The sequence below is a fragment of the Paraliomyxa miuraensis genome, assembly GCF_026337845.1.
Taxonomy (GTDB): domain Bacteria; phylum Myxococcota_A; class Polyangia; order Nannocystales; family Nannocystaceae; genus Paraliomyxa; species Paraliomyxa miuraensis.
Genome location: NZ_JAOVZF010000148.1, coordinates 230496 through 272683 on the forward strand (window position 1 = coordinate 230496; position 42188 = coordinate 272683).

Sequence of the window (42188 nt, forward strand, 5' to 3'; positions counted from 1 at the left end):
CAGGACGTGTTGGTGGGTGTCACTCAGTTCTTTCGCGATCCCCACCAGTGGTCGTACCTCGAGCGCGAGATCGTTCCCCGGCTGATCGCGGAGCACAACGACCCCCACCGCCCGATCCGCGTGTGGACGGCCGGCTGCGCCACCGGCGAGGAGGCCTACAGCCTCGCCATGCTCCTGCTCGAGCGGCTCGACGACAGCGCGAGCATCCCCCGGGTCCAGGTGTTCGCGACCGACGTGAGCCACGAGGCGCTCGCGGTGGCCCGGCGCGGGACGTACCCGGCCAGCATCGTCGACGAGGTCTCGCCCGAGCGCCTGCAGCGGTTCTTCACCGAGCACGGTGAGAGCTATCAGATCACCCGCGAGCTCCGCGACACGGTCACGCTGGCACGGCACGATCTACTCACGGAGCCGCCGTTTTGTCGGCTCGACCTGGTGTGCTGCCGAAACCTCTTCATCTACCTCGAGCCCCATGCGCAGCAGGACTGCATCCAGCGCTTCCACTTCGCGCTCCAGCCCGGCGGCGTGCTGTGGCTGGGCAGCGCCGAGAGCATCAACGGGCAGACCGAGCTGTTCTCCACCCTCGCGCCCAAGTACCGCATGTATCGCCGCGTGGAGCTGCACCGGCGCGGGGCGGCCATGCCCTGGAACGTGCGGCCCTCCCTCTCGAGCAGTCTCTCGGGCCCGCTCATGGCTCGCCCGTCCGCCGGACTCGCGGCCCGCAACGCCACCCGGCTCACCCGCGCCATCGAGCGCTTCCTGCTCGACCGCTACGCCACCGCCTGCGTGGTGATCAACCAAATCGGCCACGTGCTGCACCTGTTCGGCCCGACCACCGACTACCTGTCCCAGCCCCGGGGGGAGGTCCGGCTCGACCTGCTCTCGTGGGTGCCGCCCAGCGTGTACGCCAAGCTCCGTCCCGCGCTCAAGGAGGCCCTCGAGCAGCGCAAGACGGTCATCGTCGGCGGGGCACAGGTCCAGCGAGGCACTCGCAACGTCCGCACCACCTGCACGATCGAGCCGATCTCGATGGTCGCCGAGGGCCTCTACCTGGTGACGTTCCAGGACGACGAGCCTCCGCCGAGCCCCGAGCGTCTCGCGCTGCACCCCGCCTCCGCCGACGTCGACGAGCCGCTGGTACGCCAGCTCACCCAGCAGCTCCAAGAAGCCCAGACCGAGCTACGCAGCGCGCTCGAGGATCTCGACAACGCCAACGAGGAGTACCGAGCCAGCTACGAGGAGCTCGTGTCGCTCAACGAGGAGCTGCAGTCCAGCAACGAGGAGCTCGAGACCACCAAGGAAGAGGCGCAGTCCATCAACGAGGAGCTGCTCACCCTGAACCGCGAGCTCGAGGAGCGCAACACCAGCCTGCACACCGTCAACGCCGACCTCGAGAACCTGCTCGAGGTCACCTCGATCCCCACGATCTTCCTCGATCGCCAGCTGTGCGTGCGTCGCTTCACCCCCGCGGTGCAGCGGGTGATGTGGCTGGTCGCCTCCGACGTGGGGCGCCCCCTCGAGCACATCACGCGGCGAGTCGACGACGAGACCCTGCTCGACGACGCGCTCGAGGTGCTCGAGCAGCTCCTGCCCATCGAGGCCGAGGTTCGCTCCGAGGACGGCCGCTGGTACCTGCGCCGGGTGGTGCCGTTCCGCTCCGGCGACCGCATCGACGGGGTGTGCATGACCTTCTACGACATCACGCCCCAGAAGCTGGCGGCCGAGAAGAGCGAAGAGGCTCGGTACGTGGCCGAGTCGATCGTACGCTCGTCGCGGCTCCCGTTCGTGGTGTTCGACCACGAGCTGACCGTGGTCACCGCCAACGACGTGTTCTGTGATGCGTTTGGGATCCCCAAGGACCAGGCCGAGGGGTGCACGCTCCAGCGGCTGGACGACGGCCGGTGGGACGTTCCTCCGCTGCGCGAGATGTTGCAGCGCCTGCTCCACATCAAGGCCGACGTGCAAGACTACGAGATCGTGCTGGAGCTCGAGCCCCTCGGGCTCCGCCACCTGCACCTCAACGCCAGCCTGATGGAGCGCCGGGGGAGGATGCCCCTGCTGCTGCTGTCGCTCGAGGACGTCACCCCCCTTCGCGAGGCGCAGATCATCGCCCAGCGGAGGGCCGAGGAGCTCGAGCAGGAGCACCGCCGCAAGGACGAGTTCCTCGCCATGCTGGGACACGAGCTGCGCAACCCCCTGGCCGCGCTCGCCAACGGCCTGGCCATCATCGAGCAAGATGGGCTCGATCCGCTGCGCCTGCGCGCCATCCACCCCATGCTGGTGCGGCAGACCACGCGCATGACCGCGATGCTCGACCAGCTCCTGGACATCTCGCGGGTGATCTCGGGCAAGATCGAGCTGCAGCTGGGTACCATCGATCTGGTCGACGTGGTCACCGCCGCGGTGGAAGCCATGCAGCCCATGGTCGACGGCGCCTGCCATCGCCTCGTGACCGACTTCCCGCCGCCCGCCTCCGTGCTGGCGCAGGGGGACATGGTGCGCCTCATCCAGGTGGTGGAGAACTTGCTGTCCAACGCCATCAAGTACACCGAGAACCGGGGCACCATCTGGCTGACGGTGGAGGCCAACGACGATGCCGCGCGCATCCGGGTCAAGGACACCGGCATCGGCATCGATGCCGAGCTGCTGCCGTACGTCTTCGACGTGTTCACCCAGGGCCCCCAGAACCTCGACCGCTCCAAGGGCGGCATGGGCCTGGGACTGCCGCTCGTACGCCTGCTGGTGAGCATGCACGGAGGACGAGTCGAAGCCTCGAGCGCGGGAGCCGGCCAGGGCAGCGAGCTGATCGTCACCCTTCCGCGGCTCGGCTCGGGAGTCCCCTCCCCTGCGTCGACGTCGACGCCATCGACCGGCATCGCGCCGAGACGGCGGGTGCTGGTGATCGACGACGAGAGGGACTCGGCCGACATGCTCGTGGAGCTGCTCCGGCTCCATGGCCACGAGGCGAAGGCGATCTACGACGGCCGAGTCGCCGCGGCCACGGTGGGCGAGTACCACCCCGACGTGGTGCTGCTCGACCTCGGCCTCCCCCACATCGACGGCTATCAGGTGGCCCGGGTGCTGCGGGCGCAGGAGTACGGCACCTCGCACCTGCGGATCGTCGCGCTGACCGGATATCAGCGCGAGCCCGAGCGTCTGCACGAGGCGGGCTTCGACGATCACCTCATCAAGCCGCTCGATCCGAAGAAGCTCGCGGTCATCCTCGATGGTCGCGGTCTGCTGTCGGTCGACCCGGCCGACCCGGCCTGAGCCGGATCACCGAGCGTCCGGGGGCAGTGACGAAGGCCTACCCCGGGCCGCGCGCGCGGCCGCGTGCCGTCCTCCGTTGCGCCCCGAGAAGATCCCGTCGGCCACCGAAAGACCGCTCACGTAGCCATTGGACGCCACCCCCACCGCGGTGCGTCCGGCTGCGTAGAGCCCGTCGATCGAGGCGCCGTCGCGGCCCAGCACCCGCGCCGTCATCACGTCGGTGCGCAGGCCCCCGAGCGAGAGGCACGGCGCGGGATACATCAGCGAGTCGCTGTCGATCGGGATCCCGTAGAACGGACCCTCCTCGATCGGGGCGAGGTACTCGGGCGCCTTGCCCAGCGGGTCGTGGCCGGCCCGCACGCCCTCGTTGTAGGCGCGCACGGTGGCCTCGAGCCCCTCGGGGTCGATCCCGAGCCGCTCCGCCAGCGCACGCAGGGTGGGGGCCGAGCGGCACGTGACCCAGCCGTTGATGATCCCGAACGCACGCTGGTAGAGCTGCAGCGGCTCGCGCTGCACCTGCGCTCGTCCCCGCGCCATGATCCTCGCATCGACGACCACGGTGCCGCGGCCACCGAAGCGCTCCACCAGGTGCTCGCCCACCTTGCCCCCGTAGAGGGTCTCGTTGCAGATGCGCTCCCCGCTGCGCCCCACCAGCACGCCGCTCCACCACGCCTTGGGCGGATCGATGAAGCGCGGCGCGCTGCAGCGGTCCATCTGTCCCAGCACGCCGCCCGCCGCCTGCCCCATGCGGATCCCGGTGCCATCGTCGCCCGCCGTACCCAGCCGCAGGCTGCAGCGCGCGTACCCTGGCGCGTTGGCCTTCATCAGCGTCGAGTCGAACACGTAGCCGCCCATCGCCAGCACCACTCCCCCTCGCGCATGCACGAAGCGGCGCCGCCCCGCGCGCTCGAGCGTCCGCAGCGAGCCCTGAGCCACTTCGCCGACCGCGTGGCTCATGCCGCCGCCGTACTGCACGAACCCCTGCATGGCATGACCCGCCCCCCACAGCCAGCGCGGCAGCTCGATCAGCACCAGCCCGATCACGGCTCCGCTTGCGTCCACCACCAGCCGCTCCGCGCGGGCGTAGGGCCGCAGCTCCACCCCCAGCTCGAGCGCCCGGCCGCGCAGGGCGGAGGTCACCAGGTGTCCCGTGAGCCCGCGGCCCAGCGGGCGATGCCCGCGAGGCGCCGGGGTGGCAGCGTCGCAGTAGGGCGGGCACAGCTCGTTGCCCGAGAAGTACAGCGTGCAGTCCTCGGGGGGCAGCGCGGTCTTGACCACCTTGCCGCTGCGTGGAAACGGGCAGCCCATCGCACGCAGCCACTCGAAGTTCTCCACGCTCGTCTCGCAGAACGCCCGCAGCACCTCGTCGCTCACCACCCCGTCGGCCTCGAGGCTCAGGTAGTCGAACATGTTCTGCGCAGAGTCCTCGTAACCGAAGCACCGCTGCAGATCGGTCCCCCCACCGAAGTACACCGCCCCCGCGCTCTTGCCCGTGGCTCCCCCGCCACCGAAGCGATCCGCCAGCAGCACCGCGGCCCCCTGGCTGCGGGCCTCGATGGCCGCACTGCCGCCCGCTCCTCCCAGGCCCACCACCACCACGTCGGTGTGCAGATCCCAGCCGCGGCGTCCTCCCGCGTCGATCACCCCCTGCTCGTCGCCCCGCAGCGGCTCGTGCTCGCTCGTGCTCGTCATCGTGTGGACAGCCTCTGTCGCCGGTCTACAACTTTCCGGCGGGGCGATGCACCATGCGGGGCAGTGAGCTTCGTCCACAGCGTCGTCACGGGGGCCACCGGCCAAGTGGGGCTCGAGCTGTGCCGAGGGCTGCGAGCCGCGGGCAAGTCGGTGCGAGCGGTCGTGCTGCCCGGCGATCCGGCCCTGGCTCGGCTGCGCGAGCTCGGGGTCGAGCCGTTCGAAGCCGACGTCCGCGACGCGCCCGCGCTGCGGCGTGCGCTGCAGGGTGCAACCCACCTCTATCACCTCGCGGCCATCGTCAGCACCACCGCGCGTCACGACCTGCGCATGTGGCAGGTCAACGTGGAAGGCGCCCGCAATGCCGCCCGCGCGGCGCGAGAGCTCGGCATCGGGCGCATGGTGTACTTCTCGTCGATCGTCGTGTTCGACCCCGAGCCGCTGCACGAGCCGCTTCACGAGGGGCGCCCGCGCATGGCCGTGGCCGCGGGCTCGCCCTACGTGCGCTCCAAGATCGCGGGCGAGGAGGTCGTGCGGGAGCAGGTCGAGCAGGGCCTCGATGCGGTCGTCGTGCACCCAACCGTCGTGATCGGCCCCAACGAGACCCATCACGTGGGCGTGGTCCAGACCCTCTTGTTCAACTACTTCGCAGGTCGACTGCCCGCCGTGTTCGCGGGGGGCTTCGACGCGGTCGCAGCAGGCGACGTGGTCGACGGAGCGATGGCCGCGGCCGAGCGCGGCCGCCCTGGCGAGAGCTACATCCTCGGCGGCGAGCAGCACACGATCCTGGGGCTGCTGCGCCGCGCGCAGGCGCTGTGTGGAGCCCGGGTCCCGCGGGTGGCGATCCCCCTGCCCCTGGCGCGGGCCGGACTGCCGCTGGTCGACGCTGTGGCCCGGATCACACGGATGCGTCCCGCCTTCACCCCCGAGGATCTCCGCCAGCTCGACGGCAATCCTCACATCGACACCTCCAAGGCCCGCCGGGAGCTCGGATACCGCCCCGACGGTCTCGATCGGGCGCTGGCCATGGTCCACGAGGAGTGGCTGCGCCGCGCCCGTTGTGGGTAGACACTCGGCCACAACGCTCATGGGCTACATCTTCGACGTCGACGTCCTCCACCGGACCGCCACCGATGCGCTGGGTCAGCCGATCGATCGCATGATCGAGCAGATCGCCGCGGACCTGCACGAGATCTACCCGGGTCACATCGACCGGAACCCACCCTGGGTGCTCAACAATGCGGGCGGGGCCATGGGGGCGTTCGCGCTGCTGCACGCCTCGATCACCGAGTACCTCATCGTGTTCGGCACCCCCATCGGCACCGAGGGGCACTCGGGGCGGCACCTCGCGACCGACTACTTCATCATCCTCGAGGGCGAGCAGTGGGCATTCACGCCGGGCAGCACCGCGCGCGAGGTCTACAAGCCCGGCGACATGCACGTGCTCCCGGCCGGCTCGGTGCAGGGCTACCGCATTCCCGAGAGCGGCTGGGCGCTCGAGTACGCGCGCGGGTTCATCCCCTCGATGATGCCGTTCGGCCTGGCCGACGTGCTCAGCAGCACGCTCGACTTCCCGAGCTTCGGCAAGACGCTGGGGATCTACACCAAGGCCGTGGTGGGCCAGCTGCTCAAGGGGAAGATCTGAGCGCGTCCTTCAGGTGGTGTCGGGCATCCACCGGCCGCACCAGCGCGTTGGCCACCAGCGCCACCACGAGCAGCCCCGCCATCACCAGCATCGTGCTGTTGTAGAGCGTCGCCGACGGGTCCACCGTGCCCTCGGGCATCAGCTCCATCAGCTTGGCGATGGTCACCGTCTTGGCCTCCACCAGCGCATCGAGGCGATCGAGCCCCGCCCCGAACTTGGCCTCGAACGCAGCCGGGTCCACCCTGGACGCCAGCTCGTCGAGCGCGTCGCGCAAGGCGCTGGCCCGCAGCGAGGTGATGAGCACCGGCCCCAGCACCCCGGCGATGCTCCATGCGGTCAGGATCCTCCCGTGGATCCCCCCCACGAACTTGGTCCCGAACACGTCGGCCAGGTAGGCGGGGATCGTGGCAAAGCCCCCGCCGTACATGGTGAAGATGATCATCGTGACCGCATAGAAGACCACCAGCCACACCACGGCCGGCGAGGCGCTGACCTGCTGCGCGGTGTAGGGGATCGACAGGTAGAGCGCGGTGCCAAGCACGAAGAACACGGTGTAGGTGGTCTTGCGACCGATCACGTCCGACAGGCTCGCCCAACAAAAGCGCCCCGCCATGTTGAACACGCTGATCATGAGCACGTAGGTGGCCGCGAAGCCGCCGTCGACCACATCGGGCAGGGTCGTCCCGAAGATCTCGGTCATCATGGTCTTGGCCACCCCCAGCACCCCGATGCCCGCCGTCACGTTGAAGCACAGCACCACCCACAGCAGATAGAACTGCGGGGTGGCCAGCGCGCGATCGATGTCGACGTGGTGCCGGGTGATCATCTTGCGCGAGGCCTGCCCCTCGGTCGGCGGAGTCCAGCCCGCCGGGGTCCAGCCCTCGGGCGGCACGCGATAGGAGAATGCGGCCGCGATCATCACCACGAAGTACACGACGCCCAGCGTCACGAAGGTGGCCGCCACTCCGGTACTGCCGGTGCCGACCACGTAGACCCCTTCGGGTCCGGGGTGCACCATCGAGGCGGCCTCGCTGCTCCCCACGATCACCACTTCGCGTAGCTGCCCCGCCACCTCGGCCAGGCGTCGACCGCCCTCGTTGCGCAGCACCACGTCGCTGGCTGCTCCGAGGTACTCCGGGGCGCGGTAGTAGAGCGACAGCAGCCATTCCTGGACCGGCGCTGCGATCATCGCCCCGCCGCCGAAGCCCATGATCGCCATGCCCGTGGCCATGCCACGCCGATCGGGGAACCAGCGGATGAGCGTGCTGACCGGCGAGACGTAGCCCAGGCCCAGCCCCGCCCCGCCGAGCACGCCGTAGCCGAGGTAGAGCAGCGGCAGCTGGTGCAGCGCGATCCCCAGCGCGCCCACGAAGAAGCCCCCGCCCCACAGACACGCCGCCGTCACCCCCACCATCCGCGGACCCACGCGCTCGAGCCAGCGCCCCGCCACCGCGGCCGACAAGCCCAGGAACACGATCGCCACCGAGAAGACCCACACCACCGACGACAGCTCCCAGTCGGAGGCGGCGCCCGCCACCACCCCACGCACCCGCGTCAGCGGGGTGTTGAAGATGCTCCACGCGTAGACCGAGCCGATGCACAGGTGGATCGAGATCGAGGCCGGCGGCACGCGCCAGCGGTTGTAGTCGGGGGGCGCGACGATGCGCTCCTTCTTCAAGGCGTCGAGCAAGCCGGCCATGGGTGGGCCATGATCCCCGACGCGGGCCCGGCTTGTCGAACACCGCCGATCCCGTCCCTCGCTTCCGGCCTCACGACCGGCCCCTCAGGAGCCCGTGGCGGCTGCCGTCTCGAGCGAGAAGATCGCCCCGCGAAGCTGGATGAGCCGGCGCAGCAGCGGATCATCGCCGCGCAGCAGGGCCGACACGGTGATCTGCGCCTCCTCGATCATCACCTGCACCACGCACGGGGGCAGGCCCAGGCGCGCCCCCAGGGTCTCGATGCGGGTCCGAGCGGTGCGACGCAGGCCCTCGAAGCTCGCGAGCATGGCGACCAGCCACAGCAGCCGTCGCGCCTCGAGGCTGGCCGGCGCGGTGAGCCGCGATCCGAGGTCCTCGAACCGCCAGTGCCCAACGTCCACGTCGAGCAGGTACTGCTGCACTGCCATCGGCATCGCGTGGCGCGTGAGCCACATTCGCAGCCCCTGCGCCTCGCCGCGCACGAAGTCGTCGCCCGCCGCAACCACCTTGGCGGCCACGAGCAGCTCGAGCAAGTCGCGGAGGCTCAGCTCGGCCCCCAGCGAGTGCCGCGAGTGCTCCTTGGCGCTGACCTCCGCCGCCCGCAGGGTGTCCAGGTCGAGGTCGGCCATGAACCTACGCGTGGACTCGATGATCGACATCGCCATCCCAAACCCCAGACCTCAGGATATCAGGGTCCGTCGACTACAGTGCAGGGTTCGTCATGACTTCGTATGATGGCGGGACCCGCGATGACCACATCCGACGAAGTGTCCCGCTCTGAAACACCTGGTGCCTTCGCGACCGCGGACCGACCGCGCTCGTTGCCCCTCGCGCAGCGGTCCGCAATGGTGGCGGGCATCCCCAAGACGGTACTCCACCTTCACATCGAGGGATCGCTCGAGCCCGAGCTGGCCTTCGTGCTGGCCGAGCGCAATTCCATGGCCCCCGGCTCTCAGGGCTTTCCTTACGAGTCACTGGATCAGCTCCGTGCGGCCTACCGCTTCGCCGATCTCGGTGCGTTCCTCGACGTGTACTACGCGGTGGCGGGCGTGCTGCGTACGGAGGACGACTTCCATGCGTTGGCCGAGGCCTATGGGCGGCGCTTGCAGGCCGAGGGCGTGCGCTGGGCCGAGGTGTTCTTCGACCCGCAGACCCACACCAGCCGAGGGATCCCGTTCGACACGGTGGTGCGCGGGTTGCAGCGCGGCTTCGCCTCGGCGCATGCCGCCGGGATCCACGTGGCGCTCGTGCTGTGCTTCTTGCGCGACGCTCCGGTTGGCGAGCCTGCCGAGCTCCAGGCGGCCTCGTCCGCCGACGGCTTCGCCTCGATGGACCAGGCCACCGCATGGGCGACTCTGGGACAGCTGCTCCAGCACCGTGCCACCGATGGAGCCAAGGTGCCGAACGTACCGATCATCGGGATCGGGCTCGACTCGTACGAGAAGCCGTATCCCCCCGAGCTGTTCACCGATGTGTTCGAGCACGCGCGAGCCCGAGGACTCGCGGCCACGGCCCACGCCGGCGAGGAAGGACCGCCGCAGTTCGTCTGGACCTCGATTCGAGAGCTGAAGGTCAGCCGCATCGATCACGGCGTGCGTAGCACCGAGGATCCCGAGCTCATGGCCTTCTTGGCCCAGGAGCACGACACCCCGGAGATCGTGGCCGCCTACGGTCGGCCGCACCGCATCCCGCTGACGGTATGCCCGCGGTCCAACTACATGCTCAAGGTGTTTCCCGATCCCACCCGATCGAACCTGCTCGAGCTGCTCGATGCCGGCGTGCTGGCCTGCATCCACTCCGACGATCCCGCCTACTTCGGCGGCTATGCGAGCGACAACTACCTCGCGGTGATCGACTGGCTCGATCCATCGTGGGCGCAGCTACGGCAGCTCGCGCGCAACGGCGTGCTCGCAGCGTGGGGAACCGACGCCGCCAAGCAGCCGTTGCTCGACGACGTCGACGCCTGGTTCTCGCGCTGGATGCCCTGACGAGCGACTCAGGGGCTGCTGCGGCGGTTCGAAGAGATCCCTGCGAGCGGGTCCTTGGTGTCGCTGTCGAAGACGAGCGCGGGCCGGGTACGCGTGGGCTTGGTGGTCGTGGTGTCGTCAGTGGGCTTGGGCTTGGGCTTGGAGCGCGAGCCGGGGCGCTGCTTGGGCTGCTTGCCGCGCGCCTTCTCGTTGGTGTCGAGCTTGGCCTGAACCGCCTCGAGCTGCTTCTCGAGCGCCTCCTCGGCGGTGGCATCGCCCTTGGCCGCGGCGAGCTGCGCCTCGAGTGCCTTGCGATCCGCCTCGAGCTCGGCCTGCTCCGCCTCGAGCGCCGTGAGCCGATCGGCCACCGCCTCGATGGCGCGCACCTGCTCGGCCGCAGCCTGCTGGCGCCACGTCTGCTCGCGATCCGCTCGCGCTTGGCCCTGCCAGATCATCGCGCCCGTACCGAGCAAACCCAGCAGCAGCGCGGGCACCACCGCCAGGGGCCAGCGCGGCCGCGCCTGGCGCTCGCTCATGCGCACCTGGTGCTGCAGCCACATCTGCTCTTGCTGCAAGCGGGCGTCGTGCTCGGCACGCGCACGCGCCTCGGCCTCCATGATCCGCAGGCGATCCTCGCGCTCGCGCTCGCGCCGAGCCTCGCGCTCGGCCTCGAGGCGCGCGGCTTGCTCGGCTGCGGCGTGCTCGGCCTGCTCGCGCAGCCGCTGCTCTTCGCGCTCACGGGCCACACGCTCGGCTTCGGCGGCCTGCAATCGCGCCTGCTCCTCGAGCCGAACTCGTTCGGCCTCGAGCTCGTGCAACTCGGACAACGCGATCAAACCGGAGCTATCGGACTTCCTCATGACGCCCCGTTTGCACGCACGGGATCGCGATCGGTTCCAGCCGGTGAGCAACTCCTTGCACGGTGATGCGATTGAAACGATCCCCTGTCCTCGTGCGTAGTGGGTCTTCTGGCCACGTCCGGGACCTCCCCACACGAGGCTCGTCGGACCACGGCAGCGGGCTGCTACGATGCGGCTCGCATGAAGATCTTGGTCACCGGAGGTGCAGGCTACATCGGCAGCGTGACCGTCGAGCAGCTCGTGACATCGGGCGCCGAGGTGGTGGTGCTCGATGATCTCTCGCTCGGTCATCGGGCAGCGGTGCATCCGTTGGCCCGGCTCGAGGTGGGTACGCTGGCCGATCGCTCGACGGTGGACGAGGTGCTCGCCCGGCATCGCCCCGATGCCGTGATGCACTTTGCCGCCCGCTCGCAGGTGGGAGAGTCGATGCGGGCGCCGTTTCGCTACGTGGGCGACAACGTCACGCAGGGACTCACCCTGATCGAGAGCATGGTCGAGCACGGGGTGATGCGCTTCATCCTGTCGTCGACGGCCGCGCTGTTCGGCGAGCCCACCAAGATCCCCATCGACGAGGACGAGCGCATCGTACCGGGGAGCCCCTACGGGGAATCCAAGCACATGCTCGAGCGCATCCTGGAGTGGACGTCACGGATCCATGGCATGCGCCATGCCACGCTGCGCTACTTCAATGCCGCGGGCGCCAGCGAGGAGCGCGGCGAGCACCACGATCCGGAGACGCACCTCATTCCCCTGGTGCTGCAGGTGGCGCTGGGCAAGCGCGAGGTGATCACCGTGTTCGGCGACGACTACCCCACGCGCGACGGGACCTGCATCCGCGACTACATCCACATCATCGACCTGGCCCAGGCCCACATCCTCGCGCTGCGAGCGCTCGACGAGGGCAACCGGATCTACAACCTCGGCAACGGGCAGGGGTTCTCGGTGATGGAGGTGATCGAGACGGCGCGGGCGGTGACCGGGCACGCGATTCCCCACGTGCTGGGAGCGCGCCGGCCGGGAGACCCGGCGGCGCTGACGGCCGACAGCCGCAAGATCAAGGCCGAGCTCGGGTGGGAGCCGCGGTTTCCCGAGCTGCGGGCGATCGTGGACAGCGCCTGGCGGTGGCACCAGAAGCACCCGCAGGGGTATGCGGAGTAGCGAGCCGCCCGAAGACCCCACGATGAAAACGAGGTGGTCTCTTCCGTCGTGACGCGGCATGGTAGCCACGCCCATGCAGCACGTCGTCACCCGCCCCACCCCGCCGTTCTCGTCCGCCGACGGGCGCCTGACCGTGCATCAGGTGCCCGCGTGGGTCGACAACCTGATCTGGTTGATCGTGTGCAACGAGACCGGGGAGACGGCCGTCGTCGACGGACCCGAGGCGGGCCCGGTGCTCGACTACTGTGCCGCCCACGGGCTGCGGCTGACGACGATCCTCAACACCCACACCCACGGCGACCACATCGGCATCAATCACGATCTGCAGCGGCGCGGCAAGCTCGAGGGGCTGGTGGTCGTGGGCCCGAGCCGGCGTGCCGCCGACGTGCCGGGCCTGACCCGCGGGGTCGACGACGGCGACACCGCTCGGGTCGGCGCGGTGGAGGGTCGCGTGATGCTCACCGAGGGCCACATCGACGGGCACGTGTCGTACGTGTTCGGCGACCTGCTGCTGTGCGGTGACACCCTGTTCGCGGGCGGATGTGGGCGGCTGTTCGACGGTCCCCCCGCCAAGATGCACGACAGTCTGCGGCGCCTGGCTGCGCTGCCCGAGCCCACCCGGGTGTGCTGCGCCCACGAGTACACACAGGACAACCTGCGCTTTGCGTGGTCGCTCGAGCCGGGCAACGAGGCGCTGGCCGAGCGGATCCGCGACGCATGGGCTCTGCGGGCCGAGGGTGGCTGCACCGTACCCTCGACGATCGGGCTCGAGCGCGCGACCAATCCGTTCCTGCGAGGGAATGCACCGGAGCTGCTCGCCTCGCTGCGAGCCGCCGTGCCCGGCGTCCCGCTCGACGAGCCAGTCGAGGTGTTCGCGGCCACGCGCCGGCTCAAGGACCTCGGCGACTACAAGCAGCGTGGCGACGAGGGCCTGCCGCTCTCGTGACCGCCTTCGCACTGGGGTGAGGAGCCACGGATTCTACGGAGCGTAGTCCTCGTCATCGTCGCCCATTGCAGGCGGAAAGCGGGCGCCGCCACCCGGTCCTACCGGGGGAGGCGCGAAGGCCGATCACGACGTACCCTTGGCGGCGACATGAGCAGCTCTGGGGCGTCCGCACGCCGACGTGGCATCACCATCGTGACCTTCGCCTACCTCTCCGCCGCGCTGGCGGCATGGGCCGTGGTGCAGCTGCTGCCCGCGAGCTGGCATCCGCTCACGGTGGTGGCCATCGCCGACGTGGTCGCGACCTTGGTGGTGTTCGGGTGGAGCGTCGCCCACGACAACAGCAGCATGTACGACCCCTACTGGAGCGTGGCCCCGCTGCTCATCGGTCCCTGGCTGGCCCTGCGCCCCGAGGCCGCCAGCGCGGTGGGCCTGCGCCAGCTCCTGGTGCTCGCGATCCTGTTCGCCTGGGGCCTGCGGCTGACCTTCAACTGGCTGCGAGGCTGGCAGGGCATGCGCCATGAGGACTGGCGCTATGCGGATCTGCGCAGGAGCACGGGGCGCCTCTACTGGCTGGTGAGCCTGCTCGGCCTGCACCTGATGCCCACCGCGATGGTGCTGGGCGGGTGCCTGTCCCTTTGGCCCGCGCTCGTGCTCGGCTCCGCGCCGCTCGGCTGGCTCGACGGCCTCGCGGTGCTGCTCGGCGTGGGCGCCGTGGCCTGTGAGACGGCCGCCGACCGGCAGCTGCACGAATTCCGCCGCCGCCGGCCTCCCCCGGGCACCATCCTCTCCGAGGGCCTTTGGGGCTGGTCGCGGCACCCCAACTACTTCGGCGAGATCATCCTTTGGTGGAGCATGTTCGCGTTTGGCCTCGCCGCGGCTCCCGGCACGTGGTGGCCGGTGACCGGGCCCGTGGCGATCACGCTGCTGTTCGTCTTCATCAGCATCCCGCTCATCGAGCGGCGCATGCGAGCCCGACGCTCGGGCTGGGACGCCCACTGCCGCCGCGTATCGGTGCTCGTGCCGTGGCCGCCGCGCGCGCGCCGTTGACACTGCGGCGCGGGCCCGGCTAGCGTGCTCGAGCGTGAGGACGAAGGGGCACCCGACCACCACGCGAGCCACCGTGGCGGCGATGTGGCTGATGCTCGGCTGTCGACCCACGGCGTCGACCGATCCCAGCGGTTCGTCCGAGGATCCGGAGCCCGCGACCACCGCGACCGCCCATGTGGGCAGCTCGTCCGCCTCGTCGTCGAGCGAGAGGCCCACCGAGCCCACCGAGGGTGCGCCCGACCGCGAGCCCGACTCGTTGCCCGACACCTGCACCATCGAGCTCGAGCTCGTCGAGCCCACCGGAGCGAGCGGCAAGGGCAAGTCCGACGTCAGCAACGCCGAGGCCAAGGACGACGCGTGGGCGCAGGCCTGCGCCGCCCTCCAGCACAGCCACGGGGTCGACTGCCACGATGCCGACCGCGTGGGCACGATCAAGGAGGCCTCGCAGAGCATCCAGGCCCGGCGTGGCGACGGCCGGCACCAGAACAGCTTCCGCTACGAGGTCGAGCTCGGGCTGCGTCGGCGAGCCAAGGGTTTTGGCGACGCGCCCGGTGATCGGCAGGAGGCCTGCCGCCGCGCCAAGGATCACGCGTGCCAGGAGCTGGTCGGGAGCCCTTGCCCCGCGACCGGCCTGCGGGTGCTCTCGGTCGATGGGCGCCCCCCGAGCGCGGCCGCCGTGGAGCCGCGGCCGACCACCGTGGCTCCTCGACCCACCATTTGAGCGGCCATCGACGTGGGGCCCATTGGCATGGAGCCCGGCTCTGCTATGGTCGCGCCGCCATGCGAATCGCCCCTGCGCTCGCCATCCTCGTCCTCGGCTGCTCGCTCGGCTGCACCGGCAAGCGGGCCCCTCAGGCCAACGACGGCAAGTCCGTCGCGCAGCCCGCCCAGCCCGCGGAGGGTCCTGCCACGCCCAGCCCTGCGCTGACCGATCCCTCGCTTGCCACCAAGCAAGCGCCCGAGGAGTACAAGGTCGCGCTCGAGACCAGCAAGGGCGACGTCATCATCGCGGTGCACCGCAGCTGGGCCCCGCAGGGCGCCGATCGCTTCTACAACCTGGTGGAGATCGGGTTCTTCGACGAGGTCAAGTTCTTCCGCGCCATCGACGGCTTCATGGTCCAGTTCGGCATGAACGGCGACCCGACCGTCACCCAGGCCTGGAACGCCTACCCGATCCAGGACGACCCCGTGAAGGAGTCGAACAAGCGCGGGTACGTGACGTTCGCCAAGAAGAACAACCCCAACTCGCGCACCACCCAGGTGTTCGTCAACTACAAGGACAACGCGATGCTCGACGGCATGGGCTTTGCGCCGTTCGGCGAGGTGGTGCAGGGCATGGAGGTCCTCGACGGTCTCTACAAGGACTACGGCGAGGGCCCTCCCAAGGGCACCGGCCCCAACCAGATGTTGATCGAGCGCGAGGGCAACACGTACCTCGAGCGCGAGTACCCCAAGCTCGATGGGGTGAAGAAGGCCACCATCGTCGAGGGGTAGCGTGAGGCTCGCTTCGCGGCTGCTCGTCCTCGGTGCGCTCGCGCCAGCGCTCGGCGGCTGTCCCCAGCCGTCCGCGCGACCCGATCGGCCCAGCGCGCAGGACGAGACGGAGATCCGCGCGGTGCTCGAGCGCCAGAAGGACGCGTGGAACCGCGGTGACATCCACGCGTTCATGGCCGGCTACCACCGCATGCCCGACATCGTGTTCACCTCGGGCGGCAACGTCCGGCGCGGATGGGACCAGACGCTCGCGGCCTACGAGAAGAAGTACGTGGCCGGCAACGCGATGGGGCACCTGGAATTCCGCGACGTGACGCTGCAGCCGGTGGGCGCCGACGGTGCAGTGGCGCTGGGAACCTGGGAGCTGACCGAGACTCCGCAAGCCGCCAAGGGCGTGTTCTCGCTGGTGTTCGCGCGGGTCGGGGGGCAGTGGGGGATCGTGCACGACCACAGCTCGGCGGCGGGGTCGTAGGGCTGGACCCTCCAGTTCCCGAACGAGCGCCATCGGTCGTGACTTCGGGGCACTCCCAGCCCAGCCTTGTCCACGGCCGCTCATCGCGCGACGATGGTGGCATGGTCTCATCCTTCTTTCGCTCGTCGTTCGCCCGTGCCCTTGCCCTGCTGCTTGCCCTCCCCCTCGCCTGTGGCGACGACGACGGAGAGGCCAGCGAGAACGAGTCCGTCGAGCACGACAACGGCTGGGCCACCCGGGGCATGAGCGACAGTGCCACCAGCACCTCCACCACCGAGACGAGCACGACCGCCTCGACCTCCGGCTCCGACTCCACCGCGGCCGCATCCTCCACCGCGGCCGAGGGCAGCACCGGCCCAGGCGAGCCGGTGCCATGCACCGAAGAGCTCACCTGCAACCCGGGAATGATCTGCGTGCTGCCCTGCTGCGGCGGGCCTGCCCCCGGCTGCTACTCGGTGGAAGCCGGGCGGACCTGCTTCCCCGGAGACACCCCCATCGAGGATGGCTCCTGCTGTCGCAACGATCCCGATCCGGCGGCCTGCATGATGATGCAGTGGTGCTTTCCTGGCCCGTGCACGGCAGATCCTCCGTTCTGCACGCCGAGGGACACGATCACCTGCAACGGCACGTCGTGCGATGCCCCCGATGGCTGCTACGGCCAGCTCACCAACGACCAGCTGCAGTGCAGCTGCAAGTAGGCCGCTTCGCGCGGCTACATGTCCACTTCGTGCACCCGAAACCCGGTCACGTCGTGCGCTCGATCGAGCGCGCCCTGCAAGAAGCCCTTGTCGCGCTGCGCGACGGCCACCAGGCGCACGTTGGGATCGTCGGGCACGCCCTCGAACCCCACCGCCCGCGCCTCGGCCGGCGTCATCACCTGCGCTCCGGTCTCCTCGAGGAGCTCCGCGCTGAGGAAGTCGTCGCCGCTGCGGGCGGCCGCGAGGTGGACCTCGAAGACGATGATCATCCGCCACAGCATCGCGCCCCCGGACCCCGACCACAAGCGGCCCCGTCCGCTCGAATTTGCTAGGCTGAGCGGCGATGCTGATCGCGTGTCCCGAGTGTGCACACGAGGTCTCCGACCGCGCGGCGGCCTGCCCCAAGTGCGGCTTCCCGATCGCCGAGCACGTGGCCGAGCAGCGGGCGAGCGAAGCGGCCGAGCACGAACGCACGACCCGCCGGCGCACCGACGCGCACACCGACTGCGCTCCCTGCCAGGGACGCGGCTTCGTGATGTTCGAGTGGACCGATGACGACGGCACCAGCAAGCAAGGCTTCGACTGGTGCGTGCGCTGCAAGGAGACCGGACGCCTGCCGGTGGTGCACAGCGCGGCCGGCTACTTCGCGGTGGCCATCGAACACGTCGAGGCCTTCATCGGCGGGGAGATCGGCTCGGACTCGCCCCATGTGACCTCGCTGGGTCCCGATGCCCCGCCGCCGCCGAGCTATCCCGCGGCTGGGCCCGCGGCTGGGCCCGCGGCTGGGCCCGCGGCTGGGCCCGCGGCTGGGCCCGCGGCCGGGCCTCCCGCTGAGCCTCCCGCGGGGCCATCCTCGGAACCACCCGCGGGCGGTGGCTCGAGCCAGTCGTAGCGCTCGACCACTCGCATCTGCCCCTCGGGGAAGTCCACCGTCTGCTCCCGCCGGATCGGCAGGCCCCCGGGATCAGTCCAGAGCGTCGCTCGCCCCGACGGCTGCCCGGACACGATCAACCCAAAGCCCAGACCCTCGCCGTCCACCCAAACATGGTCGACCGTCTGGACCCACTCGTCGACGCCACCCTCTGCATGATCGGGCCCCGCTCCCGCAACCAAGCGAGCCACGTTGTGCAACACGCCCATTCGGGTCCAGCCGATCACCAACGCCCCCTCGAGCTCGACCGGACGCGACAGGTGGAGGGCGGGCGCCTCCCGCGGGCCGGCGTGTAAGCGATCTCCTTCGGTCCACAGCCGAACGTCGTGTTCGACGTCACCGAAGCGACCCACGACGGAGAGCTCGACGTCTGCTCCGATCGAGACCTCGCCCGTCATGTCGGCCTCGAAGGCCCCCTCCGATGTCACATGGAAGCGAAGCCGCCACGGTGGACGAAGGAGCCGCTGCTCTAGCTCCAGGAACGCCGTTTCTGGAGCCTCGAGGGGCGCTTCGGGCGCGGCCGAGGCGGGTGGCGCCGAGATCGCCGTGGGTGGCTCGGGTGGGCGTGCGCACCCCCAAGCCAGAATCCACGCTGATCCGATCACGGCACCAGGAACGCTTGGTCTCGGCACGAGACCAGTCGTACCACGGACCACGAGGGACCAGAACGAAGGGCCATCGGGAGTCGCCCTCGGGATGATATCGTGTCATCCGACGCACGGGCCCGCGACGCTCCCTTCGGCAACTCGATCACCTAGACCCATCTCGCCCCCGAGCGCGTCCCTCCTTGCGCCTGCCAGCGCACGTGCTGTAACCACGAACGCCGAGCCCGTCTCGCGACCGCCTCCCGACCGTCGGCCCGCGCCATGAGTCAGACCAGCAAAGTCCTCCACCCACCCGCGGACCCCCTCATCGGCCACGCGTTGGGTGGCAAGTACGTCATCAAGCGCATGATCGGTCGTGGTGGCGTGGGGTTGGTCTACCTCGCCGATCAAAACGATCTCGATCGCGAGGTGGTCGTCAAGGTGCTCGCGCCCAACTGGGTGGACGACGACGAGGCCCTCGCCCGCTTCGAACGCGAGGCCCGGCGCCTCTCCGGACTCAAGCACCCCAACATCGTCACCATGCTCGACTTCGGCAAGGAAGGCCGCCGTGCCTACCTCGTCATGGAGTACCTGCAAGGCGAGGCGCTGTCGGACTACGTCGAGCAAAAGGGCCGGCTCACCCTCGAGGAGTTCGTGCCCATCGCGGCCCAGATCCTCAAGGGCATCGGCCACACCCACTCGCGCGAGATGATGGTGCGGGACATCAAGCCCGCCAACATCATGCTGTGCATCCGCAAGGGGCGCGCAAACTTCGTCAAGATCCTCGACTTCGGCCTGGCCAAGCTCACCAAGGGCGAGCAGGCGATCACCGAGGAGCACGTGATGGGCACGGTCGGCTACCTCTCGCCCGAGCAGATCCGGGGCGACGAGATCGACCTGCGCGTCGACGTCTACGCGCTCGGCGTGCTGTTCTACTACATGCTCAGCGGCCACCTGCCGTTCGAGGGCGACAACAACGCGACCGTCTTCTACAAGACGATCAACGAGCCACCACGCCGCCTGAGCGATCTGCTGCCCGAGGGACACGACATCCCCGAGGGGCTCATCGAGCTCGTGCACTCGTGCCTCGAGAAGGACCGCGAGGATCGTCCGGCCAACGCCGACGAGATCGTCGAGGGCCTCATCGACGTGGTCCCCGCCGCCATGTTCCGCCTGCCGCGGGCCGAGACGTCGCGGCACGGCATCCCCTCGGCCACGCCGCCCGGCCACGGCAACACCGGGATGATGGAGCTGCTCGGCACCGAGGTCAGCCCCAGCGCTCGCCACTCGGTCGACACCGGCGGCATCACTCTCAACGAGCCACGCGACCGCGACACCGGCACCGGTGGCTCCGGCCCCCTGCTCGGCGCGGGCCTGACGGGGCGCCCCGACACCGGCGAGGTCGGCACGATCCCGATGATGGCCGGCCAAACCGGGGCCCACACGGGTGCGCACGCCGGCATGCAGCCCGCGTCCACCGGCCGCACCGCGATGTTCATGCTGGCGGGTGCATTGCTCGCCGTGCTCGGCGGCGGCGTGGCGGTCTGGGCGATGATGGGCAAGGACGGCAGCTCGACGGCGCCTTCTACGGATGCAGGAGCGACCGCCCCGGCTGCGGCCGTGGGTACGCCAGCGGCCGAGGTCGACCCCAAGGTCGTCGAGGCTGCGCTGGCCAAGGCCGATCGCTTGATCGCCGAGAGCGAGTTCGACGAGGCCACCGCCACCCTCGATGGCGTTCGCGGCCTCACCCAGGCGCTGCCGACCCTCGCCGGCCGCATCGAGCGCGCCGACCAGAAGATCGCGATCGGCCGGCTGATGGCAGCGGGCAGCAAGTTCGAGGACGAGGGCAAGCGGGACGCCGCCACCGAGGCCTATCGCGACGCCCTGGAGCTCGACCCGTCGTACATGCCGGCACGCGAGGCGCTGGCGCGGCTCGGGCTCGACGCCGGCCCGGCTCCTGCCGGGAGCCCCGCCGAGAACCCCGCCGGGAGTCAGGACGAGTCCGCTGGCTCCAAGCCCTCGAGCGCCAAGAAGCCCAGTTCGGGCGGCAAGAGCAGCAAGGGCGGCAAGAGCAGCAAGGGCAGCAAGAGCGACGAGCCCAAGCCCGAGACCACGACCGACCCCGAGCCCAAGAGTCCGGCCAAGAGCAACCCCTTCCTGCCCACCAAGAAGGACGACAAGAAGTCCGGCCCCTTCCTCCCGACCAAGGATGGCTAGAGCGAGGGGCTCGGGCTCGTCGGATGGACATGGAGCGAGCAAGCGGTAGGGCCCCGGTGAGGAAATCTGGGCTGCTCGGGACGCGCCAAGCCTGATAGAATCCAGGGTTGGTCCATGTCGATTCGGAATTCCCGTCGCTCCCTCGTGCACTCCTGGCTCGTGTCGACCGTATCGGTTGGCCTCGCGTTCGGCATGGCGCTGGCCCCCAGCACCCCCGTGCTCGCGGCCGCCACCAGCGCGCACGCGATCGGTCCCGAGGGTGATCCCGAGGAGCTCTCGGCCCAGGCCGTCGAGCGCTTCCAGGCCAAGGACTACGACGGTGCCGTGTCGCTGTTCCAGCAGGCCTACGCCATCGATCCCCAGCCCAACTACCTGTTCAACATCGGACGCGTCTACGAGGAGAAGGGCGATCTCGAGAACGCGGTCGTCTACTACCAGAAGTTCGTGGGCCAGTCGGGCGTCGACCTCGAGTCGCGTCAAGCGGCCACCGAGCGCCTCAAGGTGCTGCGCGAGGCCCTTGCCCAGCTCGAGTCCAACAAGGAGCCCGAACCCAAGGACGTCGGGCCAGAGCAGCCCAAGGACGACACGGTCGAGCCGGTGCCGGACGAGCAGGACCAACCCCCGGTGGTGGACGAGGAGGCGCAGCAGGCGGCCAAGCGCAAGAAGACCCTGCGGATCACGGGCTATGCGCTGATGGGCGTGGGTGGAGCGGCGCTCGTCGTCGGCGGCGTGCTGGGAGGCCTGGCGTCGAGCAACGTCGCCGATGCCAACGCCGACGAGTTCGTCGATCGGACGCTCGCCTTTCGCGACAAGGCACGTCGTCAGGCGGCCGGAGCCGATGCGATGTTCATCACGGGCGGCGTGCTGGCGGTGACCGGCGTTGCGCTGGTGCTGGCCACCCTCGGAGGCAAGAAGTCCAAGAAGGCGGGAGGCGACGTGGCCCGCCGCACGGCGTGGTCGCCCGTGGTTGGCCCCGAGCGGGTCGGTGTGGGCCTCACGCATCGGTTCTAGCTGCGCCAACGCCTCTGGCACCGGCGCTTGGTTCGAACGCGATCCTCGAGCGGAGGACGAAGGAAGTCATGACCATGCAACATAACTCCCCGGTCACTGCCCGCATGGTGCGGCGAGCAGCCCTCGGCATCACCCTCGGGCTCCCGCTGGGCACGGCCTGCAGCCTCGTGCTCGATCTCGACGATGCGGTGTCGTGCACGAGCGACGACGAGTGTCGCTACACGACCGGGCAAGGAACCTGCGTGGACGGCTTTTGTCAGCCGGGCAACGCCGACGAGACCGGCGACCCCAGCACCGGGGTCGGCCCCACGACCGTGGCTCCGACCAGCACCGGTCCGGACGAGGAGACCACCAGCACCACCGGGATCGACACCGACACCGAGGGCTCCACCTCGACCGGTCCGGTGAGCTGTTCGCTCAACTCCGACTGTGGAGACACCGAGCGCTGCAGCGACGACGGGATCTGCGTGAGCCTGCTGTCGGCCCAGTGCGACACCGTGCAGTGGCCCGACGGCGAGCGCGACGACGTGGTGTTCCTGGGCTCGATCATGCCCACCGCGGGCATCTTCGCGGAGCTGGTGCAGCCGCTCGAGAACGCCACCCAGCTCGCCATCGAGGACTTCAACGACCACGCGAGCCTGCCGGGCGGGCGCAAGGTCGCCTGGGTGAGCTGTGACTCGAGCGCTGGCGCCAGTGCGGCCGAGATGGCCGCGGAGCACCTGCGCGACGTGGCAGGAGTCCCCGCCATCGTGGGCCCGGTGTTCTCCGAGGCGGTGCGTCAGGTCGCCGAGGAGGTCACGGTTCCCGCCGACATCTTCGTCATCAGCCCCACCGCCAGTGCACCCTCGCTGTCGAACTTCCAGGACGACAACCTGGTGTGGCGCGTGACGCCCAACGACGTGTACCAGGGCAACGCGATCATCGATCGCTTCGCGTTCGACCTGGGCATCGACCCCGTGGCCTCGCGCATCCTGGTGCTCAACAAGGACGACGCCTACGGCAACGAGCTGCGCGACCTCATCGGCTCGGACCTCAGCGCATTCTTCGACAACATCTACTTCGCCAGCTACCCGGGCCCGGAGACGTTTGCGTCGCAGGAAGATCTGCTCAACGCCTACGGCGAGGTGCTCGGCCTCGCGCTGGGGCAGCCGGGCATCGCCCAGAGCGCGGGCGCCCACGACAGCCCCGACGACCACTACACGCACGTCCTCATCATCGGCACCTCGGAGGCCGAGGCGTTCATCGTCAGCTACCTGGGGATCTGGGCCAGCAACTACATGTTCGCCCCGTTCCCGATCATCACCACCAGCCACGGCGCCGTGCCCACGCTCCCGGACATCGTGAGCAACATCGGGACGACCCCCCAGACCATGCCGCTGGTCCCACTCAAGCCGCTGTTGTTCTCGTCGCTGCGCGGGACCTCGCCCAACATCTTCGATCCCGCCAACTTCACCGCGTTCAACATTCGCTACAAGATCCGCTTCAACGACCAGGACGCGCTCACCAGCTCGTCGCTGGGCTACGACGCGGCCATGGCCACCATGTTCGCCATGGCCACCGTGCCCTCGGATCAGACGCTCACGGGCAGCGCAGTCGCAGCGGGCATGGCCAGTCTCAACGATGCCGCGGGTACGCCGATCTCGTTCGGCGCGCCGGTGGCGGTGTTCGTGCAGGATGCGGTCAACGAGCTGACCATGGGCAGCACGGTCGACCTGCAGGGCGTCAGCGGTGCGCTGGACTGGGACCCCGACAACGGCGAGATCCGAGCCGACGTGCTGGGCTGGCGCCTCGGTGGCTCGTCCGACATGCCGGCGCTCGACGCCTACTGCCTCTATTCGCTGTTTCCCGTCCCCATGACCAACGGGACGTGGGTCAGCATCGGCACCGGAATGCCACCCTGCGGCCTGTGAGGCATGCCCATGCACGATCCCACTCACGAGCGCTGGCACTGGATTGCCGGGGCCGCCCTGCTGTGGGTGCCCCTGATGAGCTGCAAGGGCACCGACGAGCCGAGCACCGACGGCGACGGATCGAGCAGCTCGGGCGCAGACACCACGGGCACCACCGTGGTCGCCGACGAGAGCTCCTCGAGCGGACCGGGAGCCACCGGCGGCCTCGACGAGAGCAGCTCTGGTGAGCCCCCGCCCCCCACCGAGGTACGGATCGGCGGAACCATCGAGGACTACTTTGCGATGGGCCCGATCGTCGGCGCGGAGATCTCGGTGCTGGGTCTACCGGAGCTGAGCACCGTGAGCGACGACGAGGGCCTCTGGGAGTTCCCCGACCTGCCCGTGCAGGCGTTCGACCGCTTCGTCGTGGCCGAGACCGACACCTACTGGGGCGCGGTGGTGCCGTTCCAGACCGAGCTGATGGACGTGGACGACTTCGAACTGTCGCAGGTCTCGCTCGACGTCATCGACATCCAGATCACCGCGCTGCAGCTCCAGGAGCCCACGGTGATGGTGGAGGACGACACGGCGGTGTTCCTGGTGGCGCTGAACAACAACCAGGCCACCGGGGCGGTGGTGGAGATCGATCCCCCACCGGCCCCCAATACCTTCTATGCACCCGATCCCACCGGCTCGCCGATCCTCAACGTCAACGAGATCCAGTGGATGATCTACCCGGTGGCGGTGTTCTTCAACCTGCCGCCCGGGCCCGAGGGCACCTACGAGATCACGGTCACCCACCCCGAGCGCGAGTGCACGGTGGACGACCCTCAGCCGCCGACCTTCGGGCGGCACATCAACCTGATCCGGGTCGACTGCCCGCCGCCCGCGTGAGGCGCCGAGGGCCTCGCAGGGCCTCTGGACGACGATCTGGGCCGAATTTCCGGCGGGCCGCCCGAGTTTGGCGGGAAACTTGCGTCGCAGCCCCGGGCAAGTCGACTATCGGGGCCCCGCGACCATGGATCGCCGCGACCACGACGAGGTAGGGGACGACGACGAGCACGAGCTCGATGCGTCCGACGACAGCGCCGCCGCTTCTGCGAGCTCCGATGACGAGGACGCGGAGGACGAGGACGAGGACGACGAGGACGACGACGCGGACGCGGACGACGACGACGCGGACGACACGCATCCTGGTCCATCCGAAGCTCCTCCGGCCAAGCGCCGCTCGCTGGGCCCCACCCTGCTCGTCCTGGGCGGAGGGGTGTGGGCCATCGCGATGGCCCTGCGCCTGGGCGCCCCCGAGCCGGGCCCGAGCCTGAGCGTATCGACCGAGCCAGCCCCGAGCGCCGAGCTCTCGGCCACCCCCGAGCCCGCGATCACCGATCGCGACCCGGAGCCGGGCACGGAAGACGACGACCTGGTGCTCGACCAAGAGCCCGACCCCGAGGCGGCCTCGGCCGATCGGCCCGTCGATGACTACGATCCCCCTCCCCCGCCGCCGCCCGAGGGCTGGGCCACCGATCTCGATCCGCCCAAGAAGGTGACCTACACCATTCGGCACGGCGGCTCGATCAAGAACGTCGCCAACCTCTTCAAGATCTTCCACCACGAGATCACTGCGCTGAACCCGAGCGTGGCGCTCGACCAGTCGCTTCCGCCCAACTCGAAGGTCGTCGTCTACGTGGCCGAAGAGGGCCACGAGAGCGAGTCGGTGGGCATCCCCAGCTCGGGCTCGCTGGAGGGCGGAGTTCCCATGATGGAGGGACCCGGCCGCGTCTTGAAGATGATCCCCTGGAAGTCGTGGGCCACCGAGCACGCGGTGACCCTGCTCGACCAGGTGCTGCGCCGCTGGGCCGAGCGTGGCAAGGACGTGCAGCCCGTGCTCGTGGGCAACATGGCCGCGCGCAAGGGCGGCAAGCTCGACCCGCACAGCACCCACCAGAGCGGGCGCGACGTCGACATCGGCTACATCCAGAAGCTGCCGCCCGGCGAGGAACTCAATTGGCGCGAGATGAACGCCGACAACCTCGACGCGGCCGAGACCTGGGAGCTGCTCAAGCTGCTTCGTTCCACCGGTCAGGTCGAGGTGATCTTCATCGACACGTCGATCCAGAAGCTCCTCTACGAGCATGCGGTCAAGCACGGCACCGTGCCCAAGGGCGAGCTGTCGCGATGGTTGCAGTACCCCAAGGGCAGCAAGGCCCTCGTGCAGCACGTGGCGGGGCACGTGGATCACATCCACGTGCGCTTCGCCTGCCAGCCCCACGAGCGGCGCTGCGAGTCCCGCGGGCTGTGAGGCTCGTCTTGGCGGCGCCGCAATCAGCGAGCGTCGCGAGACTCCCAGCGCTCGCGCATGGCCGCGGCGTAGGCTCGCGTCTCCTCGGGCAGCGGCTGCCCCCCGTCCCACGCCCGCAACACGGCCATGCCGCCGTTGTAGGCCACGGCCAGACGATGCACCGCCTCGCCATCGAGCGCGCGCAGCTCGAGCTCGTCCAGCAGCGCGGCCACATGAGCGCAGCCGAGCTCGAGGTTGCGCGCGGGATCGGACAGCTCCTCGTCGGAAGGCGGCGGCTCGCCTCGATCGCGGGCCACGGCGGCCGCAGTCGCCGGCATCAGCTGCATCAGCCCGCGTGCCCCGGATGGACTCACCGCCTCGGGCCTGCCGCCCGACTCGAGCCACACGACCAGGGCCACGAGGTCCGGCGGCAGCCCGTGCCGCTGTGCCGTGGCGGAGATCTGCGGCCACAAGGCGCGCACGTCCTCGGGCATGGCGAGTCCGCTCGCCCCCGGCGCTGACTCGTCGGCGCTCTGGGCCGACCCAGGGTCGGGCTCGGCAGCGCCATCGGGCGCGAGGGGCTCGGGCTCGGCCGCGGCCGGCGCACAAGCCCACGAGACCATCGAAACCAGCAAGACACAGGCGAAGCGTGGCATCAGGCCCATAGTACGAAGGATGTCGTATAAAGTCAACGAAGAGCTTCGTAGACATGAGTGAAATTGGCCGGTTCGAGACCGCCCCCATTTCATCAGTCAGCGCTATCCTGACCGACGACGGGCGATTCGACGCCCCAAGTCGGCGAGTCGAGCGCGATGCGGCGCCCCATCCCCTCCTTCATTCCCGGATTGGTGTTGCTCGGTACGAGCATGGGCTGCTCGATCGAAGGCAGCCTCAGCATTTCATCGTCTGAAACCGACGTGGGTTCGAGTACCAGTGGATCGAGCACTGATTCAAGCAGCGGAGCCGACTCTTCGGTGACCGGTGCATCGATCGGGACCACGGGCGAGACCGACACGGAGACCGATGGCCTTGGTCCACCTCCGGACCCGCTGCCCTACGAGCCGGCGCGCTATCCCGGCCACCAGACGCACTCGCCGATCACCCCCTACGTCGCCGATCGCATGCGGGAGATCGCGCTGCTCGGCCCCGAGAAGCACGACGACGTCTTCATGAAGATCGGTGCCTCGAGCACGGTCAGCCACAACACGCTCTACTGCTTTGCCGAGGGGCCCTACGACCTCGCGGAGCACGACGAGCTGCAGCCCACGCTCGACTTCTTCCTGGGCGGCGATGCGGCCGGCACCACGCCGTTCGATCGACCGAGCGAAGCGGCTCGGGTGGGGCACCACGCGGGCTGGGCGATCTCGGGCGACCCCTCGCCCATCGACATCGAGGTCGAGCTGCTCTCGCCGCGCCTGGCCCTGGTGCACTTCGGGGCCAACGACATGGGCTGGGGCGAGACCTACGGCGACGCGCTGCTCTACTTCCACTCCAACATGATGATCCTGACCGACGGGCTCATCGATCAGGGAATCGTGCCGATCTTGTTCGGGATCACCCGGCGCGGGGACTATGCATCGGCGCAGCGCTGGGTCGACACCTGGAACGCGACCATTCGCGTGATCGCCCAGGCACGGCAGGTGCCCTACGTGGACCTCTACAACGCGATCGACTGGCTGCCGGGCCACGGCCTGGCGGGCGATGGACTGCACCTCGAGGCGTACTCGGGCGGGGCCTGCATCCTCGACGAGGAGGGCCTGCAGCACGGGTACAACATTCGCAATCTGGTGGCGCTCGAGGTGCTCGATCGGTCGGCGGCCGTGCTGGTGGACGAGGCACCGGGGCTCGAGCCGCCGCAGGATCCGCTGCTGGGCGACGGCACGCCCGAGGCCCCGTGGGTGATCGACCAGCTGCCGTTCGGCGACGTGGTCGACACGGCGCAGCAGGGCCTGCCGTTCATCGACCAGTACACCGGCTGCAACAACACCGCCGACGAGTCGGGGCCCGAGCTGTGGTACCGGCTCGAGCTGACGGAGACCAAGCGGCTGCGCGCCGCCGTGCTCGACATGGAGGGGGTGGACGTCGACGTGCACCTGCTCGACGAGACCGGCACCGCCGAGGGCTGCATCGAGCGCGGGCACCACTTCGTGGAGGGGACGCTCGAGCCGGGCACGTACCACTTCGTGCTCGACTCGTGGGTGAACGACGACGGGGTGGCGCAGGCGGGCGAGGTGCTGTTCGTGCTGCTCGAGTGCGCCGCGGGCGACAGTGCCTGCAATTAGAAGGGCCACGGCAGCTCGTCGGGGTCGATCCCGTAGAGCATGATCAACGCCTCCACGTCGTCGCCGCGGAACTCACCACTGGTGCTCGCGCTGAAGCACGCGGCCATGATCGAGTTGGTCGTCTGGTCGGGCGTGCCCGAGATCTGGACCGCGCCGTCTGCCCCTCGTTGGTGTTCTGCCCGCAGCTCGAGCGCGTCTTCCAGTCGGTGTGCCGAAAGCCTATGGCATGCCCCACCTCGTGGGTGGCCACGTGCTCGTGCACATCGAGGTCATAGCCGGCCAGCCCCGAGTTGAGACGGACCTGGCTATAGGGCGACCCGCCCGAGGGAAAGCCGGCCGAGCCGCCCGCGCCCCCGTTGACCTTGTAGACGAAGATCGAGTAGGTGCAGCCGCTGATCGAGTGCGACAGCCCTCCATTGGCGCCGATCGACGCCTCGCCCACCTTGAAGTCGAGCGCGCTGAGGGTGTTGTTGAAATTGGTCTTCGCGCGGTTGACCCCCACCTCCATGTCGGCCGTGAGCACATAGCTGCTGTAGGCCGCGGCCGCGGTCGTGACCTTGGCCAGGCAGATCGTCGCCTCGTTGTCGTCGAGGAGGTTGGGCGTGCGCCAGTGACGGAAGGACTCGCCCTCTTCCGGCTCGCCCAGCAGCTCCCGCGAAGCCTCCAGCGTGATGTGGGTGTCCCCGTCCACGAACACGCGTGCCTGCACCACGGGCCCCAGCTCGGGATCGATCATCTCCGACTCCCGAACCTCGATGTCCTGCTCCGAGAAGCCCGCCTCGAGCAGGTTCTCGACGATCTCCGCGTTGCGCTCGTCCACGACGAGCTCGTCGTCGTCCGGCGCCACGCAACCCGCCAGCGCCCCAACCATGCACGACACCATCACGATCCCCGAGTCGATCCGCTTGTTCCTCATGATCAGCCATCCCTTCCGTCGCCGGGCTCGCCCGCAACGGGAGGGGAGTTCGGACCTGCGCCGGTTTCATTCAGGCTCTTGCGAAGAAGTTGCCGAGGACCCGCGAGCCGGCGTGAGTCAGGGCGCGCTCGACTCGACCCGAGCACCGTCATACCGCCCGGTGCGGTGACGTATCCTTCCCCGCGTCCCGGCCATGAGCGAAAGCCCACCCAAGCCCGATCTCGCCCCGGAGGACGAGGAGGACGAGGTCCTGCTGCCCCCGCCGCCGGCGCGGGAGTGGCTCTTGTCGCAGCTCGCGGAGCTGGTGCGTGCGCGCGGCGCGGGGCCCTTGGTGGCTGCGCCGCTCGTCGAGCCGATCCCCGAGTACTTCCCCGACCCGTGGGCGGGCGGCGAGCCCAGCGTGCGGCGTCTGGCCCGTCGGCTGCTGCGCTACGCCGGCATCGAGGACGTGCCGGTCGCGGTCACCGTGCTCGACGAGGGCAATGCGATCGCGTCGGGTACGTCGGGGGTCTCGTTCGAGGGGCTCAAGAAGGGCACGCTCGAATTCGCGGTGCAGGCGGCCGCGATGCGCGATCCGATGATCGTGGTGCCGGCCATGGCCCGCGCGGTGGCCGAGGCCTACCGCCGCGTGCACCGGCTGCCCACCGGTGACGGCGCGCCGCACCAGCGCATGGTCGACGTGACGGCGGTGTACCTGGGCTTTGGTCTGCTCACGGCCAACGCGGCCCTGCGCATCGGGGGCAGCGGTGGCGGCTGGGGACGCCGGGGCAATCGCACGCGCACCCGGCTGGGGGTGCTCGATCCGCAGTCGGTGGGCTTCTTGCTCGCGGCCCAGCTGCACGTGCGCGGGCTGAGCGACAAGCAGCACCGTGCCGTGCTGCGCAAGCTCGAGGCCAATCCGGCCGGCTTCGTGCGTGCGGCCGAGCCGGTGCTCGCCCATCTCGAGCCTTCGCTCGCCGAGCGCCTGGGCCTGCCTCCGAGGGGCCAGTGGCCGCCCGCGCCCGACCTCGACGTGCTCACCGGTCCGTTCGAGGACGAGGACGTCGAGGACGAGCCGACCAAGCCCGAGGAGCGCAAGGACGAGGACCGCGGCGTCCAGGGCATGAACGCGGGCAAGCCGGTCTTTCGGGTCGAGCGCAGCAAGGCCCTGCGCCTGGCCAAGATGCTCGCGATGCCCACGGTCATGCTGGGCATGCTCGCGGGGCGCATGCAGATCGGGGTCGACTTCCCCATGTGGCAGGCGGGGGTGGCCGCGGTGGTGCTGGGGGTGCTGGGGTTGAGTGTCGGGCGGATGATCCCCGACCGCCGCTGCTCCGAGCCCAAGTGCGGGACCGCGCTCGATCCCGACATGGAGGTCTGCCCGCTGTGCGGGGGCACGATCGCGGGGGTGATCGGCCACCCGCGCGAGCGCCTCGCTGCGGAGGAAGCGCTCGCCCGCAAGGGTGGGGCGACGGCCGAGGACGACTCCGAGGACGAGGTCCCGGCCAACGACCTGGCCAAGGACCCGGCCTCACCCGATCGCACGATTTCCTCCCGCGCCTCGTAACGGTCGGGGGGGTCCCATCCGTGGAGGGGTCGTCATGAGCAACGAACCCCAGCCCACCTCCTCCCCCACCCCTGGCTCCGAGCGCCGCCTGATGCGCTTGCAGGCGATCTCGGGCCTGGTGTTCTCGGCCTTCCTGCTGCTGCACCTGACCAACGTGATGCTCTCGGCCTTCGGCCCGGGGCTCTACGATGCGTTCCAGATCCGCATCCGCCCGATCTATCAATTCCCGCTCTTCGAGATCGGCGTGCTGATGACCTCGCTGGTGGTGCACATCGCCACCGGGGTGATCCGCCTGCGCCGACGCCCGCGCTCGCGCGGCTTCTGGAAGCTGCCCCTGCGCACGCGACTGCATCGCGCCAGCGCCTACTTCCTGCTGGTGTTCATCGCGGGGCACATCGCCGCCACGCGGCTGCCCTCGCTGCTCGACGGCGTGTGGCTGGGGTTTGCCGGCCTGTCGTACTCGATGGCCTTCCTGCCCCAGTACTTCTATCCGTACTACGTGCTGCTCGGCCTGTGCGGGCTCTACCACGGCGGCTACGGGGCCTACCTGGCGTTGCGTGGCCTGGGGATCCGCTTGCCGTCGATCGCCGCGCTGGGCTTGCGCGTGAAGGTACCGCTGGTGATCGGAGCCGTGCTCATCATCCTCGGGGTGCTGAGCTTCGGCGGGTTGTTCTATCCGATCGCCGATCCCCACCAGAGCGACTTCGCCCGCTGGGCGGCCGAGGTGTTCGGGACGGGGGGATGAAGACGGGCTTGGTCATCGCCGGCGAGCGCGAAGGCATGTCAACACACGCGCGGCGGGTGCAAACTGGCCACTCGCAGCTTGGTGGAGGCTCATCGTGATGGCGGCGTCGAGCGCTCGGCGCTCGTCGTCCGCCAGCAAGTCGTCGTCCTCTTCGTCGACCGGGCGGGCTTGGCGAACAGTGGCCGGCACGCTCATGTGGGGAGCCTATCCCGCCGGTCCTCCGGGGGCAACTGCCGACCGCCAACTGCAGACCCAAGTCCCGCAGGAGGATGAGCCCGATCCTCACGGCTCGGGAAATCGCAGCGCTCGGAGCTTGTCATCGGCGACCACCAGGTGCACGTCGGACACCAACCCCGCCTCGTCGAGATCGAAGGTCATGCACGAGCGCGGGGCATTGCGTGGGCCTCCAGGCGCACTGCACACCAGCACGCCGGGACGCTCGTTGATCCAGCGCAGCTCCACCGCCACCGGCGCCCCACCGCGCTCGAGCACACCGGCGAAGAATCGAGCCACCTTGTCGCGACCGAGCACGGGCTTGAGCGCGGCGTAGTACTGACCGCCCCCGTCCGAGGTCAAGCGCGCGTCCTGAGCCAAGCATGCGGCGATCTGCTCGACGTCGCCGGTGACGAGCACGGCCATGAAGCGCTGCAAGGCGGCCTGGTGCGCGGCGTCGACCTCCGGCGAGGGCGGTCGACGCACCTGCTCGTAGCGCGCCAATGCCTTGCGTGCCCGATGCAGGATCACACGCGCATTCTCGGGCGAGACCCCGAGGATCTCGGCCGTCTCGGGCCCCGAGTAGCCCAGCGCATCGCGCAGCACCAGAGCGGCACGCGGCACCGGATCGAGCGCCTCGAGGGCCCGCAGGAATGCCAGCGAGGCGCTCTCGCGCAGACCATAGCGCACCTCGGCGTCGGGCTCGGACGAGGCGGGCTCGCCGGCGCCGGCAACCGAACGCGAAGGCGAGGTCTCCACCGGCGAGGGCAGCCACGGCCCCACGTAGCTGCGGCTCTTGCGATGACGCAGCGCATCGATGGCCAGGCGCGTGGCCACGCGGGCCAGCCACGGCCGCCACGGACTCTCGGTGTCGGCGGGCGGCTTCTCGAGCGCGCGGGCGAAGGTGTCCTGCACGAGATCCTCGGCATCGGCCGCGCTGCCGGTCATGCGATAGCAAAGGCCCCACAGGTGCTCGCGGTGGCTCGAGAACAGCGCGTGATAGTCGACGGACGCCATGGGATGTTCCGCGATCGGGAGAACCCAAGCGTGGCACGAGCGGCGCCCGAAGGGCTATGGACTAAACCATTGACTTGGCCGACCGCTGGCCTATGCTCGATCATGCGGTTCGACTGGGACCCGCGCAAGGAAGCAGCGAGAAGAAGCACGGCCTAGGCTTGGCGGAAGCCACGGTGCTCTTCACGAGCGGAGTCGAGTCATGACCGATGATGCACCCGAGCTCACCGATGCCGACTTCGGCCGTGCCATGACGACAAGCCAGCGCCGCCGGATCATGCGCGGCCAGACCGCGGCTTCGCCTTGTCCCTTGAAAGGCGTGAACGAGCAACGGAGCCCGGGATGGCCTGGGCAGGACGAAAGCCAAGGTCCGGAACACGACTATCGAAAGGAAACCCGACCCGACAGGCCGCTCGCGCTTCATGAACACTACCGTGCCAGCTTCCTCCGCGCCCTCCCCGTCGCACACCCACAATCGTTTGCGCTCTCATACCGCCACCGCTACAAGCCCTGGTCACGTATGGCACGAACACATCACGGCACCATTCCCAAACACTACCGTGCATATCGTGCAGCCCCCACGGGTTCGCTTCCTTCTCACGCACTGCATGCAGCCGTCCCTCCGAGTTCTCCTGGTACCATCCAAGCGCCATCGGGTCATCGCCGCAGTAGGGCTCGTCCGTCCCCGCTCGACATGCCCGCTCCCATTGCGCCTCCGTCGGCAGCACCAACCCGGCCCAGTCGCAGTACGCCATGGCCTCTTCCCACGACACCTCCACCACGGGCTGGTCGTCCTGGCTGAACCGGCGGTCGCCCCAGCTCTGTGGCTCGTTCACCCACTCTGGTCGGTCCCGGTGCTCCAAGAACAACCTATACTGTGCGTTGGTCACGGGCGTCCTCGCCAGGTAGAAGTCATCCACCGTCACCTGGTGCCGCGGGCTCTCCGGGTGGCAGGAGAACCCAAGGTACTTCTTCAAGAAATCGAAGTAGTCCTCGCCATACACATCCCGCCCCGCCTCCCCCTCCGGCGACCCCATCCAGAACGTCCCCCCCGGCACCCGCACCAGCTCCACCCCAAGCGCCAGCTCCCCGCGCATCGCCGGCTTGCGCTCGACCGCTTTGCCCCCGGCCCGCGCCGCCAACCACGCCTCGACCCTCCTCGCCGCCGCCTCGTCGAGCCCCGCCACCAGCTTCTCCAGCTCCCCCGGCCACCCCCGCTTGAGCACCTGGAGCACCGCGCCCAGCCGCTCGCCCTCCGCCTTCGCCACCGCCTCCACGAACGGCCGCGCCACCTTCCCCCGCGCCTCCTCCATGCACCACGCCATCATCTCCGAGCCCACCCATGCCGTGAACTCGTCGCGTTCGACCACCGCCTTCATGAAACGCTCGAAGATCGGCGGATCGTCCAGCCCGAGCATCAGCAGGATCACCTCTTGCCACCACCCGTCCCCGAACCGCCCCGCGAGCTCCCGCAGCACCTCGGGATCGTCGAACCCGCGTCGCCGCAGCTCCTTGGCGGCGAGGTACTCCTGGAACCCGAGGTGCATGAAGCCATACCGATCGCCGCTCCACCCGGTGAGCAGCCCGCTCTCGTCGCGCACCGATCGCAGCAGCGCCTCCGCCCCGCCCTCGATCTTCGCCTCGTGTTCCTCGGCGAGCGCCTTCTCGATCACGGGCGCGAGCTCCTTCGCCGTCGCCTGCCTTCGTTCTTCCACGTCGTGCAGCCACCGCGCCACCGGCTGCAGCACGCGCTGGGCCTCGACCGCCGGCATCGTGACCTCGAGGTCCTTCGCCTCGCGCCATAGCTCGAGCAAGATCCTCACGCACTCGTCGTAGAGCTCCACCCGCCGCTGCGGCAGCTTGCCGCGATCGCGATGCACCAGGCAGATCGTGGTGAGCAGCAGCGGATTGCGGGTGAGCATGGCCACCCGCTGGTTGCGAAAGCCCGGCTCCGCCATCGCCTCGAGCAGCTTGCGCGCGCCCTCCTCACCCTTGCGCCGGCCCAGCTCGGGATCCGTCGCCAGCGCTCCCTCGACGATCGAGAACCACCGCTTGACGAACTCCTCGCTGCGCTCGGGCGTGAGCGACCGCAGGTGCAGCTCGAGGAATTGCCCGGGGAGCCGTGCCTTCCCCCGGTACCCCGCATATCGACAGGTCACCGCGAACCACGCCTCGGTGTGCACGGCCAGCCTGCGCTCGATCCACTGCGAGACCTTGGCCCGCAGCCTCTCGTCGGCAACCTCGTCGAGGCCGTCGAGCAGGTAGAGCACCCGGCTGTGCCGATGCACCAGCTCGTGCACGAACGCCTCACAGTCCGGAAGCTCGAGCTCGGCGAGCTGCTCGACCACGAAGGCCTCGAGCGACTGCCCGGGCGAGCAAAACCCCCGCAGCGGCAGGAACACCGGGACCACGTCCTCGGGCAGCCCCAGCGTCCGCGGGCCTTGCTGCAGCACCGCCAGCAGCATCCGCCGCATCTGGGTGGTCTTGCCCGAGCCGGGGTCGCCCAGGAGCACGATCCCTCGCCGACCTCCGTGGCGCTGGGCACACGCGAACGCGCCCGCGAGGTCGACCTCGGCCTGCCCCATGCGTCCGCCGAGCACGTGGTGCTCGGCCTCGTCCGCATCGGCGAAGTCTCCGAAGCCCGAGTCCCGAAGATCGGGGTAGGCTCCGAGCGACACGTAGAGCTCGTCGAGGCGAATCGGCACCCGGATCCGCGTGTGGAAGCCGGTCAACGACACGGCATCGTGGAGGCCCTTGGCCCTGGCACGATAGTGCTCGAGCGTGGCCAAGAAAGTGGGCGAGGGATTGCGCGATTGCACGCTCACGCCGCCCTGCGCAATGTGCTTGGGCTCGGCCGCCCGCGCCTGCCGCAGCACCACCCCGCCCAGCTCGTCCTTCGCCGGCTCGAACCCCTGATCCCGATCGAACGCACGCCTCCCGGAGTGCCGCTCCACCGATCGCATCGGCCACACGCGCACCTCACCACGCGCGGTGATCCTCCCCCACGAGTACCCAACCGACAGCGACTGCTTGCGGGTGCCGTAGTGCTCGAGCCCGAAGATCGACTGCGCCTGGAACGAAGCCTGCGACGCCCCGCCGGAGATCGACTCCACCGTGCTGCGCCCCTCGTGCACGTGTCCGTACAGCGCCAGCGCGAACCTCCCCGGCCAGGACACGAGCTCGCCGTACACGGACCGCCCAGGCTCGCTCAACCACCCCGGTGGATGGTGCGTGAGCAGCAGCGAGTCGGGCACATCCTTGAACCAATCGAGCGGCCTGTCCCGCGGTGGCAACGCGGCCAAGAGCTGCTCGCGTGCGAGCGGCAGCGTTCCTTCCTTGACGTCCTTCCAGTGCCCCCATGCCGTGTTGAGCCCCACGAGCCCCAGCCGCATCGAGCCCTTCGTCACGACCACGCTCGCGTCGCCCGGCACACGCGGCGACTGGTACGGCGCCCATCCGGCGGTGCGCAGCGAGCGGACCATGCGAGCCTCGGCCCATGCCTTGTAGTGCGGAAACAGCGGGTCGAGCAGCGGCTTGCCCTTCTTCCACAGCGCGTCCGCGAGCTTGGGGTCCGCGTCGTACTGCATGGTCCAGGCGTACAGATACGGATCGTCGTCCGACCGCACCACGTCGTGATTCCCGGGCACCGCGAACACCGGCACCTCGCGCCCGAGCCACCCATTCAGCCGATCGAGCAGCGCGTCGACCTCTCGGTACTCCGCCTCCAGGCCATAGTTCGCCAGGTCCCCCGTGAACAGCACGACATCGGGCGGCCCGAGCCGCTCCGCCATGTCGCGCACGCTGTCCTCGAGCTCGACATCCACCTGCTCCCACACCGCCTTCCCCCGCTGCCCCGCGTGGAAGTCCGAAAGGTGGATCCAGGTGATCGCCTCCTCGCTCATCGTGCCCCGCCCGCTCCGCTCGCCCCATGGTGCCCGATCCCTCCGCCCGCGTCCTGCCCGCATCGAGCCCCCCCGATTCGGGCCTCCGAGCGACCCACACCTCGCATCGATCTCCACCCCCAGCCCCTCGTCGCTCACCCGCAGGACGGTCGCCGCGTTCGGACCCTGCGAGCCCGACGTGAGCCTCACTCGCAGTCCGGACCCGAGATCGACAACTCCACCGTCGCCGGGGCCTCCACGGGCCGGGTCAACCGCAGCGCATACCGTCCCGCCCGCAGCAGCACCCGCTCGAGCGGCAGCACGAGCCCCATCGATTCCTCCAGCACGATCGAGCCACATCCCATCGAGCATTCCTCGATCGTGATGGTGGCCCCAGCGGCTCCTTCCTCGACGTAAGAGAAGAACAGGTACTCTCCGTCCACGGGAATCTCGACGGCGATGGACTTCCAGATCTCGCCATCCCTGGGCCCGAGCGTGGTGGGATCGTCACACGCGACGCGCTCGGAGATCCACACCGTCTCGACTCCATCGCAGCGGGGCCGGAGTGCCGTGGGTTCCTCGCAGCCGTACAGCGGATACCGATAGTGCGCCTGGTCGCACTCGGGCTGTGTCTCGTAGTTCTCCTGGATCTCCGCCCAGGGCAGGCCCGTCACGTCCTCGAGCACCTCGATCGCTCGGTCCGGACTGGAGAACGCATTGGTCTCCTGCAAGAGCGCGGCCGTCGGCTCCGGGCCGTATCGCTCGTGCAAGTACGCCACGAAGTGGCCCGCTCGTGGGTACCAGTGCGTAGGCAGACCCCTCTCGCGGCTGGCGGCCATCACCCCCTCGAGCAGGTCCCCGTTGGATGGCACGCGGAACGCGAGCGGGGCGTCGTCCCCGAAGACCTCCGCCGTCCCCTCCTCGAAGAACAGGTGCGAGAAGCCCTGCCAACCCCGGACTCCGTGCACGATCTCGTGCTCCTGCGGAGCCACCCGCGAGTACACGCTGTCGTCGAAGGAGCAACCCAGCGTGCCCTCGTGCTCGCAGAAGGTCTCGCCGTCCTCCGATCCGTGCACGTAGACCAGCGGCTGGTCGATCTCCATGCCCATCGCATCGGCCACCAGGGCGACGTAGCGATCCATGTACGGCAGCGTGCCCGCGCACAGCTCGTAGGCCCCGGGCTGCGGGGCGTAGTCGAGCTGGGCACCGCTCCAGGTGATGGGCGGGATCTCGCGCGAGGGGTCTTCCTGTGGCGGCACGCAGGCGACCGCCCCGAGCAGGGCGGCCGAGACCCAGGGGCACTTCGATGCTCGGGACGACATGCCTTCCGCGCTCAATCTGCTCCATCGAGAGCCTACTGCCATTGCGCGGGCGTCACCATGAGCGTCCAGTGGCCCAGGCCGTCCTCGTGGCCGATGGTGAGCGTCGAGCTGATCCAGCCATTGAGCGTCTTCGTGAGCACCAACGCCGTCTCGTTGGTGGCGTTGACGACGCCTGGCACGCCGTCGCTCGCAGCGCTGACCGCGAACCACGCGCCGCCCGGGGGAATCGTCAGCGTTTGGGCCTCCTCGTCGAGCACGGCCGGGGTGCTGTCCCACAGGCGCACCGCGAAGCTGTCGATCGTCAGGGCGTGGTCCTTGGTGCCGACCTCGGCCGGGCCCGCCGCATGCAACTCGAGGTTCTCCAGCGACGACACTCCGGCCACGGAATCCACGAGTACGGCCAGCGTGGAGCATCCTCCCGGCTGGCACCCAGTGGCCTCGGAACCGAGCACGCCGAAACCCTGGACCGTGGAGCCGCCGATCGGTGGGCCTTGGAGCTCGGCGTTGCCCGAGACCAGGTGAAGGATCGATGAATCGGGATCGGGGTCGATCTCGAGGAAGAGGACACCGTCGTTGTCATCGGCCGAGTGGCACTCGTCGAGGGGCTCACCCAACGGGTGCACACCGGTCCAGTTGGCCTCCACGACGGAGATCTGCACGTTGCTGACGATGCCGGCGGGATCGAAGGACCACACCCCGGACTCGAGCAGCGTGTCGTAGCCGATGCCATTGCCATCCGCGTCACAGCTCTGCACGGTCATTCCGACCCCGGTGTGCTCGACGAACTTCTCGATGCAGTCCGTTTGGTGGTCGCGAACGTGATCCGCGATCTTGTTGACCGCGGCCCGCTTGGCTGCATCGGCGAGGGACGGTCCACCGAATGCCTCGTCGGCGAAATCACGCAGATTGGGCTCCATCGACTTGCATCCTTGCTCGGCTAGATCCGCCATGCAGAACTGCTCGTGCTCTTGCTCGCAATTCGGGAGCGAGGGGTCGTACTCCGGACAGCACGCCATCACGTGCGGGCTTCCGTAGCTGTCGCCCATGATGCCCGGACCGAACTCGAGCTCGAGCAGATCGGACACTGGCGCTCCGTCGAAGCTTCCATCGACCACGATCTCGATGATGATGTCGCCGGAGCATTGGTGCTTGTATGCGAACGAGCCGGGGACGGTCTCCATGAGGCAACGGTTGGAGGGCGTCGGACCACCTCCGGTCTCGTCGGCACCAGAGGCACCGTCGTCGGTGCCTGCGGAGTCGGTCGCACTCACGCCGACGGGTGGGTCCTGTACCGGCCCGCCGCCACTTCCACAGGCTGCGGAACCGGCCAAGAGGGCCAATGAGATCATCATGGGTTGGGGTCGCGGAGGGTGCGTGTGCATGAAGGCGAGCGTGTGGTTCCATCACTCGACAACAACTGACTCTCCTGCACATTGCCCGTGGACGTTGGTCTCAACACTACAGTTCCAACTTGATTCGCATGCGGGCCGAGGGGCTGCTCATCGCGCCGGCAACGCTCGATGGACCCGGATGGCCGGATGGCTTCGCCCTCTTGCCCCTCGCCTGATCGTGGCGCGCCTCAGTCGTGCTCACTTTGGCAGTCGAGTTGCGCCCGAAGCAGCGATCCACACGGAATCCGGTCGGCCACCGCGGGGCTCGTGCTGCGCTCGTTGCAGGCCGACAGCAACCAGATCCCTCGCATGCGTCACCGTATCACCCATTGGAGCCGCACACGGGCCTCCAAGCGACCCGCACCTCGATCCACCCCTCCGATCCACCCCTCGATCGACCTTCACCTCGATCCCTCGCCCCAATTCGAGCCTCCGAGCGACCCGCACCTCGATCGACCCCTGCGATCCACCCCCTCGATCGACCTTCATCTCGCTCACCCGCCCCAATTCGAGCCTCCGAGCGACCCGCACCTCGATCCACCCCCTCGCTCGCCCCCTGCGATTCACCCCCTGCGATTCACCCCCTGCGATTCACCCCCTCGATCGACCTCCACCTCGATCCCCGCCCCCCTGCCAGCCCCTTGCCCTACCTCCACCCACGACCCCACCACCTTCCTTCGAGAAGCCGAAGGGACGGCCAAGGCCGTCCCTTCGTCTCCCCCTTGCGCAGCACCCGCGTCAGCCCGACGCCTCCGCCCCCTCCACCGCGACCCCCTCGCCCTCGCTTCCGTCCTCTCCTTCGTTCCCCCGCCCGCCGGCCCCCCCGGCCCCGCCGGCTCCTCCGGCCTGACTCCCCCGCACCACCTCGATCGGCCGCAGCGCTCCGATCACCATCTCCAGCGACCCAGGCTCGTCCTCGTCCACCATCGTCAGCACCGCATTCGCATACCCCCCGATCGCCCGCAGCACCTTCCCTCGCACCCGCCCCAGATCCCCCGACTTGCGAGCATCCCGGCTCATCCGTGCCTCCACCATCCCGTCGTACAGCGGCTGGCATGCTCGCAACATCACCAGGATCTCCGGCCCCAGCAGCGCGTCGATCTCCGCCCCCAGCTCGTGCTTGTCGATCACACGCAGGATGCTCGCCATGGTCTGCGCCTGCTCGGGGAACGGCGCCCTCGTGAACAAGAGCCCCTCGCTCCCGAACAACCGGCCCGACAGCGCCCGGGCACGTCCCGCCCGATCCCCCGCGCTGGCCACCGCCTGGGCGATCGCGCTGCGCTTGCCGTGCCCCTCGGACAGCCGCGTCAGCTCGTGCCGACCAAGCCCCGCCAGCGCCTCGAGACCATTGCGGAGCATCCCCCACAGCCCATCCGCGAGCCCATCGAGCGCGAGCTCTCCCGAGAGATCGACGGGCACCGACTCCTCGCGCCGGGCATCCACGGCCTCGTCGCCCTCGTCGAGCACGCGCTCGAGCTTGATGGCGGAGCGCTCCACGGCCTCGGGCGCCCCGGCCGGCTTGACCTGCAACAGCGCCCGACCCAGCGCGAGCGCCTTGAGCAGGTTGAGCACGGGTGCGCGTTGATAGGGAGTGGGATCGAACGTTTCGAAGGTGACCGACGACACGGCTCGCAGGATAGGGGCCGAGCTACCAATGCCAAGGGTTCGAGTTGGGCCACGGGGGGCGACGTGGGGACAGGTGCACCAACGAAGGCCGGAGTGCTCTCCTTCACTCGCATGGCTCCGTCGGCTCTTCGCCCTCGCAATAGTCGACCTGAATGATCCCGGGCGTCGTGCACTTGTCGACCCAGCACGACGCGCCGGGGCGTATGACGGTGAATGCGACCCCGCTGCCATCATAGTCGAACTCCAGCTCACGACATGGCTGGATGAGTCGGACGCGGAGCATCTCCACGTCCGGATCCGCCATGAATCGTAGGGAGCTTTCGCCTTCTCCCGGTCGCAGGCTCAGCCATCCATCCTCCGATGGATCCCACTCGTAGGCGATTACGATCGGTTCTTCGAAGTGGCAGTCGTCGTAGAACATCGTCGCCCGTGAGTCGGGACGGATCTCGAAATTGATGAGCGAGAAGTCACCGAGAGGGTCACCGCGTTCGCCGAACGGGAGAAACACGTTCTCGAAGTGATAGCGGCCGATCCAGTGGGAGGCGTCGAATGGCTCTCCGGTACTGGCATCAATCCCGTCGTCCACGCCCGAGGACGACTCGTCGGCCGAGCTCGAGGAGGCTTCGGTGTTGGGCTCGACCAAGTCCGTGTCGGCGCACTGGCAGCCGACGGTTGAGACGAGCACCAGGAGTATCGGGGTGATCGAACGGAAGGTCATGCAGTTCTCCTTCGGCGCTTCGCGCCGAACAGCAACGACGACAAGAGGGTGAACCAGCCGCCGCGCGAGGCCCCGGCTCGGCAGTCGCAGCCGTCGGGATCGGCCTGCACGCCGGCCGTCTCGGTCTCGGCCGGGCTCGTCGACGACGAGGACTCCTGCGGCTCGAAGGTCCCCGCGGTGGTATCGAGGGCGGGCATCGTGCACTCCGAGACGTCGAGGAGGCAGGCGTCCTGATCGCAGCTCAGTGTTCCGCCCGCGTACTCGGGCATCGCGTCGCAGCTCGCGTACAGCCACTCCGTGCCATCGCACGTCTCGCTGCCCTCGCGTACGCCGTTGCCACACGCCTCGCAGGACATTGGAGCCGGCGCGGCGCAATCGCGGAACCCGTGGGCGCACGCCACGGCGTTGAACTCGTCATACGCGGTCTGGCCGTAGTTGCACGACACGTAGGTGGCCATCGATGCGATGAGCTGCTCGTACGTGAGCGCGTTGACTCGCATCGCGTAGAGCAGCGCCTCGGTGGTTGCGTCCGCGGGCGTCACGCCCGGTGCCCAGTCCACCGATACGCAGGCGAACGGAGGCATGGGCTCGCAGCGCTGCCCGTTGAGCATCTGCCAGAACGCCTGGAACAGGCTGTGCGTGCGGTAGCCCGGGCCCTTGTCGCATGCTCCGGTCGGCTTGGGG

34 protein-coding genes and 2 pseudogenes (1 of these 36 only partly in view) are annotated in these 42188 nt (G+C 69.2%); 20 read left to right on the forward strand and 16 right to left on the reverse strand.

From position 1 onward, the window contains the following. On the forward strand, positions 1 to 3267 hold the 3' portion of the coding sequence (locus tag OEB96_RS15555; RefSeq protein WP_266216615.1) for a CheR family methyltransferase. The gene continues 828 nt to the left of window position 1, outside the view; the window shows 3267 of its 4095 coding nt (coding positions 829–4095); the start codon falls outside the window, past its left edge; it ends in the stop codon at positions 3265 to 3267. 6 nt (positions 3268 to 3273) lie between these two features. Here the strand turns inward: OEB96_RS15555 and OEB96_RS15560 are convergent, their stop codons facing one another. Then, complete coding sequence (locus tag OEB96_RS15560; protein WP_266216616.1) at positions 3274 to 4959, reverse strand: FAD-binding protein; 1686 nt, start codon at positions 4957 to 4959, stop codon at positions 3274 to 3276. Between the two features lie 63 nt (positions 4960 to 5022). On the opposite strand from OEB96_RS15560, the gene OEB96_RS15565 reads away from it, so the two are divergent. Together OEB96_RS15565 and OEB96_RS15570 are read left to right on the forward strand one after the other, a co-directional pair. After that, a complete protein-coding gene (locus OEB96_RS15565; RefSeq protein ID WP_266216617.1) occupies positions 5023 to 6024 on the forward strand; it encodes an NAD-dependent epimerase/dehydratase family protein in 1002 nt (333 codons plus the stop codon). Positions 6025 to 6043: 19 nt separating this feature from the next. Then, positions 6044 to 6601, forward strand: coding sequence for an ERG2 family protein (locus OEB96_RS15570; RefSeq protein WP_266216618.1), 558 nt, complete (start codon positions 6044 to 6046; stop codon positions 6599 to 6601). On the opposite strand, the gene OEB96_RS15575 is transcribed toward OEB96_RS15570, so the two are convergent. Beyond that, complete coding sequence (locus OEB96_RS15575; protein WP_266216620.1) at positions 6585 to 8300, reverse strand: OFA family MFS transporter; 1716 nt, start codon at positions 8298 to 8300, stop codon at positions 6585 to 6587. The two genes, OEB96_RS15570 and OEB96_RS15575, sit on opposite strands and share 17 nt — an antisense overlap. Before the next feature lie 84 nt (positions 8301 to 8384). Then, on the reverse strand, positions 8385 to 8957 hold the full coding sequence (locus OEB96_RS15580) for a hypothetical protein (RefSeq protein ID WP_266216621.1): 573 nt from the start codon (positions 8955 to 8957) through the stop codon (positions 8385 to 8387). 186 nt (positions 8958 to 9143) lie between these two features. Here OEB96_RS15580 and OEB96_RS15585 point away from each other — a divergent pair, with 186 nt between their 5' ends. Further along, complete coding sequence (locus OEB96_RS15585; RefSeq protein ID WP_266216623.1) at positions 9144 to 10286, forward strand: adenosine deaminase family protein; 1143 nt, start codon at positions 9144 to 9146, stop codon at positions 10284 to 10286. Positions 10287 to 10294: 8 nt separating this feature from the next. Here OEB96_RS15585 and OEB96_RS15590 read toward each other — a convergent pair whose 3' ends face one another. Then, positions 10295 to 11092, reverse strand: coding sequence for a coiled-coil domain-containing protein (locus OEB96_RS15590; protein ID WP_266216624.1), 798 nt, complete (start codon positions 11090 to 11092; stop codon positions 10295 to 10297). Between the two features lie 213 nt (positions 11093 to 11305). On the opposite strand from OEB96_RS15590, the gene galE reads away from it, so the two are divergent. The 7 genes from galE to OEB96_RS15625 all read left to right on the forward strand — a co-directional run bounded on the left by galE (position 11306) and on the right by OEB96_RS15625 (position 16940). Further along, a complete protein-coding gene (gene galE / locus OEB96_RS15595) occupies positions 11306 to 12283 on the forward strand; it encodes a UDP-glucose 4-epimerase GalE (protein ID WP_266216625.1) in 978 nt (325 codons plus the stop codon). Positions 12284 to 12356: 73 nt separating this feature from the next. Beyond that, the gene (gene gloB / locus OEB96_RS15600) at positions 12357 to 13229 is read left to right on the forward strand and encodes a hydroxyacylglutathione hydrolase (RefSeq protein ID WP_266216626.1); all 873 of its coding nucleotides are present in this window, start codon (positions 12357 to 12359) and stop codon (positions 13227 to 13229) included. Between the two features lie 147 nt (positions 13230 to 13376). Next, complete coding sequence (locus OEB96_RS15605; protein WP_266216628.1) at positions 13377 to 14276, forward strand: DUF1295 domain-containing protein; 900 nt, start codon at positions 13377 to 13379, stop codon at positions 14274 to 14276. A 34-nt stretch (positions 14277 to 14310) separates the two neighbouring features. Further along, complete coding sequence (locus tag OEB96_RS15610; protein WP_266216629.1) at positions 14311 to 14997, forward strand: hypothetical protein; 687 nt, start codon at positions 14311 to 14313, stop codon at positions 14995 to 14997. Between the two features lie 59 nt (positions 14998 to 15056). Next, positions 15057 to 15770 (forward strand): peptidylprolyl isomerase, encoded by a 714-nt coding sequence (locus tag OEB96_RS15615; RefSeq protein ID WP_266216630.1) that lies wholly within the window; start codon positions 15057 to 15059, stop codon positions 15768 to 15770. 1 nt (position 15771) lies between these two features. After that, the gene (locus tag OEB96_RS15620) at positions 15772 to 16242 is read left to right on the forward strand and encodes a YybH family protein (RefSeq protein WP_266216632.1); all 471 of its coding nucleotides are present in this window, start codon (positions 15772 to 15774) and stop codon (positions 16240 to 16242) included. 101 nt (positions 16243 to 16343) lie between these two features. Then, entirely contained in the window at positions 16344 to 16940 is a 597-nt protein-coding gene (locus tag OEB96_RS15625; protein WP_266216633.1) for a hypothetical protein, read from the forward strand. Positions 16941 to 16954: 14 nt separating this feature from the next. Here the strand turns inward: OEB96_RS15625 and OEB96_RS15630 are convergent, their stop codons facing one another. After that, a complete protein-coding gene (locus OEB96_RS15630; RefSeq protein ID WP_266216635.1) occupies positions 16955 to 17209 on the reverse strand; it encodes a hypothetical protein in 255 nt (84 codons plus the stop codon). A 74-nt stretch (positions 17210 to 17283) separates the two neighbouring features. Between OEB96_RS15630 and OEB96_RS15635 the strand changes: the two genes are divergently transcribed. The 6 genes and pseudogenes from OEB96_RS15635 to OEB96_RS15660 all read left to right on the forward strand — a co-directional run bounded on the left by OEB96_RS15635 (position 17284) and on the right by OEB96_RS15660 (position 25871). Beyond that, positions 17284 to 17832: a hypothetical protein gene (locus OEB96_RS15635; RefSeq protein WP_266216637.1), complete on the forward strand. Its 549-nt coding sequence runs from the start codon at positions 17284 to 17286 to the stop codon at positions 17830 to 17832. 905 nt (positions 17833 to 18737) lie between these two features. Beyond that, positions 18738 to 19574 (forward strand): annotated as a pseudogene (locus OEB96_RS46665) (serine/threonine protein kinase); the annotation flags it as partial. Between the two features lie 1257 nt (positions 19575 to 20831). Next, the gene (locus tag OEB96_RS15645; protein WP_266216640.1) at positions 20832 to 21683 is read left to right on the forward strand and encodes a tetratricopeptide repeat protein; all 852 of its coding nucleotides are present in this window, start codon (positions 20832 to 20834) and stop codon (positions 21681 to 21683) included. A 74-nt stretch (positions 21684 to 21757) separates the two neighbouring features. Next, the gene (locus tag OEB96_RS15650) at positions 21758 to 23593 is read left to right on the forward strand and encodes an ABC transporter substrate-binding protein (protein WP_266216641.1); all 1836 of its coding nucleotides are present in this window, start codon (positions 21758 to 21760) and stop codon (positions 23591 to 23593) included. Positions 23594 to 23602: 9 nt separating this feature from the next. Further along, positions 23603 to 24466, forward strand: a complete 864-nt coding sequence (locus OEB96_RS15655; protein ID WP_266216643.1) for a hypothetical protein — start codon at positions 23603 to 23605, stop codon at positions 24464 to 24466. Between the two features lie 124 nt (positions 24467 to 24590). Continuing rightward, on the forward strand, positions 24591 to 25871 hold the full coding sequence (locus OEB96_RS15660) for a penicillin-insensitive murein endopeptidase (protein WP_266216644.1): 1281 nt from the start codon (positions 24591 to 24593) through the stop codon (positions 25869 to 25871). Positions 25872 to 25894: 23 nt separating this feature from the next. On the opposite strand, the gene OEB96_RS15665 is transcribed toward OEB96_RS15660, so the two are convergent. Both OEB96_RS15665 and OEB96_RS15670 read right to left on the reverse strand, forming a co-directional pair. Beyond that, positions 25895 to 26473 carry a transglycosylase SLT domain-containing protein gene (locus tag OEB96_RS15665; RefSeq protein ID WP_266216646.1) on the reverse strand — a complete coding sequence of 193 codons (579 nt, stop codon included), beginning with the start codon at positions 26471 to 26473 and terminating at the stop codon, positions 25895 to 25897. Between the two features lie 125 nt (positions 26474 to 26598). Continuing rightward, entirely contained in the window at positions 26599 to 26850 is a 252-nt protein-coding gene (locus OEB96_RS15670) for a hypothetical protein (protein ID WP_266216647.1), read from the reverse strand. Between OEB96_RS15670 and OEB96_RS15675 the strand changes: the two genes are divergently transcribed. Continuing rightward, a complete protein-coding gene (locus OEB96_RS15675; protein ID WP_266216649.1) occupies positions 26825 to 28132 on the forward strand; it encodes an SGNH/GDSL hydrolase family protein in 1308 nt (435 codons plus the stop codon). The two genes, OEB96_RS15670 and OEB96_RS15675, sit on opposite strands and share 26 nt — an antisense overlap. Here OEB96_RS15675 and OEB96_RS15680 read toward each other — a convergent pair. Beyond that, positions 28129 to 29048 (reverse strand): annotated as a pseudogene (locus tag OEB96_RS15680) (M57 family metalloprotease). The gene OEB96_RS15675 and the pseudogene OEB96_RS15680 sit on opposite strands and share 4 nt — an antisense overlap. Positions 29049 to 29241: 193 nt before the next feature. Between OEB96_RS15680 and OEB96_RS15685 the strand changes: the two are divergent. Both OEB96_RS15685 and OEB96_RS15690 read left to right on the forward strand, forming a co-directional pair. After that, positions 29242 to 30594, forward strand: a complete 1353-nt coding sequence (locus OEB96_RS15685; protein ID WP_266216651.1) for a hypothetical protein — start codon at positions 29242 to 29244, stop codon at positions 30592 to 30594. A 34-nt stretch (positions 30595 to 30628) separates the two neighbouring features. Further along, positions 30629 to 31339: a hypothetical protein gene (locus tag OEB96_RS15690; RefSeq protein WP_266216653.1), complete on the forward strand. Its 711-nt coding sequence runs from the start codon at positions 30629 to 30631 to the stop codon at positions 31337 to 31339. 282 nt (positions 31340 to 31621) lie between these two features. Here the strand turns inward: OEB96_RS15690 and OEB96_RS15695 are convergent, their stop codons facing one another. The 8 genes from OEB96_RS15695 to OEB96_RS15730 form a co-directional block, all read right to left on the reverse strand. Further along, on the reverse strand, positions 31622 to 32569 hold the full coding sequence (locus tag OEB96_RS15695) for a sigma-70 family RNA polymerase sigma factor (RefSeq protein ID WP_266216654.1): 948 nt from the start codon (positions 32567 to 32569) through the stop codon (positions 31622 to 31624). A gap of 272 nt (positions 32570 to 32841) precedes the next feature. Continuing rightward, positions 32842 to 36468, reverse strand: coding sequence for an SUMF1/EgtB/PvdO family nonheme iron enzyme (locus tag OEB96_RS15700; RefSeq protein WP_266216656.1), 3627 nt, complete (start codon positions 36466 to 36468; stop codon positions 32842 to 32844). Between the two features lie 185 nt (positions 36469 to 36653). After that, positions 36654 to 37769, reverse strand: coding sequence for a hypothetical protein (locus OEB96_RS15705; RefSeq protein ID WP_266216657.1), 1116 nt, complete (start codon positions 37767 to 37769; stop codon positions 36654 to 36656). Between the two features lie 32 nt (positions 37770 to 37801). After that, the gene (locus tag OEB96_RS15710) at positions 37802 to 38950 is read right to left on the reverse strand and encodes a hypothetical protein (protein ID WP_266216658.1); all 1149 of its coding nucleotides are present in this window, start codon (positions 38948 to 38950) and stop codon (positions 37802 to 37804) included. Between the two features lie 398 nt (positions 38951 to 39348). Next, positions 39349 to 39471 (reverse strand): hypothetical protein, encoded by a 123-nt coding sequence (locus OEB96_RS15715; protein WP_266216659.1) that lies wholly within the window; start codon positions 39469 to 39471, stop codon positions 39349 to 39351. 427 nt (positions 39472 to 39898) lie between these two features. Beyond that, entirely contained in the window at positions 39899 to 40786 is an 888-nt protein-coding gene (locus OEB96_RS15720; protein WP_266216660.1) for a hypothetical protein, read from the reverse strand. A 103-nt stretch (positions 40787 to 40889) separates the two neighbouring features. After that, on the reverse strand, positions 40890 to 41504 hold the full coding sequence (locus tag OEB96_RS15725) for a hypothetical protein (RefSeq protein WP_266216661.1): 615 nt from the start codon (positions 41502 to 41504) through the stop codon (positions 40890 to 40892). Then, a partial coding sequence (locus OEB96_RS15730; protein WP_323137400.1) for a hypothetical protein occupies positions 41501 to 42188 on the reverse strand: 688 nt, incomplete at its 5' end. The genes OEB96_RS15725 and OEB96_RS15730, both read right to left, overlap by 4 nt.

Bases quoted from the DNA above. Each gene is read 5' to 3' on its own strand.
- OEB96_RS15560 (WP_266216616.1), bottom strand. From the start codon at position 4,959: ATGACGAGCACGAGCGAGCACGAGCCGCTGCGGGGCGACGAGCAGGGG.
- OEB96_RS15570 (WP_266216618.1), top strand. From the start codon at position 6,044: ATGGGCTACATCTTCGACGTCGACGTCCTCCACCGGACCGCCACCGAT.
- OEB96_RS15575 (WP_266216620.1), bottom strand. From the start codon at position 8,300: ATGGCCGGCTTGCTCGACGCCTTGAAGAAGGAGCGCATCGTCGCGCCC.
- OEB96_RS15580 (WP_266216621.1), bottom strand. From the start codon at position 8,957: ATGTCGATCATCGAGTCCACGCGTAGGTTCATGGCCGACCTCGACCTG.
- OEB96_RS15585 (WP_266216623.1), top strand. From the start codon at position 9,144: ATGGTGGCGGGCATCCCCAAGACGGTACTCCACCTTCACATCGAGGGA.
- galE (WP_266216625.1), top strand. From the start codon at position 11,306: ATGAAGATCTTGGTCACCGGAGGTGCAGGCTACATCGGCAGCGTGACC.
- gloB (WP_266216626.1), top strand. From the start codon at position 12,357: ATGCAGCACGTCGTCACCCGCCCCACCCCGCCGTTCTCGTCCGCCGAC.
- OEB96_RS15605 (WP_266216628.1), top strand. From the start codon at position 13,377: ATGAGCAGCTCTGGGGCGTCCGCACGCCGACGTGGCATCACCATCGTG.
- OEB96_RS15615 (WP_266216630.1), top strand. From the start codon at position 15,057: ATGCGAATCGCCCCTGCGCTCGCCATCCTCGTCCTCGGCTGCTCGCTC.
- OEB96_RS15625 (WP_266216633.1), top strand. From the start codon at position 16,344: ATGGTCTCATCCTTCTTTCGCTCGTCGTTCGCCCGTGCCCTTGCCCTG.
- OEB96_RS15630 (WP_266216635.1), bottom strand. From the start codon at position 17,209: ATGATCATCGTCTTCGAGGTCCACCTCGCGGCCGCCCGCAGCGGCGAC.
- OEB96_RS15635 (WP_266216637.1), top strand. From the start codon at position 17,284: ATGCTGATCGCGTGTCCCGAGTGTGCACACGAGGTCTCCGACCGCGCG.
- OEB96_RS15650 (WP_266216641.1), top strand. From the start codon at position 21,758: ATGCAACATAACTCCCCGGTCACTGCCCGCATGGTGCGGCGAGCAGCC.
- OEB96_RS15655 (WP_266216643.1), top strand. From the start codon at position 23,603: ATGCACGATCCCACTCACGAGCGCTGGCACTGGATTGCCGGGGCCGCC.
- OEB96_RS15660 (WP_266216644.1), top strand. From the start codon at position 24,591: ATGGATCGCCGCGACCACGACGAGGTAGGGGACGACGACGAGCACGAG.
- OEB96_RS15665 (WP_266216646.1), bottom strand. From the start codon at position 26,473: ATGGTCTCGTGGGCTTGTGCGCCGGCCGCGGCCGAGCCCGAGCCCCTC.
- OEB96_RS15685 (WP_266216651.1), top strand. From the start codon at position 29,242: ATGAGCGAAAGCCCACCCAAGCCCGATCTCGCCCCGGAGGACGAGGAG.
- OEB96_RS15690 (WP_266216653.1), top strand. From the start codon at position 30,629: ATGAGCAACGAACCCCAGCCCACCTCCTCCCCCACCCCTGGCTCCGAG.
- OEB96_RS15695 (WP_266216654.1), bottom strand. From the start codon at position 32,569: ATGGCGTCCGTCGACTATCACGCGCTGTTCTCGAGCCACCGCGAGCAC.
- OEB96_RS15700 (WP_266216656.1), bottom strand. From the start codon at position 36,468: ATGAGCGAGGAGGCGATCACCTGGATCCACCTTTCGGACTTCCACGCG.
- OEB96_RS15705 (WP_266216657.1), bottom strand. From the start codon at position 37,769: ATGTCGTCCCGAGCATCGAAGTGCCCCTGGGTCTCGGCCGCCCTGCTC.
- OEB96_RS15710 (WP_266216658.1), bottom strand. From the start codon at position 38,950: ATGGAGACCGTCCCCGGCTCGTTCGCATACAAGCACCAATGCTCCGGC.
- OEB96_RS15715 (WP_266216659.1), bottom strand. From the start codon at position 39,471: ATGCGAGGGATCTGGTTGCTGTCGGCCTGCAACGAGCGCAGCACGAGC.
- OEB96_RS15725 (WP_266216661.1), bottom strand. From the start codon at position 41,504: ATGACCTTCCGTTCGATCACCCCGATACTCCTGGTGCTCGTCTCAACC.